The sequence below is a fragment of the Schaalia odontolytica genome (assembly GCF_002847525.1).
Taxonomy (GTDB): domain Bacteria; phylum Actinomycetota; class Actinomycetes; order Actinomycetales; family Actinomycetaceae; genus Pauljensenia; species Pauljensenia odontolytica_B.
The window spans coordinates 1-57671 of sequence record NZ_PKKM01000001.1 but is presented as its reverse complement, the minus strand read 5'-3'; the positions used below and the strand labels follow the sequence as shown (position 1 = coordinate 57671).

At 63.9% G+C, this 57671-nt stretch carries 46 protein-coding genes and 5 tRNA genes (1 of these 51 running past the window's edge); 14 read left to right on the top strand and 37 right to left on the bottom strand.

The window, feature by feature from the left end; translation table 11 throughout:
* From CYJ22_RS00260 to glgA, 7 genes are all read right to left on the bottom strand, one after another.
* Positions 1–106: the 5' portion of a histidine phosphatase family protein gene (locus CYJ22_RS00260; protein ID WP_101600213.1), read on the bottom strand. The gene continues 566 nt to the left of window position 1, outside the view; only the first 106 of its 672 coding nucleotides appear in the window; the start codon lies at positions 104–106; its stop codon lies beyond the left edge, outside the window.
* The gene (locus tag CYJ22_RS00255; RefSeq protein WP_101600211.1) at positions 103–3039 is read right to left on the bottom strand and encodes a bifunctional [glutamine synthetase] adenylyltransferase/[glutamine synthetase]-adenylyl-L-tyrosine phosphorylase; all 2937 of its coding nucleotides are present in this window, start codon (positions 3037–3039) and stop codon (positions 103–105) included. Before CYJ22_RS00255 ends, CYJ22_RS00260 begins: the two co-directional genes overlap by 4 nt.
* Positions 3036–4376: a glutamine synthetase family protein gene (locus tag CYJ22_RS00250; RefSeq protein WP_007590430.1), complete on the bottom strand. Its 1341-nt coding sequence runs from the start codon at positions 4374–4376 to the stop codon at positions 3036–3038. Before CYJ22_RS00250 ends, CYJ22_RS00255 begins: the two co-directional genes overlap by 4 nt.
* Before the next feature lie 69 nt (positions 4377–4445).
* Complete coding sequence (locus CYJ22_RS00245) at positions 4446–5405, bottom strand: SPFH domain-containing protein (protein WP_007590426.1); 960 nt, start codon at positions 5403–5405, stop codon at positions 4446–4448.
* A 42-nt stretch (positions 5406–5447) separates the two neighbouring features.
* Positions 5448–5921, bottom strand: coding sequence for an NfeD family protein (locus CYJ22_RS00240; protein ID WP_101600208.1), 474 nt, complete (start codon positions 5919–5921; stop codon positions 5448–5450).
* 9 nt (positions 5922–5930) lie between these two features.
* Positions 5931–6719, bottom strand: coding sequence for an ABC transporter ATP-binding protein (locus tag CYJ22_RS00235; RefSeq protein WP_101600205.1), 789 nt, complete (start codon positions 6717–6719; stop codon positions 5931–5933).
* Between the two features lie 36 nt (positions 6720–6755).
* Positions 6756–7979 (bottom strand): glycogen synthase, encoded by a 1224-nt coding sequence (glgA, locus tag CYJ22_RS00230; protein ID WP_060567371.1) that lies wholly within the window; start codon positions 7977–7979, stop codon positions 6756–6758.
* Positions 7980–8150: 171 nt separating this feature from the next.
* On the opposite strand from glgA, the gene CYJ22_RS00225 reads away from it, so the two are divergent.
* Positions 8151–9386 carry a glucose-1-phosphate adenylyltransferase gene (locus CYJ22_RS00225; RefSeq protein WP_101600203.1) on the top strand — a complete coding sequence of 412 codons (1236 nt, stop codon included), beginning with the start codon at positions 8151–8153 and terminating at the stop codon, positions 9384–9386.
* A gap of 2 nt (positions 9387–9388) precedes the next feature.
* Positions 9389–10072 (top strand): phosphoserine phosphatase SerB, encoded by a 684-nt coding sequence (serB, locus tag CYJ22_RS00220; protein WP_101600201.1) that lies wholly within the window; start codon positions 9389–9391, stop codon positions 10070–10072.
* Between the two features lie 9 nt (positions 10073–10081).
* Here the strand turns inward: serB and CYJ22_RS00215 are convergent, their stop codons facing one another.
* From CYJ22_RS00215 to CYJ22_RS00160, 12 genes are all read right to left on the bottom strand, one after another.
* A complete protein-coding gene (locus tag CYJ22_RS00215; RefSeq protein ID WP_101600200.1) occupies positions 10082–10609 on the bottom strand; it encodes an NUDIX hydrolase in 528 nt (175 codons plus the stop codon).
* Positions 10606–11454, bottom strand: coding sequence for a PrsW family intramembrane metalloprotease (locus CYJ22_RS00210; protein ID WP_101600197.1), 849 nt, complete (start codon positions 11452–11454; stop codon positions 10606–10608). Before CYJ22_RS00210 ends, CYJ22_RS00215 begins: the two co-directional genes overlap by 4 nt.
* Before the next feature lie 91 nt (positions 11455–11545).
* The gene (locus CYJ22_RS10365; RefSeq protein ID WP_279354604.1) at positions 11546–13561 is read right to left on the bottom strand and encodes a PrsW family glutamic-type intramembrane protease; all 2016 of its coding nucleotides are present in this window, start codon (positions 13559–13561) and stop codon (positions 11546–11548) included.
* 15 nt (positions 13562–13576) lie between these two features.
* Positions 13577–14872 carry a PrsW family intramembrane metalloprotease gene (locus CYJ22_RS00200; RefSeq protein ID WP_101600194.1) on the bottom strand — a complete coding sequence of 432 codons (1296 nt, stop codon included), beginning with the start codon at positions 14870–14872 and terminating at the stop codon, positions 13577–13579.
* A gap of 1 nt (position 14873) precedes the next feature.
* Entirely contained in the window at positions 14874–15497 is a 624-nt protein-coding gene (locus CYJ22_RS00195; protein ID WP_007590541.1) for a hypothetical protein, read from the bottom strand.
* A complete protein-coding gene (locus CYJ22_RS00190) occupies positions 15494–16675 on the bottom strand; it encodes a glycosyltransferase family 4 protein (RefSeq protein WP_101600192.1) in 1182 nt (393 codons plus the stop codon). The genes CYJ22_RS00195 and CYJ22_RS00190 overlap by 4 nt, the downstream gene beginning before the upstream one ends.
* Positions 16672–17598, bottom strand: coding sequence for a phosphatidylinositol mannoside acyltransferase (locus CYJ22_RS00185; protein ID WP_101600190.1), 927 nt, complete (start codon positions 17596–17598; stop codon positions 16672–16674). The genes CYJ22_RS00190 and CYJ22_RS00185 overlap by 4 nt, the downstream gene beginning before the upstream one ends.
* On the bottom strand, positions 17595–18221 hold the full coding sequence (gene pgsA / locus CYJ22_RS00180) for a phosphatidylinositol phosphate synthase (protein WP_007590536.1): 627 nt from the start codon (positions 18219–18221) through the stop codon (positions 17595–17597). Before pgsA ends, CYJ22_RS00185 begins: the two co-directional genes overlap by 4 nt.
* Positions 18221–18814, bottom strand: coding sequence for an HIT family protein (locus tag CYJ22_RS00175; RefSeq protein WP_007590542.1), 594 nt, complete (start codon positions 18812–18814; stop codon positions 18221–18223). The genes pgsA and CYJ22_RS00175 overlap by 1 nt, the downstream gene beginning before the upstream one ends.
* 5 nt (positions 18815–18819) lie before the next feature.
* The gene (thrS, locus tag CYJ22_RS00170) at positions 18820–20853 is read right to left on the bottom strand and encodes a threonine--tRNA ligase (RefSeq protein ID WP_101600187.1); all 2034 of its coding nucleotides are present in this window, start codon (positions 20851–20853) and stop codon (positions 18820–18822) included.
* A 72-nt stretch (positions 20854–20925) separates the two neighbouring features.
* Positions 20926–21951 (bottom strand): lipid II:glycine glycyltransferase FemX, encoded by a 1026-nt coding sequence (locus tag CYJ22_RS00165; protein ID WP_101600185.1) that lies wholly within the window; start codon positions 21949–21951, stop codon positions 20926–20928.
* Positions 21952–22054: 103 nt separating this feature from the next.
* Complete coding sequence (locus tag CYJ22_RS00160) at positions 22055–23332, bottom strand: carboxylate--amine ligase (RefSeq protein ID WP_101600184.1); 1278 nt, start codon at positions 23330–23332, stop codon at positions 22055–22057.
* Positions 23333–23403: 71 nt separating this feature from the next.
* Here CYJ22_RS00160 and CYJ22_RS00155 point away from each other — a divergent pair, with 71 nt between their 5' ends.
* The 3 genes from CYJ22_RS00155 (at position 23404) to CYJ22_RS00145 (ending at position 26840) form a co-directional block, all read left to right on the top strand.
* Positions 23404–24141 carry a hypothetical protein gene (locus tag CYJ22_RS00155; RefSeq protein ID WP_007590504.1) on the top strand — a complete coding sequence of 246 codons (738 nt, stop codon included), beginning with the start codon at positions 23404–23406 and terminating at the stop codon, positions 24139–24141.
* Between the two features lie 110 nt (positions 24142–24251).
* Positions 24252–25052 (top strand): hypothetical protein, encoded by an 801-nt coding sequence (locus tag CYJ22_RS00150; protein WP_007590476.1) that lies wholly within the window; start codon positions 24252–24254, stop codon positions 25050–25052.
* An 18-nt stretch (positions 25053–25070) separates the two neighbouring features.
* Positions 25071–26840, top strand: coding sequence for an alpha-glucosidase (locus CYJ22_RS00145; protein ID WP_101600182.1), 1770 nt, complete (start codon positions 25071–25073; stop codon positions 26838–26840).
* A 142-nt stretch (positions 26841–26982) separates the two neighbouring features.
* Here CYJ22_RS00145 and CYJ22_RS00140 read toward each other — a convergent pair whose 3' ends face one another.
* From CYJ22_RS00140 to CYJ22_RS00105, 7 genes are all read right to left on the bottom strand, one after another.
* The gene (locus tag CYJ22_RS00140; protein ID WP_101600180.1) at positions 26983–28881 is read right to left on the bottom strand and encodes a DUF5979 domain-containing protein; all 1899 of its coding nucleotides are present in this window, start codon (positions 28879–28881) and stop codon (positions 26983–26985) included.
* Positions 28882–29502: 621 nt separating this feature from the next.
* Complete coding sequence (locus tag CYJ22_RS00135; RefSeq protein ID WP_007590405.1) at positions 29503–31137, bottom strand: DUF5979 domain-containing protein; 1635 nt, start codon at positions 31135–31137, stop codon at positions 29503–29505.
* Between the two features lie 441 nt (positions 31138–31578).
* Positions 31579–31653, bottom strand: a tRNA-Val gene (locus CYJ22_RS00125).
* Position 31654: 1 nt separating this feature from the next.
* Positions 31655–31725, bottom strand: a tRNA-Cys gene (locus tag CYJ22_RS00120).
* Positions 31726–31759: 34 nt separating this feature from the next.
* A tRNA-Gly gene (locus CYJ22_RS00115) sits at positions 31760–31832 on the bottom strand.
* A gap of 56 nt (positions 31833–31888) precedes the next feature.
* Positions 31889–31960: transfer RNA gene (locus CYJ22_RS00110), tRNA-Val, on the bottom strand.
* 1 nt (position 31961) lies between these two features.
* Positions 31962–32034: transfer RNA gene (locus tag CYJ22_RS00105), tRNA-Gly, on the bottom strand.
* 153 nt (positions 32035–32187) lie between these two features.
* On the opposite strand from CYJ22_RS00105, the gene glgX reads away from it, so the two are divergent.
* The 3 genes from glgX to CYJ22_RS00090 all read left to right on the top strand — a co-directional run bounded on the left by glgX (position 32188) and on the right by CYJ22_RS00090 (position 36211).
* Positions 32188–34299 carry a glycogen debranching protein GlgX gene (glgX, locus tag CYJ22_RS00100; RefSeq protein WP_101600178.1) on the top strand — a complete coding sequence of 704 codons (2112 nt, stop codon included), beginning with the start codon at positions 32188–32190 and terminating at the stop codon, positions 34297–34299.
* Positions 34300–34441: 142 nt separating this feature from the next.
* The gene (locus CYJ22_RS00095) at positions 34442–34966 is read left to right on the top strand and encodes a DUF3000 family protein (protein ID WP_207760488.1); all 525 of its coding nucleotides are present in this window, start codon (positions 34442–34444) and stop codon (positions 34964–34966) included.
* A complete protein-coding gene (locus CYJ22_RS00090; RefSeq protein ID WP_101600174.1) occupies positions 34967–36211 on the top strand; it encodes an HRDC domain-containing protein in 1245 nt (414 codons plus the stop codon).
* A gap of 10 nt (positions 36212–36221) precedes the next feature.
* Here the strand turns inward: CYJ22_RS00090 and dxs are convergent, their stop codons facing one another.
* Positions 36222–38123 carry a 1-deoxy-D-xylulose-5-phosphate synthase gene (gene dxs / locus CYJ22_RS00085; protein ID WP_101600172.1) on the bottom strand — a complete coding sequence of 634 codons (1902 nt, stop codon included), beginning with the start codon at positions 38121–38123 and terminating at the stop codon, positions 36222–36224.
* Between the two features lie 134 nt (positions 38124–38257).
* Here dxs and CYJ22_RS00080 point away from each other — a divergent pair, with 134 nt between their 5' ends.
* Entirely contained in the window at positions 38258–40258 is a 2001-nt protein-coding gene (locus CYJ22_RS00080) for an alpha/beta hydrolase family protein (RefSeq protein ID WP_101600171.1), read from the top strand.
* Positions 40259–40308: 50 nt separating this feature from the next.
* Positions 40309–42096 carry a chloride channel protein gene (locus tag CYJ22_RS00075; protein WP_101600169.1) on the top strand — a complete coding sequence of 596 codons (1788 nt, stop codon included), beginning with the start codon at positions 40309–40311 and terminating at the stop codon, positions 42094–42096.
* Positions 42097–42323: 227 nt separating this feature from the next.
* Here the strand turns inward: CYJ22_RS00075 and CYJ22_RS10070 are convergent, their stop codons facing one another.
* From CYJ22_RS10070 to CYJ22_RS00060, 3 genes are read right to left on the bottom strand one after another with little or no spacing between them, the layout of a single operon-like run.
* Positions 42324–43640 carry a hypothetical protein gene (locus CYJ22_RS10070; RefSeq protein WP_207760480.1) on the bottom strand — a complete coding sequence of 439 codons (1317 nt, stop codon included), beginning with the start codon at positions 43638–43640 and terminating at the stop codon, positions 42324–42326.
* 56 nt (positions 43641–43696) lie between these two features.
* Positions 43697–45049, bottom strand: a complete 1353-nt coding sequence (locus tag CYJ22_RS00065; RefSeq protein WP_101600165.1) for a class I SAM-dependent RNA methyltransferase — start codon at positions 45047–45049, stop codon at positions 43697–43699.
* A complete protein-coding gene (locus CYJ22_RS00060; RefSeq protein WP_101600162.1) occupies positions 45046–47124 on the bottom strand; it encodes an APC family permease in 2079 nt (692 codons plus the stop codon). The genes CYJ22_RS00065 and CYJ22_RS00060 overlap by 4 nt, the downstream gene beginning before the upstream one ends.
* A 105-nt stretch (positions 47125–47229) precedes the next feature.
* On the opposite strand from CYJ22_RS00060, the gene CYJ22_RS00055 reads away from it, so the two are divergent.
* Positions 47230–47880, top strand: coding sequence for a potassium channel family protein (locus CYJ22_RS00055; RefSeq protein ID WP_207760487.1), 651 nt, complete (start codon positions 47230–47232; stop codon positions 47878–47880).
* 2 nt (positions 47881–47882) lie between these two features.
* On the top strand, positions 47883–48581 hold the full coding sequence (locus CYJ22_RS00050; RefSeq protein ID WP_007590488.1) for a potassium channel family protein: 699 nt from the start codon (positions 47883–47885) through the stop codon (positions 48579–48581).
* Here CYJ22_RS00050 and CYJ22_RS00045 read toward each other — a convergent pair.
* The 4 genes from CYJ22_RS00045 to CYJ22_RS00030 are packed head-to-tail and all read right to left on the bottom strand — an operon-like array spanning position 48530 to position 50524.
* Positions 48530–49198: a DUF3159 domain-containing protein gene (locus CYJ22_RS00045; protein ID WP_101600160.1), complete on the bottom strand. Its 669-nt coding sequence runs from the start codon at positions 49196–49198 to the stop codon at positions 48530–48532. The genes CYJ22_RS00050 and CYJ22_RS00045 overlap by 52 nt on opposite strands.
* Positions 49198–49578 carry an OB-fold nucleic acid binding domain-containing protein gene (locus CYJ22_RS00040; RefSeq protein WP_007590497.1) on the bottom strand — a complete coding sequence of 127 codons (381 nt, stop codon included), beginning with the start codon at positions 49576–49578 and terminating at the stop codon, positions 49198–49200. Before CYJ22_RS00040 ends, CYJ22_RS00045 begins: the two co-directional genes overlap by 1 nt.
* A 1-nt stretch (position 49579) precedes the next feature.
* Complete coding sequence (locus tag CYJ22_RS00035; RefSeq protein ID WP_007590503.1) at positions 49580–50212, bottom strand: DUF3710 domain-containing protein; 633 nt, start codon at positions 50210–50212, stop codon at positions 49580–49582.
* Positions 50213–50221: 9 nt separating this feature from the next.
* Positions 50222–50524: a DUF4193 domain-containing protein gene (locus tag CYJ22_RS00030; RefSeq protein WP_003792577.1), complete on the bottom strand. Its 303-nt coding sequence runs from the start codon at positions 50522–50524 to the stop codon at positions 50222–50224.
* Positions 50525–50690: 166 nt separating this feature from the next.
* On the opposite strand from CYJ22_RS00030, the gene sepH reads away from it, so the two are divergent.
* Positions 50691–51938, top strand: coding sequence for a septation protein SepH (gene sepH, locus CYJ22_RS00025; protein ID WP_101600158.1), 1248 nt, complete (start codon positions 50691–50693; stop codon positions 51936–51938).
* Between the two features lie 67 nt (positions 51939–52005).
* Here the strand turns inward: sepH and CYJ22_RS00020 are convergent, their stop codons facing one another.
* Together CYJ22_RS00020 and CYJ22_RS00015 are read right to left on the bottom strand one after the other, a co-directional pair.
* A complete protein-coding gene (locus CYJ22_RS00020) occupies positions 52006–53154 on the bottom strand; it encodes an alkaline phosphatase family protein (RefSeq protein WP_101600156.1) in 1149 nt (382 codons plus the stop codon).
* Positions 53147–53683, bottom strand: a complete 537-nt coding sequence (locus CYJ22_RS00015; RefSeq protein ID WP_101600154.1) for a DUF5998 family protein — start codon at positions 53681–53683, stop codon at positions 53147–53149. Before CYJ22_RS00015 ends, CYJ22_RS00020 begins: the two co-directional genes overlap by 8 nt.
* A gap of 67 nt (positions 53684–53750) precedes the next feature.
* Here CYJ22_RS00015 and CYJ22_RS00010 point away from each other — a divergent pair, with 67 nt between their 5' ends.
* Positions 53751–56219, top strand: a complete 2469-nt coding sequence (locus CYJ22_RS00010) for a DNA gyrase/topoisomerase IV subunit A (RefSeq protein ID WP_101600152.1) — start codon at positions 53751–53753, stop codon at positions 56217–56219.
* A gap of 70 nt (positions 56220–56289) precedes the next feature.
* On the opposite strand, the gene CYJ22_RS00005 is transcribed toward CYJ22_RS00010, so the two are convergent.
* Positions 56290–57504 carry a S8 family peptidase gene (locus tag CYJ22_RS00005; RefSeq protein WP_101600150.1) on the bottom strand — a complete coding sequence of 405 codons (1215 nt, stop codon included), beginning with the start codon at positions 57502–57504 and terminating at the stop codon, positions 56290–56292.
* Positions 57505–57671: the final 167 nt, after the last annotated feature.

Genomic DNA, 57671 nt, shown 5'->3' with positions numbered 1-57671 from the left:
CCTGGAGGAGTCCTTCGGGAGTCAGCCCGAGGCCGGGGCGCACCGTATCGAGCGCACCGAGGCGATTCGCGGGGGTTTGTCCGTGCCGTACCAGCACAATCTTCACTGCTGCTCCCAGAAAAGTCGTTCCATGACGGCGCGCGCTTTGCGTCCAGCGCGCAGCCAGTCGTCTTCGAGGGCGTTCAGCCCGCCGCTACCGTACCCGAGGATCGCTGCGAGGGCACGCAGCTCCGCGCTATCGCGGGGCAAGACGTCGAGCTTCACACCGCTCATGCGCCCGCTCGCCAGGGTGTTTGCCGCGCGGATACGGGTGGCCATATCCCAGGCGTCAAGAAGAGTCTGCGCGTCTTGAGCGCCGATCAGCTCGCGCTCCTGAGCGCTGAGGATCGCCTGCGTCGTCGAGGGCGTACGCAGTGCGGGGTTGTTCATTCCAGCACGCATCTGGATGAGCTGGATCGTCCACTCCACGTCGGTGAGGCCGCCGGGTCCGAGCTTCACATGGCGAGCGGGCTCGATGCCGCGCGGCAGACGCTCGTTCTCCATGCGGGCTTTGAGCAAGCGAATGTCACGCACATCCGACTCGCTCACTCCCCCATAGGCAAGCTCATCGAACAGTGCCCGTGCAGAATCGGCGAGGCTTCCCTCACCGATCGGGCGCGCACGCACCGCGGCCTGCCGCTCCCAGGTGGATGCCCACCGCTGCGTATACTCACGATGCGACTCGATCGTGCGGCTCATCGGGCCGTTCTTGCCCTCGGGACGCAAATCGAGGTCGACGACAATGCCCAGCTGATTGGTCGCCGAGCCGAGGAGGTTCTTCACGCGGTTCACAATCGCCGTCGCGCTGGCAGCCGCTTCCGCCTCGGTGGCACCCCCGACGGCCTCGTGCAGGGCAATCACATCGGCGTCCGAGGCGTACGAGCACTCGCGTCCGCCATAGCGGCCCATCGCGACGAACACGACGGCCGCCCGTTGCTGGCCCCAACGCTCAGCTTCCTCACGCTGCGCGATGGCGAGGGCTCCCAGAATTGCCGCATCCGTGGCGTCGGCGATCGCGTTACCGCGCGGATCGACGCCACCCAGCAGGTCGCTCATCGCGCAGCGCGTCAACTCACGGGTGCGTACGGCCCGCACGCGAGCGGCAGCTTCCGTCGCGTCTTCATGCCGATCGATAAGGGCGGCGACTTCTCGGGCCAGTCGGTGCGGCTCGCGCGGCGCCAGCTCAGCGTCATCGTCGAGCCAGGCCACGGCCTCGGGACGCTTGGCGAGAGCCTCGGCGATCCAGCGGGAGTTCGGAAGCATGGTCGTGAGCCTGTGGGCGGCCACGCCCGAGTCACGCAGGAGCGCGAGGTACCAGTGCGAATCCCCAATGTCCTCGGACAGGATGCGGAAGTTCAGGAGGCCCATGTCGGGGTCGGCCCCTCTGGCGAGCCACGAGATGAACACCGGAAGCAGGTGGCGCTGGATCGCGGCGCGCCTGCTCGTCCCCTGGGTGAGCGCGCCGATGTGCGTCAGCGCTCCCGCCGGATCACGGTAGCCAATCGCTGCCAGTCGGTCGCGCGCGCCATCCGCGTGCAGGGACACCTCGTCCTCGCTCAGCGACGCGGTCGCAGCAATGATCGGACGGTAGAAGACGTCCTCATGCAAAGCACGCACACGAGTGCGAACCTCGTCGATAGCGGAACTGATCGACTCCGCGTCTGCGAAGCGAGTGGCACCCATCGAACGTCCGAGGACACGCAGCTCCCGTTCCTTGTCAGGAATCAGGTGCGTGCGGCGCATCCGGGGCAGCTGAGTGCGGTGTTCGACGGCGCGCAGGAATCGGTAGCACGAGGCGAGCTGATGCGCGTCGCTGCGCGCGATGTAGCCACCCTCGCGCAGCGCCTCAATCGCCTCCAGCGTCGATCTCACGCGCAGGAAGGCATCGGTGCGACCGTGAACCAGCTGGAGCAGCTGAACCGTAAACTCAACGTCGCGCAGGCCGCCGCGCCCGAGCTTGAGCTCACGCGACGCATGTGAACGCGAGATGTTGTCTTCGACGCGGCGACGCATCGCGCGCGCAGCCTCGACAAATCCTTCGCGGGTGGCAGCGCTCCACACGTAGGGCTGCGCAGCTTCCTCGAAGGCACGCCCGACAGCCTCGTCTCCCGCACAGGCACGTGCCTTGAGCAGCGCTTGAAACTCCCACGTTTGCGCCCACTTGTCCCAGTACTGGCGGTAGGACTCGACGGTGCGCACGAGCGCTCCGTTGCGGCCCTCAGGGCGCAGGTTCGCGTCTACCGTCCACAGCGGCGCTTCGGTTCCGGGGCCCGAGCAAGCGGAGGCGGTGGCCGCCGCCAGGCGCGTCGCGACCTCAAGGGCTTCTCGCTCATCCCCATCAGCCCCGGCCTCGGCGACGTAGACGACGTCCACGTCGGAGATGTAGTTGAGTTCGCGTGCTCCCGTCTTACCCATCGCAATGATGGCGAAGGGGATGCGCCCGCGCGGGTCAATGTCGCGCCTCGCCAGGGCAAGGCCAGCCTCGAGAGTTGCATCAACCAGGTCGGCGATGCGCCGACCGACCTCAGGCATGAAGCCTTCAGGATCATCACTCGTCAGGTCATCGGCAGCCAGGGAGAGCAAAACACGACGGTAGCCGGCGCGCAGGTCATCCACGTGCGCGTGCTCCGAGGCTACGTACACTCCGTTATCCACCCGCGTAGCCCCGACGGATTCCAGCAGCACCTGTGCGGCCTCACCGGGATCCTCCCACGTTGCTCGAGCGCGGCTGGGATCGGCGATGATGTAGTCGCCCAGCCACTGGCTGCCACCCAGCACTGCGCACAGGCGAGCGCGCGCACGCGAATCATCGATGAGTCCCCGCACGAGGCCGGGATCCGCTTCGTGAAGGCGGATCGCCGCCAACAGCGCCTGATCGGGGTCGGCGCTCGCCCCCAGGTCCGCCGCCCATACCTCGGCTCCACCCGGAAGCTCCTCGAAGAAATCGAGGGCGCGGCGAGGGTCCAGGAATCCGGCAAACCGGAGTTCGTCGAGCGTCACCGGGGAACGACCTTGAGGAATTGCTCGAGTTCCTGACGGGTAATCTGTTGACGATACTCCGTCCATTCCTTGCGCTTGTTGCGGATCACGTAGTCGAACACCTGCTCGCCGAGCGTGGAGGCCACCAAATCGGAGCGCTTCATCGCACGCACCGCATCCGCCAACGAGGCAGGCAGGGCACGAATGCCCATGACTTGACGCTCGCGATCCGACAGATCCCAGACGTTGTCCTCGGCCTCAGGCATCAGTTCCATCTTCTGCTCGATGCCATCCAAACCAGCGGAAATCAACACAGCGAACGCAAGATACGGGTTCGCACTCGGGTCGGGCGCGCGGTATTCGATCCGTGCGGCCGCGGCCTTCTTCGGCTTGTAGAGGGGGACACGCACGAGAGCCGAGCGATTCAGGTGACCCCAGCACACGTAGGAGGGAGCCTCTCCCCCGCCCCACAGGCGCTTGTAGGAGTTGACATGCTGGTTGGTAATGGCCGCAATCTCCTCGGCATGGGCGAGCAGGCCCGCAATAAACTGACGCCCCGTCGTGGACAGGCGATACTGACCCGCCGGGGAGAAGAACGCGTTCGCTTCGCCCTCAAACAGCGACAGGTGCGTGTGCATTCCCGAGCCCGGGTGCTCGATGAAGGGCTTGGGCATGAACGTCGCGACGAGCTCCTCGCGTAGCGCGACCTCCTCAATGAGGGTGCGCGCAGTCATGATGTTATCCGCTGCACGCACGGGGTCAACGGCTCGCAGGTCAATCTCGTTCTGTCCCGGTCCGCCCTCGTGGTGCGAGAACTCGACCGGAATCGCCATGTCCTCGAGCATGCGCACGGCGCGGCGGCGGAAGTCGTTCGAATCGCCGCGCGCGACGTGGTCGAAGTAGCCAGCCTGATCGACGGGGATCATGCGATCGGGTGTCACGGGCTGACGCAGCAGGTAAAACTCAATCTCCGGGTGAATCATGACCCGGAAGCCCGCATCAGCGGCGCGCTCCACGGCTCGCTCGAGAACCCCTCGGGGATCCGAGGGAGCCGGACGCCCATCGGGCATGAGGACATCGCAGAACATACGCGCAACCGGGTCCTCGTTGGAACGCCACGGGAGCAACTGGAACGTCGACGCATCCGGCTTGAGCAGCATGTCCGACTCGTAGACGCGCGTCAGGCCTTCGACGGCCGACCCATCGAAGCCAATCCCCTCACTGAACGCCTCCTCGAGCTCACCAGGGTCGATCGAAATCGACTTCAAGACGCCCGCAACATCCGTAAACCACAAACGGATGAAGCGAATATTCTTCTGCGCGACCTCGCGCAGCACGTATTCCTGATGCGAATCCACCGGTGTCCTCCCGTTGAGAAAAGAACGGGCCGACCGCAGGGACTGCGGTCGGCCCGGCATGGCTTCAGTCTACTTGCCCAGGTTGAAACCCTTCGAGATGGATTCCAGTGCGCCGGTGAGATCCGAGGGAAGCATCCACAACTTGGACGCCTGACCGTCTGCGATCTTCGGCAGCATTTCGAGGTACTTGTAGGACAGGAGCTCCGGTGTGGCCTTTCCTGCGTTGATGGCCGCGAAGACCGTCTGGATGGCCTCGGACTCACCCTGTGCGCGCAGGATCTGGGCCTGGCGGGCACCCTCGGCCTGGAGGATCAGGGCTTCCTTCTGGCCCTTGGCCTGCAGAACCTGAGCCTCCTGCTGAGCGGAGGCAGCCAGAACGGCGGCCTGCTTGGCGCCCTCTGCCTTCTTGATCTGGGCCTCACGCTCGGCCTCGGCCGTCAGAATCGTGGCGCGCTTGGTGCGCTCCGCCGTGATCTGCTGCTCCATAGCGGCCAGGACTCGCGGCGGCGGCTCAATGGACTTGAGCTCCACGCGGGTCACGCGGATGCCCCACGGGCCCGTGGCCTCGTCGAGAACGCCACGCAGCTGCTTGTTGATCGACTCGCGCGAGGTCTGGGTCTGCTCCAGATCAAGAGAGCCGATCAGGTTACGCAGCGTCGTCGCGGTCAGCTGCTCGATCGCCTGCAGGAAGTTAGCGACCTCGTAGGTTGCGCTGCGCGGATCCGTGATCTGGAAGTAGATGACGGAGTCGATCGACACCATCGCCTGATCAGCGGTGATGACGGGCTGCGGCGGGAAGTTCGCCACCTGCTCGCGCAGGTCAATGCGGGCAGCGACACGGTCCACGAAGGGGACCAGCAGGTGGAAACCACCCTGCATGACCGCCTGGAACCGGCCCAGGCGCTCGACGACGTACGCCTGCGACTGCGGGACAATCCGCACCGCGCGCACCAGCGAAATAACAACGAAAACAATGAGCGCGAGGACCACGATCACCGCGATGTTGCCGATGACTTCACTGGAACTCATAACGCATCTCCTTTCTTACGTTACTGACAGGAAGCGGGGCTTTCAGGAGGCCGAACCCGCAGACGGCTGGGTAGGTGCTGGCACCGCCGGGTTCAGAGCGCTCACGACGGCGGTTGCTCCGTCGATACGATCGACGCGTACCTCGACACCAACGGGAAGCTCAGGCCCCTCTGTTCGTGCGCTCCATTCACCGCCCGTGAACTGGATGCGTCCGTGACGCTCCCCCACGGCCTCGGTCACGTAGGCGGTCTTTCCGATGAGACCGTCCGTGTTGCTCGGAACGTAGTCGGTCGTCTTGTCGATCCGGCCCTTGAGGAACGGACGCACAACCGCCAGCAGAGCGATCGAGACAACGACGAAGACGATGACCTGAATCGTTAGATTCGCGCCGAACACGCCCGCGATGCCAGCTGCCAGCGCGCCGATCGCGAACATGAGGAAGACGAAGCTGACACTCATGACCTCGACGATGCCGCACACCAGGGCGGCGAGAATCCACAGCCACCAGGTAGTCATATTTCCCCCTTAGTCGGTGACGCCGCGCGCCCACCAGCGACCATCGGTGCGACCGGAGAGCAGCGGCATTCCATAGACCTGCGACAGATTGACGCCCGTCAGCGTGTCCTCGATGGGACCCTGATGGGCAATCTGCCCCTGCGACATGATCGCGCAGTGCGTCACGCCGTCAGGAATCTCCTCGATCTGGTGGGTCACCAAGATGATCTGCGGAGATTTCGAACCCTTCATGATCTCCGAAAGCGCGGCAATGAGCAACTCGCGCGCACCCAGGTCGAGCCCAGAGGTTGGCTCGTCGAGGACGAGGACCTCGGGATCGGTCATGAGCGCACGGGCGAGCAGCACACGCTGCGCTTCTCCCTCAGACAGGGTCGCGAACTCGCGCTCGGCGAGGTGGTCAACTCCGAAGATCTCCATGAGCGCACGGGCGCGCTCATCATCCATCTGCTCGTATTCCTCGTCGTGTGCGACAGCCAGGCCCCAGGCGGCGCTGCGCACCGTGTCGAGAACCGACTGCGTCGGCACGATCTTGGCACCCACCGCAGCCGAGGCGAGCCCGACGCGCGTGGCCACCTCTGCCGGATCGGCCTGTGCCAGATCCGTCTCCGAAACAGTCACGTCACCACTGTCAGGGGCGATGCGACCGGAGGCCACACGCGCCAGCGTGGTCTTACCCGCACCGTTCGGGCCGACGATGACCCAGTGCTGGCGTGGACGCGTCGACCACGAGACATCGGAGAGGATCTGTGTGTCCCCTCGTTGGACGGACACGTGAGAGAGATTCAGGACGTAAGTCATGTATCCAGCCTAGTCGTCTGACGGGTGACGTGCGCCCTAAACGAGCGAACGGTACAGCTCGGCGGTCTTCACGCCGATCGCTTCCCAGGAGAAGTGATCGCGGGCGCGAACGAGGCCGGCCTCGCCCATGCGACGTCCCAGCTCAGGATCGTCGAGGACACGCACCAGGCGATCAGCCATCGCTTCTTCGAAGGCGCGAGGATCGAGCGGCGTTCCCGTGCCGTCCTGCATCTGCTCGATCGGAACGAGGTAGCCAGTCTCTCCGTCGACGATCACGTCGGGGATGCCGCCGGTCGCAGTGCCGACGACGGGCAGGCCCAGGGCCATGGCCTCGAGATTCACGATGCCAAGGGGCTCGTACACCGACGGCGTAATGAAGACCTGCGCAGAGGACAGGATCGCCGCCACCTCGGGCTGCGGGAGCATCTCGGAGATGAGGACGACGCCGGAGCGACGCGCACGCAGCTCGGCGACGAGGCCCTCGACCTCGGCCGCAATCTCGGGGGTGTCAGGAGCGCCGGCGCACAGCACGAGCTGGACGTCATCGGGCAGGAGCTGGGCGGCACGCAGGAAGTATGGCAGGCCCTTCTGACGGGTGATGCGGCCAACGAACACGACCGTGCGACGAGACGGGTCAATACCATGCTCGGCGAGAACGCGGGCGCGCAGTTCCTCGCCCGCCTCACCCTCGGGGGCGTGCCACTTGTTCAGGTCGATGCCGTTGTGGATGACGTGCACGCGCTCGGGATCAACACCGGGGTAGCAGCGCAAAATATCGTCACGCATGCCGTTCGAGACGGCCACAATCGCGCTTGCTGCCTCATAGGCGGTCTTCTCCACGTAGGAGGACAGGCGGTAGCCACCGCCGAGCTGCTCAGCCTTCCACGGACGTAGCGGCTCAAGCGAGTGCGCCGAAATCACGTGCGGGATATCGCCGAGAAGCGACGCAACGTGCCCAGCAAAGTTTGCGTACCAGGTGTGGGAGTGGACCAGGTCAGAACCCTCGCACGCAGCGGCAATCTCGAGGTCGACACCGAGCGTACGCAGCGCAGCGTTCGCTCCGGCCAGCTGAGGCAGATCGGCATGTCCGGTCACGCCCGGGTCGGCTCCATCGGTACCCGGTTCGCGCGGACCGTCAAACGCCTGGACGCGCAGGTCATCGACGAGGCCGCGCAGGACCTTGGCCAGTTCGAGCACGTGGACACCGGCACCTCCGTAGACGTGAGGCGGGTATTCGCGGGTAAGGAGATCAACGCGCATGGTGGGGTCCTTCCGACAAGAGCGACGTGTGAGACACATCGTATCCGATCTCACGTCACCGCTGGTCGAAAACGAGACGGTGTAGCAATCGATAGACATTTGTAATACAGTGTGACCACTCCCACGGATCCGCGCCGATGCGGGTCCACTCGACCAACGAAGAGGTGCCACATGGCAAAGAACCACGTTCTGGCAATCGTTCTCGCGGGCGGTGAGGGTAAGCGACTGATGCCCCTGACGGATGACCGTGCAAAGCCGGCAGTTCCGTTCGGTGGTCACTTCCGTCTGATCGATTTCGCGCTGTCGAACATCGTGAACTCCGGATACCTCAAGATTGTTGTCTTGACGCAGTACAAGTCCCATTCGCTCGACCGCCACGTCACAAAGACCTGGTACACGTCTCCCCTACTCGGCAACTTCATCGCCCCTGTGCCGGCTCAGCAGCGTCGCGGCCCGCACTGGTACCTGGGTAGCGCGGATGCCATCTACCAGTCGCTCAACATCGTCGACGACGAGCAGCCGGAGTACATCGTCATCATCGGTGCGGACAACATCTACCGTATGGACTTCTCGCAGATGGTCCAGCACCACATCGATTCTGGCCTGCCCGCCACGGTCGCCGGCATCCGTCAGCCGATCGAGCTGGCTTCGGCACTCGGCGTCATCGACGGCGAGAACGGGGTTGTCAAGAACTTCCTCGAGAAGCCGAAGAACGCCGTGGGCTTGCCCGACGATCCCACCAAGGTCCTCGCTTCGATGGGCAACTACGTGTTCACCACGAAGGATCTGGTCAACGCTCTGCGTGAGGATGCGGCCGACCCCGATTCGAAGCACGACATGGGTGGCAACATCATTCCGTGGTTCGTCGAGCGCGGCGAGTGCGGCGTCTATGACTTCCAGGACAACGACGTGCCGGGGTCGACCGACCGCGACCGCGACTACTGGCGTGACGTCGGTACGCTGGACGCCTACTACGAGGCGAACATGGACCTGATCTCGGTGCACCCGGTGTTCAACCTGTACAACCGCGACTGGCCGACCATGACGATGATCGACGGCTCGCTGCCGCCGGCCAAGTTCGTGTACGGCGATGCGGATCGTCTGGGTCACGCGATCGACTCCTTCGTCTCCCCCGGCGTCATCGTCTCCGGCGGCGAGATCGTGCGCTCGGTCATTTCCCCGAACACCTACGTCCACTCGTGGGCGAAGATCGAGGATTCGGTCGTTATGCATGGCTGTCGCATCGGCCGCTCGGCCCGGGTCGTGAAGACGATTCTGGATAAGAACGTCGTCGTTGAGGAAGGCGCCGTCGTCGGTGTTGACCTCGAGCATGATCGCGAGCGTGGCTTCACCGTCACCGAGTCCGGCATTACGGTCGTTCCCAAGGGTGCGGTCGTCCGCAAGTGAGCATGACTCACCGTCTCGACGAGCCGGGTGCTCCGCTGCTGTGTGCCAGCGGTGCACCCGGCCTCGTCGTCACCGACGTCGATTCCACGCTGATCAGCCAGGAAGTCATTGAGGAGCTCGCAGACGCGGCGGGCACCCGTGAGAGGGTCGCCGAGATTACGTCTCGTGCCATGAATGGGGAGCTCGATTTCGCAGAGTCTTTGCGCGAGCGCGTCGCAACCCTCGCGGGTGTCCCCGAGTCGGTCTTCGGTGATGTCCTGTCCGCCATCACCCCCACGAAGGGCGCGCGCGAGCTGATCGACGCGGTTCATCGTGCGGGCGGAAAGTTTGGCATCGTCTCGGGCGGATTCGAGGAAGTGGTCGCTCCCCTGGCAGCGTCCCTCAACATCGACTTCTACGCGGCGAACCGCCTCGAGGTCGTGGATGGCGTCCTGACCGGCCGAGTGCTCGGGCGTATCGTGACCTCCCGCGTGAAGGTCGACTGCCTACGTTCGTGGGCCTCGTCCCTCGGTGTCCCCCTCGAGCGTACGGTCGCGATCGGTGACGGGGCGAACGATGTCCCCATGATGCACGAGGCCGGGGTCGGTATCGCGTTCTGCGCGAAGCCCGCCGTGCGCGAGCAGGTCTCCGTCCAGCTCAATACGCCGGATCTGTCCCTAGCGATCGCTCCCCTCGGCCTCGCCTAGCCGAAGGTGTCAGGGCTCGCGCGTGTCTGTCAGGCGGATCATGTGCCCGTCCCACCCGTCGCGCCAGGCGCGCGCGTACTCGAGGATCTGCGCGGGGTAGATCTCCCCGTTGATCTGGGCAGCTGCCTCGTCGATATCCCACCACGTCTGGGCATCGATGACGGAGCGCTCCAGGTCGGTCCACCCGTCCCTGCTGAGCGCGGTCGAAGGTGCCTGGGCGATGAAGAACCACTCGTCTTGCCGCGCGGTGACGGCCAGAAAATCAAACTCCGCAGTTCGGTACAGGACGGGTCCAACCAACACCAGCGGATCCAGCGAAATGCCCGTTTCCTCGAAGACCTCACGCACCGCGGCACTACGAGGGTCCTCCCCCTCCTCGATGCCACCCCCGATCGTGAACCACCAGAATCGCTCCGGTTGGTCCTCGTCGTGGCCCTTCGCCAACAGGACGCGTCCCTCATCATCAAACAAGAGGACGCGGGCGGCCTCCCGGTGGGGGTAGCCGTCCGCGTCCAATGGCCAGTCGAGTGCGCTCATGCCTCCAGAGTAGCCCGACGGCGGCGCAGGCCCCACACCAGGAGTGCTGCGCTCACGACGAAAACCGGGACTTCGATGGCGCCGTAGGTCAGGTTCCACGAGTCTTCGGGAGCCACGAACCCCAAGCCGTTGGCCTGAGCATGCAGAGCGAGCGCTCCAACGAAGCCCAGGGCACCAATGAGGACTGCACGCATCGCGCTGTTGGCACGCAGAACGGCCCAGGCCAGCGCATATCCGAACACGCCGGTGAAGATGGCATGAGCGTATGCGCCAAGGAGGGCACGCACGAGGAACGATTCCCACAGTCCACTCATTCCGTCTTCGAGCGCGCTCACGTAGTAGCCCACGTCCTCACCCCAAGCGAAGCCGATGCCAACGAGGGCGCCAAGAACGCCGCCCTGCGCGGGACGCTCGAGCACCTTGCGTGCGGCGAGAATCAGGGCAAGAACACCCAGGCCTTTACCCGTTTCTTCCACGACGGGGCCCGTTAGCACGGAGGTCACAAAGTCAACGGCACTGTCCCCTAAGCCAGACTCTTCAACGGCAGAATCTACAAAGCCGTTTCCGAAACCCGCAAAAATGAGAGCACCGCCGGTTCCCCAGCCGAACGCGGCAAGCCACGCAAGAACCGAAGGCTTCATGCGCGCCCACACACCGAGGAATACCAGGCCCACGACTGCGCTCAGGGTCGAGGCGCCGACCGCGAGCCAAGCATCGGATGAGGATGTACCCGCCAGGGCGTTCGAAAATTCATAGATAGCCGCCGGGATACTCAGTGCGATCAGCACGGCGGAGCAGACGATCAACGCCCAGGAACGTGGGCGCGTCGATACTTCATCAGTCACGTAGGTTTCCTTTCTGTCCCCACTATCGTGAGACATGAACCTATGTGTGTCCTATGAAAAGACGATGCGCGGCCTGTGAGAATCGAAACACTCACATGGGGCGGATGCCCATGAGCGACTGGAAGGTCTGACGCTGTGCCGTCGCCTCCTGAATCTTGCTCTGAGTCTCGTCGATCCGGGCCTTCTCGGGCCCGCGCACGTTCATGACGATCTGGTCGAGTCCGACGGAAGCCAAGTTGTTCATGAAGGACTTCATCGCGCGCTTGGCAGCGGGACCGCCGCCCGCGACCCAGGCCAGAGCGTTGCGACGCGAGCCCGGGTCACAGACCATCTGAACCTCGCTCGGCAGAATCCACCCCTGGTTGACGTAGGGCATGAGACCGGCAGCGATGTCGCGCCGCTCCCGACGCATCGTTCGAGCGACAAAGAACAGCCAGCCGCAGAACAGAGGAACCTGGAAGATGAAGTAGAGCACGAGGAAACCGCCGCGGGAACCCGAGATCGTGGCGGATCCGTTCCACAGACCGTGCATCGTTACGGCGATCAGGTAGCCAAGCGTCACAACACCGATGCCGGCACCGATCGAACGCGTGCGTGTCACCGCCCATCCGATCGCCCAACCGGTGCATGACGTGTACATGACGTGCCCGAAGACGCCCAAAAGAACGCGCATGATGAACGTCTCGGCAAGAACCCCATTGTAGAAGGTAATCACGAAGTAGCTGAAGTCTTCGACGACGAGGAATCCCGCCGCCGAGTAACCGGCGTAGACGAGGCCGTCAAGCGGGGAGGAGATTCTGTGACGCCGCATCATGACAATCACGAGCACACCGAGAGCCTTGAGGAATTCTTCGCCAAGGGGAGCGGCAACCACGCCCTCAAAGACACTCCCCGCAGCACCGCTACCGGTTGCACTGGCGACAGCGACTCCGGCAAGTCCGTTTGTAATCCCCGCGAAGAAGACTGCCACGCCGCCACCCCAGAGGAGCGCCGCGATCTTCGTCCACCAGGGCTCGGGCTCAAAGCGATCCACGAACTGAAGGAACGCCAGGATGATGACAAGCGGGACCAAGCACATGATCGCTAGGAAGAAGCCGAGGAAGGGTCCACTGGCGAAAAGGAAGCTGCTGGTACCCACGAGCATCATTGCCGCGCCGACACCGATCACGACGGCTTCAAAAACCGGTGCCTTCTTGGGAGCGGTGGGCATGGCCCACGACTGCACCTGTTGCGGCGCTGCCTGCGGGTACTGTGCGGCGCTCGGCCCGGGCATAGTCGGCGCCGAATTGACGAACGACTGGAAGGACGAGGTGAATCGCGCTTCGGGCTCGAATCGCGTCATCGGGTCGGGGGCAGGCATCTGCGTCGACTCAGTGGCAGGCTGCCCTGTTGAAATAGCAGGGGCGTAGGCCGAGGCTGCCTGCGGCTGCGGGATAACCGAACTAGTGGGTTGAGGAACGCCAGCATCGTCAGACGCAGGGGCCTCGGAGGCACCGGGCTGAGGATCAGACGACGGCTGGGGGATGGCATCGCTATCCGAGGCCGTGTCAGCGTTATCTTCCGGCTCAGGTTCGGGGGCGTAGCTCGAGGCTGCGGGAGCGCCATACTGCCCGGCGGGAGCCTGCTGCTGAGGCGCGGGAGCATAACCGGAGACCGCCGGAGCACCATACTGCGATCCCGGAGCCTGCACACCCTGCTGGGGCACTGGGGCACCGTACTGCGAGCCCTGCTGAGGTGCAGGAGCACCGTACTGCCCACCGGAAGCCTGCTGCTGAGGAGCCGGAGCGTAACCCGACCCGGCGGGCGCACCGTACTGCCCGCCCGAAGCCTGCTGCTGAGGAGCCGGAGCGTAACCCGACCCGGCGGGCGCACCGTACTGCCCGCCCGAAGCCTGCTGCTGAGGAGCCGGAGCGTAACCGGACCCCGCGGGCGCACCGTACTGCCCGCCGGGAGCCTGACCACCCTGCTGGGGCACCGGAGCACCGTACTGCGCACCCTGCTGAGGTGCAGGAGGACCGTACTGCCCACCGGGAGCCTGCTGCCCCTGCGGCTGGTTCGGCGGAATAAAGCCCTGCTGGGGCACGGGGTGAGGGTAGTTGTTACTCATAGCTCGTCTTCTTTCTTAGTGTGCCTGCGCGAGGCGGGACACGGCATCCGTCACGTCCTGCTGCTGTTCGGCGATCGACGTCAGGCGCAGGAATTCTCGCCTGTTGTCGACTGCTTCAGCGAGCATCTGACGGTCGGCTTCGATACGTGCGGGGTCGGGGCCGTTCTTGGCCATGAGGCGCTGATCCATGCCCAGAGAGGCAAGATTAATGAGGAAGGAGCGCATGGCACGCTTTGCCTCGCGGCCGCCCGATCGCGCCCACTTGAGGGCGGCTCGGCGCGCGCGCCTGTCGGTGGCCATCGTGACCTCGCCGGGAATGAACCATCCGGTACGCACGTAGGGCACGAGTCCGACGCGGATCTTCTCGGCTTCCTTGCGGGACATGATGATGAGCGCGACCGCCCACACGATGAAGGCTGGAACGCCGATGACTGCGTAGAGGAGGAAGAAATATCGGAACAGGAAGGCCGAGGTGCCGTTCCACGCGAAGTGGATGACCATGGCGAAGAACCAGAACACCAGCACGATGCCGGTCTTGGACCAGCCGCGCTTGAATTTCAGCAGTGCCAGGGCGAGGCCGATGCCGGTCATCGACGTCGCCATCGCGTGCACGAAGGGGCTGAACAGACCTCGAAGGACAAAGGTCAAGAGGACGCCGCCCGCTTCTGGATTATCGACCCTGATGAAGTAGAGGATGTCCTCGGCAAACATGAATCCGCAGGCGGAAAAACCCGCGTAGACGACGCCGTCGATGAGCGAATTAATGTTGGTGCGGCGCACAACGACAACGATGAGGACGCCGAGGCCCTTGAGTGTCTCCTCGACGAGAGGGGCAATAAAAGTTGCGCCAAGGGCATTGGATTGCTGGAGATCGCCGATCGAGAGGATGATGTTCTCCTTGAGGGCGGTGTTAAGGATACCCGAGGACAGAGTTGCGACTCCCGCGCCCCACAGGAACAGAGCCACCTTCGTCTTCCAGGGCTCTGGCTCCCATCGGTCGATGAACAGGATGAAGCTGACAACGATGAGGAGCGGAACGGCAGCGAGAAGAGTCGTCTTGACAAGAGAGGCGACACCCGATGACGCGGGGCTGAGCCAGAAGATGACCATACTGAGAAGGCCGATGGTGCCGACCGTCGTCATGATGACCTCGAACCACGGGAACGAGTGGCGTGCCTTCGGCGTTTGCCACACGGGTGCGGCGTCATCGGGCGCGGGCCCGGAGATACCACTGACGACGTCGATGTTGACGCTACTGATCTTCTTCAGGCGGTAGTCTTCGCCCGGCCCTCCCCAGTGGGTCGTGTGCATGTCAGTATCCCCGTCCGCCGATATGTGTGTCGTCATCAAAGTCAATGGGCTCGGGAACCGGTGCGTGTCCGGCGAGCCGAAGCAATTTTACCATCCGTGCGGAACGCAGGGCGCGGACTCCCGCCACATCGACGTTGTGGACGTTTCTGGTGAGCTCGATACGGTAGCAGGTCGCGTCGAGGGCCTCGAGGCAGGCGGCAGCTTGCGGGTCCGCCTCGATCTGCGCACGCACGTAGGGAGTGAGCGTTTCTCGGATCGCACGCGTCACAGCGGATGCCCGCTCGAGGCGGGCGTTGACCTCGACGCGATCCGCTTGACGCTGAGCGCTGGTGCGTCGATCAAGTCCGTCGGTCGTCAGCTGATCGCCACCGTCGCGAATGTACGCGCGCGCAGCATCGACGAGGCCGGGGTCTCCCCCGCTCTCAAGGCGGGCGGCGTGAGCGAGAAGTTCGGCTTCGGAGGCGCGACGCAGCAGCAGTCGCGAGAGCGCATCACGGGAAGCAAGGATGCGCTGGTGCAGGCGATCGAGTCGACGGGCTCGCGTGATGGCAACGCCCGCGATCAGCGCCACCACGATCAGGCACATGCAGGCAAGAGCGATGCTCCAGGGAGAGATGTGAATCATCGCGACTCCTCTTCCTCGTCGTCGCGGCCACGGATGAGGTCACGTGCCCTCCTCGTCCCCGAATCCGCGGGGCTGCCCATGTCGATGGCGAGCTTGTAGACCTCGAAGACCTTGTCTGCGACGACCTCCCAGTCGTACTGCGCCGATGAGCGCGCTCCGGCAGCGGACAGTTCCTCGAGACGGTCGCGGTCGGTCAGCAGGTCGATGAGGGTACGTGCGAGCGAGTCGCTGTTGCCCGTCTCGAAGAGCGCGCCGGCTCGCCCATCCTCGAGCACCGCACGGAAGGCGGGGATATCCGAGGCAACGACAGCCGTATGGGCCGCCATCGCCTCGACGAGGACGATGCCGAAAGACTCGCCGCCCGTCTGGGGAGCGACGTAAATGTGGGCGCCGGCGAGCAAGGATTCCTTCTCCTCGTCACTGATTCCCCCGAGGAACGACACGGAATCGCCAAAACGCTCGACGGCCTGGCGAATCTCCGGAGCGTCTCCTCGGCCGGCAATCAAGAAACGGGCGCCCGGGAAACGCTCGAGCACCCCAGCGATGGCACCCGCGAAAATGCTCAGTCCCTTGCGAGGCTCGTCGAGGCGGCCGAGGAACACGATGACCGGACGTTCATCCGTCACTACCCACTGCTCAAGGGGCTGCGCGCTGCGGAAGGAGGCCGTCTCCACGCCGTTCGGGATGATGACGGCGTCGCCGCCGTGGTGTTCGATGAGCGTACGTCGAGCTTCCTCGGAGACGGCGATGCGCACTCCGATGCGTTCCATGTACAGGCGCATGGGCGCCGAGGCAATCGCGCGCGAGACCGACCGCCCCAAGGCTGCATGGAATGTTCCCACGAGAGGGGCAGTCGACAGCATCGCGGCAGCCATCGAGACCGAGGGGACCACGGGTTCGTGCACGTGGACGACGTCGAAGTCATTGTCCGCCAGCCAGCGTCGCGTTCGAGCAAGCGCCCTGGGCTTCACCGAAATGTTCGCCACCGATCCGTTGAAGGGGATCGATACGGACGAACCCGCGGACGTGATCCAGTCGGGCAGGTCGTCCGAGGTCGACGGCGTCAGCACCTGCACGTCGTGGCCACGCGAGCGCAGCTTCAATGCGAGGTCGCGAATATGAAAGCCCACTCCCCCGGGCACGTCCCAGGAGTATGGGTTCACGATCCCGATCTTCATCGATTTTTCCTCTCGTGCTCGGCCCTCGCGCGCGCCAGGCGCTCGGGGTCAAGATCCTCCACATACACGCGCTGCATCATGTGCCAGTCCTGCGCCTTGGCCGCCATCATGGCGGCAAATTCGTCCACCCATGCCTGCGTAAGGGCCTCGACGCGGTTGAGACCGGGTCGTTCCTGTTCATCGGCACTGATCGGCCCAACACAACGCACGCGGACATCGGCCCCGGTGGGTGTCTCGTTCTCGTAGGTGATGCATGCAGCGAAAAGCGGGCGCTCCAGCTTGGTCGCAAGCGCAGCGGGCCCCGCGGCGACGAGTGCCCGCCGGGTGCCGAGATCAACCTCGATGCCCGAACCCGAAATATCCCGGTCTGCTAGAAGCGGCACGATGACGCTGCGGCCGCGCACGCGCTCAATGAGGGTGGAAAAGACCGACTCGCCCTTCGCGACGCCGATAATCTCCATGCCGAGGCCTTCGCGCAACGACACGAAACGCTCGAACAGCGCGGGAGGCTCAACCTTCTCCGCGACAGTCACGATGCCCCGGCCGTGCGCACACACCCACGCGCCAGCGCGATCCCAGCTGCCGGAGTGTCCGAGGGCGAGGACGACCGGGCCATCTTTGCTGGCCGCGGCCAAGGCCTCAAAACCCTCGAAGGAGACTCCCTCAAGCAACGGCGCGCCACGACGCGATCCGAGCATCAGCTGTTCGGCGTAGTTGCGGATGTGCGACCGGACCGCGTCGCGCACCTCTTCGGCAGACGGCTCCGTTCCGGTCAGACGTTCCATGTTGGCGCGGAGCCGGTCGATCATGGCTCCCCCGCGCCTGGCCGCGATCGTTGCGCCCGTATCCGCCATGCGCATGACGACGCGCAGCGGGAGGCGAGGAGCAATGGCGAAGGCACAGGACAGGAGCGAGAACGTCACTGGGCTCCCTCGTCAATGTGGCGGGCGGTGAACCAAATTCGCTGACAAACGGTCACAAACGACGCGAAAGCGACCCAGGTCAAACCAGCCGCGAAGATCCATTCAGGCAGCCCGAGGCTCATGAGAATCGCCGTGCCCATGCCGATGATGAGGCGGTCGGTGCGTTCGGCGATACCCAGCTTGGCGACGACCCCGACGGATTCCGCTCGGGCGCGGGCGTAAGGAACGGCCGCGGCGCCGACTATCGAGCAGATGCCCGCGATGATCGCCCATGTGCGAACAGGGGTATCGGCCATCTGGAAAACGGCGTAGGCAGTGAGGGAGCCAAACACGGCACCGTCGCCCAGGCGGTCGAGCGTCGAATCGAGGAAGGCCCCAAAGCGCGTACCGCCCGTTGTCATCCGCGCGAGTGTGCCGTCCACGGAATCGCCGAACATAACGACGGCCAGGGCGATACCGCCCTGCCAGATCCACCCCTGAGGAATACAGATGACCGCGATCGCGACCGTCGCGACGGTGCCCGCGACCGTCACCATGTTGGGGGTGACGCCCACGCGCGCGAGAACGCGAGCGAGAGGCGTAAAGATAGCCTTCGTGATGGAACGCCCGTGGTTTCCGAGCATCAGTCCTCCTTTGGCCAGGCGGCGGCCAGCCGGGCGCGAGCGTCCTCCAGGAGCTCAGGCACGGCCTTCGTCTGCGCAATAATCGGCAGGAAGTTCGCGTCCCCCAGCCAGCGCGGAACAACGTGCTGGTGCAGGTGAGCGGCAATACCGGCGCCGGCCACCTCACCCTGGTTCATACCCAGGTTGAAACCCGCCGGAGACGCGACCTCACGGGTGACGCGCATGGCGGCCGCCGTCAGGTTGCCCAGCTCCACGCGTTCCTCGTCGGTGAGCTCCGTGTAGTCGGAGACGTGACGATACGGGCACACGAGCAGGTGCCCGGAATTGTAGGGGAACAGGTTCATGAGCACGAAGCAGGTGTTGCCGCGGTAGACGATCAGTCCCGTCTGGTCGTCCTTACCGGGCGCCGTGCAGAACGGGCACCCCACGTCCGAGGCGTCGGCGGGCTTGCCTTCGCCGCGGATGTAGGCCATGCGGTAGGGGGTCCAGAAACGACCGAAGCCGTCCGGGACGCCCGCCAGCGAGCGGGCGTCCTCGGTCGGCAACGGACCGTTCGGGGTACCGATCGAGTCCGAACCGGCGTCGCGGCTCATGACTCTCACACCTCGTCGAGGCCGTCGATCTGATCGGCGTTGTTGCGCTGCTCGATGTGCGAGACGATCAGCTCGACCGCGCGATCAACAGCGACGCCGTTGTGCTGCGAGCCGTCACGCAGACGGAAGGACACGGCCCCGGCCTCGACGTCTTCACCACCGGCGATGAGTGTGAAGGGGATCTTGTCCTTGGAGGCGTTGCGAATCTTCTTGCCGAAGCGGTCGTCCGACAGGTCGGTCTCGACGCGCACGCCGTGCTCGCGCAGCTTCGCGGCAACGTCCTTGACGTAGCCGTCAAAAGCCTCGGCGACGGGAATGAGTCGGACCTGGACGGGCGAGAGCCACGCCGGGAATGCGCCCGCGTAGTGCTCGGTGAGAACGCCAATGAAGCGCTCGACGGAGCCCAGCTTGGCGGAGTGGATCATGACGGGGCGCTGGCGGGAGCCGTCGGCTGCTGTGTACTCCAGGTCGAAGCGGTCGGGCTGGTTGAAGTCGTACTGGATCGTCGACATCTGCCAGGTGCGGCCGATCGCGTCCTTGACCTGCACGGAGACCTTGGGGCCGTAGAAGGCGGCGCCGCCCGGATCCGGAACGAGGTCGAGGCCGGTCGCCGCGCAGGCGTCCTCAAGCGCCTTGGTGGCTGCCGCCCAGTCCTCGTCCGATCCGATGAACTTGTCCTTCTTCTTTCCGTCCTCGTCGCGCGTGGACAGCTCCAGGTAGAAGTCCTTGAGGCCGAAAGCCGAGAGAATCGACAGGAAGAACTCGATCTGCGTGCGGATCTCCTCCGAGGCCTGCTCAGGCGTGCAGTAGGTGTGCGAGTCGTCCTGCGTGAAGCCGCGCATGCGGGTCAGGCCGTGGACGACGCCGCTCTTCTCGTAGCGGTAGTCGTGGCCCAGCTCGTAGAAGCGCAGGGGCAGCTCGCGGTAGGAGCGGCCGCGCGAGCGGAAGATCAGGTTGTGCATCGGGCAGTTCATGGCCTTGAGGTAGTACTCCTGGCCTGCCTTGGTGACGTTGCCGTCCTCGTCGCGCTCTTCGTCGACGAGCATGGGCGGGAACATCGTGTCCGCATAGTAGGGCAGGTGACCCGACGTGTGGAAGAGTCCGCCCTTGGAGATCTCGGGGGTGTGCACGAAGTCGAAGCCGGCCTTCTTGTGGCGGTCGGTCACGTAGGACTCGATCTCGTGGCGCAGGATGCCACCCTTGGGATGGAAGACAACGAGGCCGGGGCCGATCTCCTCGGGGAAGGAGTACAGGTCCAGCTCGGCGCCGAGGCGACGGTGGTCGCGGCGCTCGGCCTCCTTGATGCGCTCCTGGTAGGCGACGAGGTCTTCCCTGGAGGCCCAGGCGGTGCCGTAGATGCGCTGGAGCTGATCGTTGGACTGGTCGCCCTTCCAGTAGGCGGCCGAGGCCTTGGTCAGCGCGAAGCCGTTACCAATAAGCTTGGTGGAGGGCAGGTGGGGGCCGCGGCACAGGTCCTTCCACGCGACGGAGCCGTCGCGGCGGACGTTGTCGTACATGGTGAGCGTGCCGCCGCCGACCTCGACGGACGCGCCCTCGGCGCCCTTGCCCTTCGTCGTGACGAGCTCGAGCTTGTAGGGCTGTTCGGCCAGCTCGCGGGTGGCCTCCTCCTCGGAGATCTCGCGACGCACGAAGCGCTGGCCTTCCTTGACGATGCGCTTCATGCGCTTCTCGAGGTCGCGCAGCAGCTCGGGGGTCACCGCGTCGATATTGCCAAAGTCGTAGTAGAAACCGTCGGTGATGAAGGGGCCAATGCCCAGGTTCACGTCGGGGAACACATCCTGGACGGCCTGCGCGAGCACGTGCGTGGCGCTGTGGCGCAGGATGTTCAGGCCGTCGTCACTGTCCAGCGTGATCGCCTCGACAGTCGTTCCTGCTTCAAAAGGCGTCTCGAGGTCACGCGGCGTGCCGTCAACCTTGATGGCGACGACGTCGCGTGACTTCTCGAACCACGTCGTGCCCGTGGTCCCCGCCGGTACGGTCTGTTCGTGTCCGTCAATGACGAGCGAGATATCGGGCACTGTGTCTCCTAGTTTCGTTAGATACGCGAGATTGTGTTGCGAATTGAATTCTAGCCCCGTGGCGCGAACGCTTCAGGAGCGGGCGCGCCAGTCCTTCACGGCCTTCGCGGCGGTCAGGGCACGGTAGGTGGCCTTCTTGATGGGCATGTCCCAGCCACCGGGCACGTCTGTGAAGTGCGTGGCGAAGGCGCTCTTGTACTTTCCGACGCTATAGAGGTCGGGGCAGCGCGGCGAATGCGCGCCCATGAGGTCGAATTCGCGCACGCCGTCGCGGGCGAGGTATTCGGCGGCCAAGAAGTCCAGGACCGGGGGCTGGCGCAGGCGACGGCCGGCCTCGGTGGAGGCGCCGTATTCGGCCTGCGCGCGGATTCCCTCGACGAGACAGAAGTCCCAGCACAGGATGTTGCCGTCGGCGTCGCGCATCGAGAAGATGCGAGCGTGCTGCGGGCCCAGCGTCTTGAGCAGGCTGAGGTAGTACTCCTTGGGGTGGGGACGGAAGCCGTCACGCTTGGCGGTCTCCTCCATGACGGCGTAGTACTCGTCGATGACGGCCTCGGCGTTGGCAGTGTCCTCATGGAAGGTGACGCCCTCGGCCTTTCCCTTCTTCAGGCCGGAGCGGATCGAGCGTTTGCCGGCCTTGGGCATGGCGGCGAGGATGGCTTCTTCGGTCTTGCCGGAGGTGTCGATGACGACCGTACGGTCGTAGGAGATCGTCTGCAGCGGCATGCACAGGTCGGGGTGCTGGTAGATAGCGTGCAGGCGCACGAAGGCGACGGTCTTGTCCTTCGCCTTGATCTCGCGCAGAAGGTCCGCTCGCAGAGCGGCTTCGCGCTCCGGGGAGGCTTCCTTCACCCAGGCGGGTCCCCACTTCGCCCACAGGTAGTGCACGCCGCGCACCGAATACTTGTAGAGGGTAATGAAGGCGATCTTGGAATCGTCCTCGCACCAGGCGTATCGTCCCCACACGCCGTGGCCCTGGGATTCCTCGAACGCCTCCCACACGCACGTCTGTTCGATGGGCAGGGAGCGGTCCTGGAAGCCAGAGACCGCGGCGATCTTGTCTTCCTGAGAAATGGGCACGAGTGCGGTTGTCATCATGGTGTCCTCGTTAGTCGGAATTATCGGTCGCGTAGGGGGTCAGTCTATCAGGGCTGCCTCCCCCACCGACGAGGCCAGGGCCGGGCGGGGAGGAGGCGTGACATCAGTAGGACGTCTCGGTAGGCTCCGGGTAGTAGCGTGCAAACTTACGTCGGTGGTTCTGCTTCTGGAGCCAGACGGTGAGGTTGCGTCGCAGATCCTTCTCCGTCGGGTTGAGGAGCAGGTCGAAGCGGCGCCCCTCCCGGATAATCGTCTTGACGCGCGCACGCAGGTCGGGGTCGGTGATGTAGTGCAGGAGCAGCGAGTCCGGAACGAGGGTGTAGAGGATTTCATCGCGGGCTTGGGTCTGCTCGCATTCCTGGCCATCGATGAGGTCGGCGACCATGGGAATCATCGGATTGGCACCCGCTGCGGCCATGTACCAGTTGTTACGACCGATGCGCGGGTTGACCTCAAAGAAAAGTGCGCGCCCATCGCGGGGATCGATCTTCACGTCGAAGTTCGCGAAACCGTGGTAGCCGTTCTCCGTCAGGAGGGTGCACGCGTCTGCCCACAGTTGGGGGAAATCCTCGGTGATCATGGCCACCGGGTTGCCGATCATCGTGGGGGCATGATCCTCGAGGAGCACGCGAGCGGAACCGATGAGGGTGACCTTGCCTCGCGAATCAACATAGGCGGTGATCGAGCGCATCGCCGTATTGTCCCCGGGGATCAGTTCCTGGACGAGGAAGGTATCGCGGAAACCCGCATCCTTGAGCATCTCCCACAGCTGGGTCAGTTCCTCGGGCGTATCGATGAACCAGATCTTGCGCTTGCCCTCGAACTCGAGCACGTCGTAGGGCTCGCCTTTTGCGGACTTGGCCACAACCGGGAAGCTGAACGGAATCTCGGGGGCCACCCAGGCCTCGTCCTCGACACCGGAGAAATCGACGGCAACCGTACCGGGGGAATCGATTCCTGCGCGTTCACAGGCGTGGGAGAACTCCTCCTTATCAGTCAGGCGATCCATGACCTCTTCACTCGGAAAAGGCAGCGCGTAGTGCCGTGAGAGCGTGTCCATATTGCGGGCGACAAACGCGGAGAAGATATCGTGATTCGCCATCAGGATGAGCTTCTTGTCCGTGTTCTCAACGGCAATTGTCATCAGGATGTCAAGCAGCTGAGCGTCGCTCGCATGGGCGCTCACGTGACGAACGTCGAAAAAGTGTGACCGTGTGATCGACTCAGTCGGCTGAGAACCGACACAGATACAGCGGCATCCGAAAGCCTCATTGAAACAGCGCCCAATTCCATACACACCGAAGTCCCCACCAATGATGACGGGCAGGATGTCGTCGCGGGGCGACAGGGGGAGAGGCCGAGTCAGGTAGTCGATCGTCATGCCACAAGCCTAGCGCCTGGTAGGATACGGAACGTTCCCTGAGACCTCTCTCACCTCTACGAAAGTTCGTTATGAGTTCGCCATTTTCACAGCACAACCAGCAGCCCTTCCAGCCGCAGCCGGGCATGGGCGGATACCCCCAGCAGGGAGGCTACCCTCAGGGCGGGAACCAGCAGGGCGGATACCAGCAGCAGGGCGGATACCAGCAGCAGGCAACTCAGCCTTCCTACGGCGCGTCCCCTTACGGTCAGCCCGCTTACGCAGGCGGTCCGATGGGTCCCCAGCCCTCCGGTTCCAACAGTGGCAAGCTCATCGCGATCATCGCAGGCTCGTTCATTGCCGCTCTCGTCATTGGCGGCATCATCATGCTGATCTTCCAGATCGGCATGTCTACGTCGCGGGAAGACCGATCAGCAAGCCCCTCGCCCACGTCGTCGAGCTCCCCCAGCTACGGATCGAAGCCCACGAGCAAGCCCTCCTCGTCGCCCACGTACGGCTCGAAGCCGTCGCCTACGTCAGGATCTGGCACAGGCACAGGCTCGAATGGCTCGAATGGCGGATCTGACCCCGCCGTCGAGAATATGATCAAGTCCACCTGCGACAGCCAGATCTATACGGCAATCAAGGGCGCGTCTATCACGAATCAGGAACTCTTCCTCATCAACACGAGTTCTGACAAGCTCACCTACGCGTACAAGGGTCACGTGACCGGCCGACTCGCCAAAACCAACGAGGCCGTCGACAGTGACTTCACCTGCAAGGCAGACTATGACCTGTCGTCGGGTTTGATTGAAACGCACTTCGAGTAGAAATAGCGACTGCCCTGCAGTCTGCCGCGCGATCTCCTAGGCACTCGGCCACTGCAGGGGCGACCGCACAATCTCCAGACGTCTAGCACCATCGACATCAGGGAGTCCTCATGTCCAACCCCTACGGCCCCCACCAGCCATCGCAGTGGGGTGGTCCGCAGGCGCCGAACGGCCAGTATCCGGTCGGCGCGCAGGGCGGCGCGGTCTACGGGACTCCATCCGCGCAACAGCAGCCCAGTGGGGCTACGGGCGCAGGATATGGACACGCGCAACCCACGGTTAACCAACAGGCACAGCCCGGCTATTACCAAGCTCCGTCGCCCATGCCGCAGGTGCAGCCCGTGGGCGCCCCTTCCTACGGCTCCGTTGGCGCAATGCCGCCACGCCAGAAGTCGCACGCAGGTTTGATCATCGGCATCGTCGTCGCCATCCTCGTCATCCTCCTCATGATCGTTTTCGCTGTGATCGCCACGAGTAACAGGCCTCGTTCAACGGGTCAGGCTCCGGCGACCGGAGCACCCACGACTGGGGCGCCGACAGATTCTTCGTCTGGCTCCTCCTCGGGGTCATCGTCTGGCTCGTCTTCAGGCACTTCTTCCGGTTCCGGGCACGGCGCCTCCAAGCCTCGGGACAAGAACGGTAACGACCCGCTCACTGACGACGAGGAGACCAATGTTTTCGACCAGTGCAAACATTCCCTCAGTAAATCTGCGGCATCGGGCAACATCACGGACTGGACGATTTCCCGTGACGGTAAGACCGACAAGGGTAATCTGCAGTACGTTCTGAAGGGTACCTTCGAGGGAACGATTAACTCCGGCAAGAGCGGAACCTTTGCGTTCACCTGCAATGCCGTTCAGGACCTGAGCACCGGTCAATTCGTCGCCACCGCGACGTTCGACACCAAGTAGAACGCTGCGCAGGCACTCATGATTCACCACCCGGATCTGCTCCCTACGACACGCACCAGCGTCTCCCCCTGGTGGAAAAATGCCGTCCTCTACCAGGTCTACCCCCGCTCATTCCAGGACACGAACGGTGACGGTTACGGCGATCTGCACGGGATTCATCGGCGCCTGGACTATCTGGCGGACCTCGGCGTCGATATCGTATGGATCTCCCCGATCTACCGTTCCCCTCAGGCAGACAACGGCTACGACATCTCCGACTATCAAGACATCGATCCTCTCTTCGGGGATCTGGACGCCTTTGATCAGCTCGTCGCTCGCGCCCACGAGCTCGGCATGCGCGTCGTCATGGACCTCGTCGTCAACCACACCTCGGTCGAACACCCATGGTTTGTCGAATCCGCTTCTTCCACACACTCACCACGCCGCGATTGGTACTACTGGCGTAACGCACGCCCCGGGATGGAACCCGGTGCACCCGGCGCGGAGCCGAACAACTGGGAGTCTTTTTTCGCTGGTTCCGCGTGGCAATTCGATCCAACGTCAGGCCAGTATTACCTGCATCTGTTTGCCCGCGAGCAGCCGGATCTGAACTGGGAGAACCCACGGGTGCGCGACGCGGTCTACGAGATGATGAACTGGTGGTTGGATCGCGGCGTCGATGGATTCCGGGTTGACGCCATTGACGTGATCTCCAAGGCACCGGGCCTCCCAGACGGCGGCCCTGCACGCGCCCCATTCGGCGTGGGCCACGAGTGCTACGCGGACGGACCGCGCCTGCACGAGTTTTTGCAGGAGATGAACGCACGGACGTTCGCCCATCATCATGGATCCTTCACGGTCGGCGAGGCATCGAATGCATCCCCCGAGTCCGCGCTGCTGTTCTGCGCCCCGGAGCGCGGCGAGTTCAATATGCTCATCCAGTTCGAGCACATGAATCTCGGGCTCGAAAACGGGAAGTTCTCGCCCCGTCCCCTCGCCGACGGCGAGCTGGCCGAGGTTTTCACTCGCTGGCAGAACACGCTCGGCGATCGAGGGTGGAACGCTCTCTACCTGGAGAATCACGACCAACCGCGGTCGGTGTCGCGTTTCGGTGACCCCGGCAGCTATTGGCGTGAGTCTGCGACGGCCCTCGCCACGGCGTATTTCCTACAACGTGGCACACCTTTCATCTATCAGGGGCAGGAAATAGGGATGCTCGGCGGCTCTTTGTTGAAGCGCTGCGATTTCCGCGACGTCGAATCCCTCAATTTTCTGGCGGGTCTCGAAGGCGACGAGGTACCGGTCGGCCTGGCCGCCATGTCGCGCGACAACGGGCGCACACCAATGCAGTGGGATGACTCCCCCACCGCCGGTTTCACCTCGAGCGAGCCATGGATCGATATTCCGCCATCCGCCGCTGCCATCAACGTTGCGGCACAGATCCAGGATCCAGGATCGATCCTGTCGTATTACAAGGCACTCATCGATGCTCGTCACCGCGTTCCCGCGCTGACGGAGGGCTCATTCGAGCGCATCGACGTCGGTTCACCGGCGCTCTTCGTCTATCGTCGGTGGACGGCGGGCAGCGAAGTTCTCGTGATGGTCAACCTCTCGGGCTCGGTTCAGACCCCACATTTTCCGGCCCCGGACGAGGCATGGGCACCCTCGCGCTGGAATCTGTACCTGGGTAATACGGATGTACCGCTCACCACCGACTCTCTTCGGTCCCAGGATGGGGCGGATTGCGACGTACGTCCGCACGATTCAATGAAGCCCTGGGAGGCACGCGTCTATCTGCGCGTGCTCTAGCCTGTCCTCGCTGTGCAGCACCGAACAAAGCGCCAAGCGGTGGATCCTCTACCTGCCAGCATGGAGCGCCCGCCAAAACCAGACAAGGAAAACGCGGATGAGAAGGAGTTATCTTCTCATCCGCGTTTTCTGTTGCTCTGTTTCAGCCGTTGCGGCGCTTGGCAGCCACGAGCGAGACACCCGCAATCGTCACGAGGCCGGCCAGGAAGCCCAGACTCGTCGCGTCTGCACCGGTCTTAGCGAGTCGCGGTGCGGGGGGTGTCGACGGCGTGGGCGTCGGCGTCGGGGTCGGGGTCTCCGAAGGCGTGGGGGTGGGCGTCGGAGATTCCGAGGGAGTCGGCGTCGGAGTCGGCGTCGGGGTCACCGAAGGCGTCGGCGTCGGAGTCGGCGTCGGAGTCGGCGTCGGGGTCACCGAAGGCGTCGGCGTGGGCGTCGGAGTCGGCGTCGGGGTCACCGAAGGCGTCGGCGTGGGCGTCGGCGTCGGCGTCGGGGTCGGCGTCGGGGTCGGCGTCGGAGTCGGCGTGGGCGTCGGGGTCGGCGTCGGCGTCGGAGTCGGCGTGGGCGTCGGGGTCGGCGTGGGCTTAGGCGTAGGGACCAGCTTGTTGTTCAGGTTCAGCGCAAAGAGGTGATCCTCGCTGAGCTTGAAGGTCGCCTCGCGGTTGTTGGCCTTGAGGGTGACGCCCTGCGCGGTATCGAACACGCGGCTCTCGGCCTCGTTCCAGGTCACGCCATCGGCTGCAGGGAGGTCACCCTCGGAGACGGTCACCTCGGTGCCCAGCGGAAGGGCTCCCGGGTAGCTGTAGCTCTTACCCGCCTTGACGGTCGCCTGGTAGGTCTTATTGACCGACGGATCGGCGTCGTTCTTCAGCGTGATGTTGAGGGTGTACTCGAGGTCCTTCGCGTTGTCGGGGAGCTCGCCGTCAACCTTCTTCGTCACGGAGAAGGTCTGGTGCGCGAAAGCATCCGCAACCGCACCGAAACGCATCACCTTCGTGACGGGGGAAACCTTCTTGCCGGGAACGTTGAACTTCACGGTGTTGGAGAACTTTCCGACGATGTCGGAGGCACGCTTGGCGCCCTCGACACGAGTCGGAATCTCGACGATCGCCGACTGGTTCGCAGGGATCTCAGGGAAGGTCACGGTCAGCTTCTGGGGCGTGCACTCGACCGTCGAACCAGCACCGAAGGCACCCTTCGAGGTGTCCTTGCTCAGGCGCTTACCCTCGGGCGTGGTCGGATCGACGACGACAAAGGTGTGCGTCTTGACGTAGTCGGTCACCGTGGCGCAGTCGTAGCTCCAGTTTTCACCGGCGGGAACCTCGTCGACAATCGACGCTCCGGTCACGGCCGTATCACCGGCGGGAAGAATCACGCGCCACATGATGGCCTTGTTCTCATCGCCATCCTCGCTGTCACTCAGGCCAATCCAGCCTTCCTTGACGGTACGGGCTTCACCGGTGGGGCGCACGACCATGTTGACCTTGCGCGAGACCACCTTGTTACCAACCTGCACCACGAAGTTCTCGTTGGCGGGGCCGGTGTACTGAATCATGGCGCTCGTCGTCACGGAGCCCGCCCACTCGGCGGCCCCGTCGGCATTCTCGTTGAAGACGACGGTGACGATACCGTCGGTGCCCCACGTGCCGCAGCCGACCACGACGCCGGTCGCGGAACGGACGTCAAAGGAACGCTCGGCGGTGGGGCGCAGGATCGGCTGACCCGTGTTCGCCTCGGCGACGGTCGCGTCATAGGTGAAGAAGTCGCCGGCCTTCACGGCACCGTTCGTCTTCCACGGCAGCTTGACGCCGACATCCCACAGGTTCGCGATTGTCTTCGCTTCCGCACCCTGAGGATTGACCAGCTGCAGGTTGTCCCAGTCGAGATCAACCTTGTTGTTGACGTTCGTCGTGGGGGCAGGACACGCAAGCGCCGTGGCCGACGCCGTGCGGGTCGTCAACAGCTGCAAAGCGCCAAAGAAGCTCATTAGCAGAGCAAAAGCTACAAGAAGTGCGCCGAGCCGACTGCTCTTCAACGCAACCATAAAATACTCCTGTCGATGGACATGAGACAGTACCGCCTCAAGCACATAATTATAGAGTAACGAAGCTAAATGGCTAGCAGACAACACATTAGTGAAAAACTATTTAAATAAAATTTCCCTGTCAAACCTGCTCAATCTGCATATACATTGCTCACAAAAGGAATCTGTAATTGAACCAAATTAATTTTCCACACAGCTGGTCAAGCGCGTTTGACCAGGAAAAACGCGGATTTTACAAAATGATGCTCTTCGTCACATTTCTGCTTAAAATTGCCCATGTGCATCTCACGCGACCATGAGCCACTCACTTTCATTTCACGCGCGACCCACCTCTGGGCATCGTCACCAAACGGCTCCGACAAGCCACTATAAGCGCCACAAGCAACCGCACACGATGAGCGATGACGACATAGTCCACCACTACCCTGCGCGGCATTCTCAGCAGGATTTTCACCGACTCATCTTTTGACAGGACTTTTGTCCGCACGCCCCACACCCTCCCCCCACGAATGATCCGCTACTAAGAAAGCGCACACAAAGAAGTGGGTGGGATGAGCAGTGCTCATCCCACCCACTGTGCGCCCTCAGGCACTCATGCACCTCAGGGGTTCATCGTCATCATCAGTGGCTGCGACGCTTGGCCGCCACGAGAGATAGGCCCGCGATCGCGACGATTCCAGCCAGGACACCCAGGCCAGCCGCATCGGTACCGGTCTTTGCCAGCTGCGGAGCGGGCGAAGGGGTAGCCGAGGGGGTCGGGGTGGGCGTAGAGGGAGTGTCGGACGGGGTCGGGGTCGGGGTCGGTGCCACCGTGTTGGTCAGCGTCAGCGAGTAGACCTGATCATCGCTCAGCGTGAAGGTAGCCTCGCGGTTGTCCGCCGAGAGGGTCACGCCGTCGGCGGCCTCAAACACGCGACTCTCGCCGTCGACCCAGGTGATTCCGACACCGGCGGGCAGATCGCCCTCAGCAACGGTCACGACAGTACCCAGCGGCAGCGACGTGGGATAGGTGTAGGTCTCTCCAGCCTTGACGGATGCCTCGAAGGTCTTGTTCACCGAGGGATCGGCGTCATTCTTCAGGGTGATCGTCAGCGGATACTCGAGATTCTGAGCGGACTCGGGCAGATCTCCCTCGACCTTCTTGGTCACCGAGAAGGTCTGGTGGGCGTACGCGTCGGCAGCCGCACCGTAGTGGAGGGTCTTCGTGATGGGCTCGACAACCTTGCCACCGGGAACGTTGAAGTTGACGGTGTTGGAGAAGACGCCCACGACGTCGCCAGCGCGCTTCGCACCCTCGATGTGGGCGGGCAGCAGGATGATCGCGGACTGGTTCGCGGGAATCTCAGCGAGCGTGACGGTCACCTTGGTCGAGGAGCACTCGACCTGCGCGGCAGCACCGAAGGCGCCCTTCGAGGTGTCGTTGTCTTGGCGGAGACCTTCGGAGGTGGTCGGATCGGTCACCAGGTAGGTGTGGTTCTTCGTGTACTCATTAACGACGTCACAGTTGAAGCTCCAGTTGGAGCCCGCGGGAACCTCGTCGACGATCGACGCGCCGGTCACGGCCTTGTCGCCAGCGGGGAAGACAACGCGCCACATGATGGCCTTGTTCTCGTCGCCATCCTTATCCTCAGCGAGGTTCAGCCAACCGTCCTTCTGGTAGCGAGGGACGCCGGGGGTGCGGCGCAGCATGTCGAGCTCGCGCTCAACCTTCTTGCCGAGCTTGACCGTGTACTTCTCACCGCCGGGACCGGTGTAGTGGGTCAGGCCGTTGGTGGAGACATGGCCATACCACTGCGCGGCGGTCTCGACCTTCTCATTGAAGACGACGGTGACCATGCCGTCAGCACCCCAGGTGCCGCAGCCGACGACGACACCGTTGTTCGAGATGACCTCGAACTTACGGGCAACGTTCGGGCGCAGAACGCTCTCCCCCGTCGCAGCGTTGACGATCGACGCGTCGTAGGTGAAGTAGTCTCCGGCCTTCACACGACCGTCGGTCTTCCACGGCAGCTTGATGCCGAGGTCCCACCAGTCGCCAACAGCCTTGGTTTCGCGGCCGGCATGATCGACGAGCTGAGCGTTGTCCCAATCCAACGTGACCTTGTTGCTCACATTCGTGGTGGGCGCCGGGCAGCTCAAGGGAGCGGCATGCGCAGGAGCCTGAGCGCCGACAAACTGCGCCAGACCGAAGAAACTCAGAACCAATGCGAAAGTCGCAAGAAGAACACCTAAGTGACGGCGCTTCAGGGCAACCATAGAAAACTCCTGTCAACGGGATGTGCGACGGCGTCGCCGCATACCGAACCAGTTTATGCCAATCACCTGCAATTTGGTCAAGAATTGGAGCGATTAGTTTCTCGGGCACCACAACTAACACGAGCGACAAAAGCAAATGTCCACGATTTATCGAACTAATTTATAAACTGACAAAATTTGCTACCCGGGCGTGTCGTCTGATGAGCGAACAACCGCCCCACAACACCGACAAACTCACCGGTCGGTCAGCGAATCGAAGGGTCACGCCACACTGCACGCCCACTCGAGATCCACTGTGACAACGCGTAGGCCCACAATATGCAAGCACGACACGGCACCACATGACACACCCGACGCCAACAGAATACGAACAGAAAAGCTCCCGTCGCCAATCGACGGGAGCGCGAAAAACAAGAAGTCGGATCATCAGATCCGACTTACTGGTGGGCGATACTGGGATCGAACCAGTGACCTCTTCCGTGTGAAGGAAGCGCGCTACCCCTGCGCCAATCGCCCGAGGTGGGTACGGGATTCGAACCCGTGTATACGGCTTTGCAGGCCGCTGCCTCGCCTCTCGGCCAACCCACCACACCCAATGGGATCGAGTGGATTCCCGATTGAGAGCGGATGACGGGACTCGAACCCGCGACCCTCACCTTGGCAAGGTGATGCTCTACCAACTGAGCCACATCCGCGTGAACCGCATGTGCGGCCGGGCTATAGCCCGCCAATCCTGTTACCAGGACGACCGTGGGCGATACTGGGATCGAACCAGTGACCTCTTCCGTGTCAGGGAAGCGCGCTCCCGCTGCGCCAATCGCCCGAGCGGATGACGGGACTCGAACCCGCGACCCTCACCTTGGCAAGGTGATGCTCTACCAACTGAGCCACATCCGCGTTTCTCAGAACGTCAACCGTTCTTCGCAACGGGTAAAACCTTAACAGAAGATCTGGCCAGAACGCAAAACCAAACCCCCGTTATCCAAGTCACACGCTCATTTTCGGGCGGATTATCGCCTATCAGTCCATATTCGTGCGAGGCTTGTCGGTATGGAAACGCGACCTGGCAAGGCCTACCCCCTGGGTGCCACCTTTGACGGAACCGGAACGAACTTCGCGATCTACTCCTCGGTCGCAACGTCTGTGACGCTGTGCCTCTTGGACGACGACCTCAACGAAATGCGCATCCCCATGACGGAGGTCGATGCCTACGTGTGGCACGTCTATGTCCCGCAGGTGCGGGCCGGCCAGCGTTACGGCTACCGCATCGACGGCCCCTGGGATCCCCGCAATGGTCTTCGCTGCGACCCCTCAAAGCTCCTCCTCGACCCCTACGCGAAGGCGATCGAAGGACAGCTCAAAGATTCCCTCGACCTTCTCTCCTATCAGGCCGATGATCCTCTCACGCTCAAGGGCGGCGATTCCGCTGACGCGACAATGCACTCCGTCGTCGTCAACCCCTTCTTTGACTGGGAGGGGGATCGCAGCCCGGGCCACGACTACTCCGAGTCGATCATCTACGAGGCCCACATCAAGGGCATGACGATGCGTCACCCGGACATCCCGGAGGAGCTGCGCGGCACTTACGCCGGCATGGCGCACCCGGCGATTATCGAACATCTGACGAAGCTGGGCATCACCACGGTCGAGCTCATGCCGATCCAGCAGTTCACGAACGATACAACGCTCCAGGCCAAGGGATTGTCGAATTACTGGGGCTACAACACGATCGGCTACTTCGCCCCGCACAACGGTTACGCGGCTACAAAGGACCCCGGCGCACAGGTCTCTGAGTTCAAGGCGATGGTGAAGGCGCTGCACGCGGCTAACATCGAGGTCATCCTCGACGTCGTCTACAACCACACGGCAGAGGGCAACCACATGGGGCCGACCCTCTCCTTCCGCGGCATCGACAATCCCTCCTACTACCGCCTTGTCGACGGGGATCGCCAGCACTACTTCGACACGACGGGCACGGGCAACTCCCTCCTCATGAGCTCCCCTCAGGTCCTCCAGCTCATCATGGACTCGCTGCGCTACTGGGTGACAGAGATGCACGTGGACGGCTTCCGCTTCGATCTTGCCTCCACCCTGGCTCGCCAGTTCGCCGAGGTCGACCGACTCTCCGCATTCTTCGATCTCATCCACCAGGATCCCGTGGTCTCACAGGTCAAGCTGATCGCGGAGCCGTGGGACGTGGGCGCGGACGGCTATCAGGTCGGCGGCTTCCCTCCCCTGTGGTCCGAGTGGAATGGCAGGTATCGCGACACGGTGCGTGACTTCTGGCGCGGCGAGTTCTCCTCGCTCCCCGACTTCGCATCCCGTCTGGCCGGCTCCTCCGACCTCTACGGCACTACCGGCCGCAAGCCTATGGCGTCCATCAACTTCGTCATCGCCCACGATGGCTTCACGCTGCGTGACCTCGTGTCCTACAACGAGAAGCACAACGAGGCGAACCTTGAGGGCGGCGCGGATGGCGCAAACGACAACCGTTCGTGGAACTGCGGCGTCGAGGGCGACACGGATGACGAGGAGATCATCGAGCTGCGCTACCGTCAGCAGCGCAACTTCCTGACGACTCTCATGTTCTCCCAGGGGGTACCGATGATCGCCCACGGTGACGAGCTGGGCCGCACCCAGCGGGGCAACAACAACGTGTACTGCCAGGACAACGAGCTCTCGTGGATCAACTGGGACCTAGACGAGCACGATCACAAGCTCCTGCAGTTCACCCGTCACCTCATCCACCTGCGACGCGATCATCCGGTGATGCGCCGCCGGCGCTTCCTAGAAGGGCCCGCGCAGCGCGGCGGTGAGTCCAAGCTCGGCGAGATCGAATGGTTCACCCCGGCGGGCACACACATGACGGAAGAGGAATGGAACCAGCCGTGGGCGCGCTCGACGATGGTCTTCTACAACGGCGATGCCATCCGTGAGCCCGACGCGAACGGTCGCCGCATCCTCGACGACGATTTCCTGCTGCTGCTCAACGCTGCTCCGGAGGCAGTCGACTTCACGCTTCCAGACACGAAATACGGTCAAATCTGGCACACCGTCGTCGACACGGCCGGCGATGATGATCGCGACGAGTACCACTCGGGCGACGTCGTCCAGGTCGGGCCGCGCACGTCGTTCATTCTGCGCAATCCGCGTGGACTGTAGGCCACCGACACTGACCACCACCTTCCGGGTACGTCTACCGGCTACTTATCGACATGAAGGTTGGCGGCGCGTCTGGACCAAAAGGCGCATGGACACCCGTACGATTTGATTTGTGAATGAAAACGCGGTGCCCGAGGAGTTTATGCGGGCCCTGCTGTCCCTGCGACAGGCGGACCACCTGCCGCACATACTCCTCGAGGAGGTTCCCTCGCCTCGTCGTTTGGCGCCCTTCACGGCGGCGCTCGCGATGCGAACCACCGACGAGGACGAGGCTGGACAGCCCCTATCGACTGGTCGCATGGTGATCCTACACGACCCCGTGGAGCAGATCGGTTGGAACGGCACCTTCCGCGTCGTCGCTCAGATGCGCGCACAAGTGGACTCAGAGATGATCGGCGATCCGATGCTCTCGGAGGGAATCTGGGGCTGGATGCTCGACTGCCTGGACACGGCTGGCGCTGGTCTCCACGACTTGACCGGCACGGTGACCCGGGAGATGAGCGAGACCTTCGGCGGCCTGGAGTTGCGCGGATCGTCACTGTTTGTCGAGGTCCGCGCGTCGTGGACACCGAACAGTGAGTATCTTGGTGAGCATCTGTCCGGCTGGGCGGATGTCATGCGTCGGACGGCAGGAATCGTGCCTGCCCGTCATCTCGAAGGAGTCTGAGTGCTGGTCAACAATGGCGGCGGTTTGCCGCAGGGCGATACGGATAATCCGGAGCTCATTGCGCAGCCGCGTGGGGGGACCCCCGCCGTCATTGACACCCCGAAGGACCTTGAGGCCGCAGCTCGTGCACTGAGTACTGGTTCGGCTCCGATCGCCCTGGACGTGGAACGGGCTCAGGGCTTCCGCTACGGCTCCGATCCTTACCTCGTGCAGATTCGCCGCGAGGACGTGGGCACGTTCCTCATCGACACGCACGCACTGCCTGACCTGTCCGTGCTTCAGCCGGGTGTGGAGGACGTGTGGCTGTTGCACGATTGTTTGCAAGATCTGCCGAATCTGCGCCAGGTTGGACTGCGCCCCTCCGCTCTCTTCGACACCGAAATCGCGGCGCGCCTCATCGGCCTGGAGCGTTTCGGCCTGGCGGCCGTCGCCGCGCAGGTGCTCGGCCTGGGCCTCGTCAAGGATCATCAGGCCTCGGATTGGTCGGTGCGTCCTCTGCCGAAGGAGTGGCTGCGCTACGCAGCCCTCGACGTTGAACTGTTGACGGAGCTCTACTACCGCCTCTCGAAGCGGCTCGATGAGATGGGTCGTTGGGAGTGGGCGCAGCAGGAGTTCGCCTACGCCCTGTCGGTCACCCCTCCCGGCCCGAAGCCCGATCGCTGGCGTTCTGTGCCCGGCGCGGGCAAGATCCGTTCGCGGCGCGGCCTCGCGGTCCTGAAGGCCCTGTGGGAGACACGCGAATCAATCGCTCAGCGCATCGACCTGAGCCCGGGCCGCCTCGTGCGCAACGCCGCCCTCGTGCGCGCGGCCTCGAATCCCCCGCGCAACAAGCGCGCGCTCATGAGCATCAGCGAGTTCCGCTCCCCCGTCGCCCGCCAGTACGAGGAGGAGTGGATGCGAGCCCTCGCCAGCGTGGCCGCCATGACGGAGGAAGAGCTGCCTCCCAAGCGCAAGCCCGTGCAGCCGGGATCGATCCCGGAACCGCGCCACTGGAATCGCATCGACGAGGCCTCGGCCGCGCGCCTGGGAACGGTGCGTCACGCGGTCGCTTCGGTCGCGTCGAGTCTCGGTCTGGCACCCGAGGTTGTGCTCGCTCCCCAGGTGCAGCGCTACCTCGCGTGGGCTCCTCTGGATCCGTCACGCCCGTCGGGTGATGAGGTCGAGGAGCGTATGGTCAATCGCGGTGCGCGCGACTGGCAGATCGATCTGACGCTCGACCCGATCTGCGACGCGCTCGGCGTCTGATTCGAATGATCTAGCGTTCGCCGATTCGCTCGACGAGCTCGCGGGCCGCGCGTTCGATGCCGTCCGCGTCGAAGCCGAACTGCGCGATCATGGCCGCGCGGTCGCCGTGCTCGGGGAATCCCTGCGGCACGCCCAGGCAGCGCACGGGAACACCCGTCTCCGCGACCGCGTCGCGCAGCGACCAGCCGAAACCGCCCTGGACGATACCGTCCTCGACACTCACGACGCAGTCGTAGTCCCACGCCAGCGTCGCCAGATCCGGGCAGATGGGGATCATCCACTGCGGGTCCGCGACCGTGACGCTCACGCCGTCGGCCGACAGGCGACGCGCGGCCTCGATCGCATCGGGCGCGCAGGCGCCGGTGCCCACGATGAGCACCCGAGCGCGTGAATCAGCCACTGCCTCGTCGAAGAGGATGTCCACTCCCCCAACGCTGCGTAGTGCTGGCATGGGCTCGGGCAGCGATCCCTTGCGATAGCGGATGACGGTGGGAGCATCATCGACGTCGAGCGCCTCACGAAGGCGTGCGCGCAGCGTCTCCTCGTCGCGGGGAGCTGCCAGACGCAGGCCCGGGATCATCGAGCACATCGCGATGTCCCAGACACCGTTATGCGAGGCGCCGTCCGCGCCCGTCACACCCGCGCGGTCCAGTACGAAAGTGACGCCCGCGCGGTGGAGGGCGACGTCCATGAGAAGCTGGTCGAAGCCTCGGTTCAGGAAGGTCGCGTAGAGCGCCACGACGGGGTGCGCGCCCTGGTAGGCCATGCCGGCGGCGGAGGCGACGGCCTCGGCTTCGGCGATGCCGACGTCGATCACGCGACCCGGGTAGGCCTCGTGCATGGGGCCAAGGCCCACGGGACGCATCATCGCGGCCGTAATGCCGACGATGTCATTGCGTGAGGCGGCCTGAGCGCAGATCTCGTCGGCAAAGACTCCCGTCCAACCGAAGCGCTCGGGGGCGACCGGAAGCCCGGTCTCGGGGTGAATCGGGCCGACCGCGTGGAAGCGGTCAGCGATGTCTTCCTCGGCCGGCGTGTAGCCGCGGCCCTTTTCGGTGATCATGTGGACGAGGACCGGCTCGTCGAGGGAGCGACCACGGCGCAGAGCGGTCTCGACCGCCGCGATGTCGTGGCCGTTCACGGGGCCGATGTACTTCAGGCCCAGGTCTTCGAACATAACCTGGGGCATCAGCGCGTCCTTGATGCCCGATTTCAGGCCGTGCAGCGCGTCGTAGGCCGCGCGTCCCGGCGTACCGTGGCTCAGCAGGTGCTGTTTGCCCCACGCCAGGGCCTTCTCGTATCTGGCGGAGGTGCGCAACGCGTCCAGGTGAGCCGCGAGACCGCCGATCGTCGGCGCGTAGGAACGACCGTTGTCGTTGACGATAATCATGATGCGGCGATTTTTCGCCGTCGCGATGTTATTGAGGGCCTCCCACGCGAGGCCGCCCGTCAGCGCACCGTCGCCGATCACGCCCACGGTCCACGTGCGATCCCCCTGGCGATGCTTCTCGCGCGAGATGCCATCCACCCACGCGATCGACGCCGACGCATGCGAGGACTCGACGACGTCGTGCTCAGACTCACCGCGCGACGGGTAGCCGGACAGGCCTCCCGGGCAACGCAGCGAGGAGAAATCTTGACGTCCGGTGAGGAGCTTATGCACGTACGCCTGGTGGCCGGTGTCAAAAACGATCGTGTCCTGCGGGGAGCGGAACACCCGGTGCAGGCCGATCGTCAGCTCGACAACGCCCAGGTTCGGGCCGAGATGCCCGCCCGTGCGCGACACGTTGTCAATCAGGAACGCGCGAATTTCCGCCGCCAATTCGTCCAGCTGCTCGCGTTCCAGGCGACGCAGCTCCCGCGGTGCGCTGCAGCGCGACAGCAGGTCGCGTGACTCTCGTGTTCCAGACATGAGAACCAGTGTAGTTGCCGAAGCGTCTCATCTACAGATCAAAGTGCATGTCAGGTACGTTCGGCCCGCGCAGGCGACAAGCGCGCGCACTAAGATAGGTGGTGTTGGCTCGCCGTACCGCTTAAGGAGGCACTATGTCCGTCACCGTCGCACCCCACGGCCTGTGGAAGTCCCCCATTTCGGGCGATTCTTTCACTGCCCGTTCGGTCACGCTCTCCCAGGTTCGCGTCGACGGACCCGACACCTACTGGGTCGAGGGGCATCCGCGCCAGGGCGGACGTGGGACGCTGCTGCGCCGTCGCGGTACGGGGGAAACGGGCGAGGTTCTGCCTCTCATCGACGGTTCCCGCCTGCCCGATGTTGGCACGCGCGTGCACGAGTACGGCGGCAAGGCATACGCCGTCCACCACGGCGTCATCGTGTTCTCCGATCAGACCGACGGCCGCGTCTACGCCTTTGATACGGCCGATCCGCGCCGCGTCGTGCGTCCCCTGACGACCCTGTCGAAGGTCCGCTACGGCGACTTCTGGATCGCCGACGTGCGCGACCTCGTGTACGCGCTGGCCGAGGACCACTCCGCCCCGGGCGAGCCCGTCAACAAGATTGTCGCTATTCCTCTCGATGGCTCCGCCGCCCGCGACGACAGCGCAATCATCACGGTGTTTGAGGGCACGGACTTCGCTCAGGCGCCGACCGTCTCCCCCGACGGCACGAAGATCGCCTGGATCACGTGGAACCACCCGAACATGCCGTGGACGTACTCGCAGCTGCGCGTCGCGTCCCTGACGTTCGAGGGCGCCATCGATCAGGAGGTCGTCCTGGTGGATCGCCCGGGCGTGTGCGTCTACGAGCCGCGCTGGACGCTCGACGGCGATCTCATCCACGTGGATGACTCCTCTGGCTGGGCGAACCTGTACCGCACTCAGGGCTTCGTGTGGCAGGAGGGCGAGGACACGAACGCCTGGACCTCGCGTCTGCGCACTCGCGCGCTGCACCCGGGCCCTCACGCATTCTCGCACCCGCACTGGCAGCTGGGCCTGCACTCCTACGACAACTACGACAACGACTACCTCGTGTGCTCGTGGGCCGAGGACCAGGTCTGGCACATCGGCACTGTACGCATCGACAACGGTATGGCCGAGGAGTGGGCGACCGGTTGGTGGCCGATCGGTAACGTCGCCGCTGCGGATGGCCGCGTCGTCTTCCTCGCGGATTCCGCGACGCACGCTCCCGCGATCATCGAGGTGTCGCGTGGCAAGACCAAGGTGCTGCGTCCCTCGTCGGAGGCCGAGGTGCCCACCGCCCTCGTCTCCACGGCTGAGATGCTCACCTGGAAAACCTCGGACGGCGAGGAGGCTCACGGCTTCTACTACGCGCCCGTGAACCCCGAGTTCACCGCCCCCGAGGGCGAGCTGCCCCCGCTCATCGTCAACGTGCACGGCGGACCGACTGACGCAGCGCGCCCCGGCCTGCAGGTTCCCTTCCAGTACTGGACCAGCCGCGGCTTTGCGGTTCTGGACGTGAACTTCCGTGGGTCGACGTCCTTCGGCCGTCCCTACCGTGAGCGTATCAACGGCAACTGGGGCGTCATGGACGTTCAGGACTGCGTCGACGGCGCTCAGTACCTCATCGATCTGGGCCGCGTCGATCCGAAGCGAATCGCGATCCGTGGTCGTTCTTCCGGTGGCTTCACCGTGCTCAACGCGCTTGCCTCCTCCGACGTGTTCACCGCCGGTGCGTCGTTCTCGGGCATCGCCGACCTGGTGAAGTTGAAGGAAACCAGCCACAAGTTTGAGTCGCACTACGACGCGATTCTGCTCGGCACCGATGACACCTCCGACCCGGTGTGGGCGCAGCGTTCGCCCATCAACCGTGTCGGTGATATTAAGGCGCCGCTCATGCTTCTGCAGGGCACCGACGACCCGGTCGTTCCCGCCTCGCAGGCCCAGGAGATGTATGAGGCGCTGCGCGCCAACGGTAACGCGGTCGCCCTCAAGCTCTACCAGGGAGAGGGACACCTCTTCCGCTCGGCCATCAACATCAAGGATGCGTGGCAGTCGGAGTTGGCCTTCTACAGGACCGTCTGGGGCATCGCCACTGACGCCCCCATTCACGTGGAGATCGCAAACCTGTGACACCTCTTAGTCAGTCCCCGCAGCCAGAGGAACCGGCTGCGGGGACTCGCTTGCGCATCGGCCATACGGTCGCCGCGCATCGTTCCCTGCTCGGCGTCGCCTCCGCACTCGTTGGCGCAGTCGTCGGCGCAGCAGCCGTCGTCTTTAACCTCGCGATTCGCGCGTGGACGTGGGTCTCCACCGGCTTCGACGAGTACACGACCCACGTCGGCCAGTCGCACGGCGTGTGGGGCTGGGCGCCGTGGCTCTTCCTACTTCTCTCCCCCGCCATCGCCGGCCTGCTGTACGGGCCGCTCATTCAGCGCTTCGCGCCCTCGGCGAAGGGGCACGGCATCCCTGAGGTGATGCTCGCGGTACGCCGTAAGGGAGGGCGCATCCCTGGGCGTGTCGCCATCGTCAAGATCCTGGCCTCGGCCCTCACCATCGGCTCGGGCGGGTCGGCGGGACGCGAGGGTCCGATCGTGCAGGTGGGCGCATCGCTGGGATCCACCATCGCGTCGTGGCTGCGCATGCCCGTCTCCCGCGTGGTCCTGTTGGCCTCGTGCGGATCGGCGGCCGGCATTGCGGCCACATTCCACGCTCCCCTCGCTGGCGCGGTGTTCGCCCTCGAGGTGATCCTCGTCGAGTTCACGGCCGAGACCTTCGGCTTCGTCGTGCTCTCAGCCGTGACCTCCTCGGTGGTCGCGCGCATACTGCAGGGCGATGAGATGGTCATTCGCGTCGCCGACAACCTGACCTTCGCGTCAATGTCGGACATCTGGTGGGTGGCGCTCCTCGGCCTCGTCGCGGGGCTGTGCGGCCTCGGTTTCTCGAAGCTCCTGTATGCCTCGGAGGACGCAATCGACTGGCTGTGGGCACGCACGCACCTGCCGGAGTGGGCGCGTCCGGGCGTGCTCGGCCTCGCCCTCGGCGCGGCACTCGTTGCTTTCCCGTACATGTTCGGCTCGGGCTATCCGCTCGAGGAGGAGGCAATCGCGGGGAACTACTCGATCGCGTTCCTGCTGGCCCTCATGCTGGGCCGCGCTGTGTTCACGTCGTTCACGATTGGTATGGGCGGTTCGGGCGGCGTCTTCGCGCCCACGCTATTCATCGGCGCGATGGCGGGCGCCGCCTTCGGAGATCTCGTCTCTCCCCTGTCCGATTCTCCCGTCGGCGTGTTTGCCGTGGTGGGCATGGGAGCCGCCTTCGCGGGTGCCGCGCGCGCCCCGATGACGGCGGTCCTCATCATCGTGGAGATGACCGGCCAGTTCTCGTTGATCCTGCCGATGATGCTCGCGGTCGTGATCGCGACGGGTGCGTCGCGTTTCCTGACTCGCGCGACAATCTACACGGAGAAGCTGCGCCGACGCGGTGATGTGCTCGACGACCCGGTCGAGGGCACGCTGCTCGGCACTCGCGCGGCGTCCGAGTGGATGACGGAGGCGCCAGAGACACTCTCGTACCGGGCGAGCGCCGCGTCAGCGATTGCCGCCCTGCGCCGCACGAAAGAAACGGTTCTGCCCATCGTTGATGAAGAGCGGCACTTCATCGGCCTCGTGTCGTCGCTGCGCCTGGCTGAGCTCACGCAGGAGGACGGATCGCTGGACGCTCCCCTGTCGGATTTGCCTCTCATCGACGAGGCCGTGGCAGCCTCTGCTCCCCCGTCCGAGGTTCTCGGTGCGCTGCGGCGCACAGGCCTGCAGTCGCTGCCCGTCGTGGATGAGGATCGCCAAGTCATCGGCTGGGTGTCCGAGCGCGACCTGGTGGATCGCATGTACCGCGATCAGCGCCGCGCGATCGAGGCCCGCACGCAGACGTCGTGGGGCTCGCGCATGCAGGAGCGCAGGAAGACACGCTAGCGCGAAGAACCCGATACCTGCGGACCATACAGCACGACACAGCTCGGTCGGACTGCACACAAAACCGCATGCAATTCCCGGCACAGTAGCGTCAGTTCGTATCGGATCGATGCGGTCCGCAAGGGAATTGCATGCGGAATTGCATGGGTTCAAGCAGCCATACCGAGCTGGCCTGCCGCGAAAATGCTCTGATGAGGCTGAAGTAATCGATTGCGGACAAAATGGGCTTATTTGTCGCGGCTCAGAACCTTTAGGATGAACGTCTCAGTGCGCGATGAGTAAAGGTATCGCCTCAGCGAAGTCATCGCCCTATCGATAGAAAAGAGCAACTCGAGTCCTGCGTAAATTCCCGATGCTAAAGACCATTCAACCTTCTTTTTGCGCCTGTCGATCACATCTTGGTCAACCACTCCAACACAAGGCCCCTCCCCCTCAATCCATGAACGAACTCCGCCTTTTGTGAAGAGAGAACGCTCGGCAGTTTCGACAGAATTTAGTTTCCGAAAGCCATGATAATATAAATCCCATATATCTTCGTCATAGACAGAGAACGCCCTTACGAAACGTTCCAGCTTATCACCGGACAATCTTTCAATAATATCGCACAATTCCTGCAAGTCAACATTTTCCAAGAAGCCATACCCATTAAACTCCTCCTTGAAAACATCATCATTAAACTCATCCACCCTCGGAAACTCAACATCATCAAAAGACTGCGAATCGGAAAACAACCGCCGCATTTGCAATTCAACAAGCGACGAACGAACACCAACAAGATACTCAAAATTCAGACAAATATCATAAGCATTTCGCTCAAACCAGAAGAGTAGCTCTTCATACGAGAATACCACTTCTTTACGATAGACAATACTCTCTTTTTCAACCAATCTTCTTACATCACGCTTATGACTATAAAAGTACAAATAGAATACAATTGAAAATATAGGAAGCAAAGCCAATATTGCAGGCACTTTTACCAAAACAACATTAAGTAACTGCCCCAAGGAAATAGATCCTTTAATCGGATCAATTATTTCACGACAGTATTGCAAGACAGGAAATTCACATGCCCCCAGCGCAAAATACGCTGACATAACGGACAGACAGACTGGAACAGAAAACAGCATCCGCGCAACCCTCGCCAATCCAGCGCGCACAGACCACGATGACAGCCCCCGCCAAACACGATCATAACTAGCATCATCAAAATAGTCCCACCCTTGACAAAGCAGAAAGGTTAGCTGCCCAAGACAATGATCTAGACGAATTGCCACCAAAGCGCCATACGCACTACCTTTTAAAATTGCTCGACGACCCCAACGCCGGATGCGAGAAGAGCAGTTTACATATACTTGCTTAATAAGCACTTCCCACACGGACAAAACAACAAGCAACCCAATACACCGCACAACAATTAGCAGGAACAAGCTCACTCCCGGCGAATGTGCACTAGAATCACGAAATATTTCTAATCCTGGCGCCCATAAATGGAGAGTTATCGAAAACACAATGGGCATGATGAACTTACGCGCAATAATTTTCATCCGCATATGCTTTATCTCCATCTAGAGTTTCCATCACCGTTGATGGGTCCACCATATCAAGATCGTGTCAACACAGATACGCACTCCACATGGTGAGTGTGCGGGAAGAGATCCCAGGCCTGCAGTGACTCGAGCTCGTATCCGGCCTCGGTGAGGGTACGCAGGTCGCGTGCGCCCGCCGCCGGGTCGCATGACACCAGGACGACACGAGGGGCACCCGTGGCGGCGATTGCCACGCACACCTCGGCTCCCGCGCCGGCACGCGGCGGGTCAGCCACGACAACGTCCGGCACCGTTCCCAGCTGGCCCGACAGGTCGACGACTCCCTCACGATCAACGTTTCCGGCGAACGCGTCCACCCAGTCGAAGGCAGCAAGGTTCTCGCCGGCGTCACGCACGGCGCCCTCGTCACCCTCGAGCGTCACAACGCGCCCCGACTCGCCGACGGCGCGCACGAGCGGCACGGAAAATAGACCCGCGCCCGAGTACAGCTCCATGACCGCACGCCCAGCCCCGGCCTCGCCCGCGCCGAACGCAGCAGTCAGCACGGCGTTCGCAAGCACCTCAGCGCCGCGCACATGCGTCTGCCAGAAGCCGGAGGGACGCACGTAGTACGACTCAACGCCGGAGCCGACGGGCACATTCCAGCGCAACACGTCGGCGTCGATGCGCACGCCGTCGGCGGCGTACGTGTCCTCGCCGATGAGAACGACCGGATCGCCGCCTGAGGGGGCCACCGCGCGCACGCGGTCACCCGGCTTCCACAGGCGACGCCACGGCGTGTCCTGATCGAAGAGTCCGAGTTCGCGGATCGCGGGGACAGCCAGCGGCATGTCCTCGAGCGCGATCACGCGGCGACCGCGGAACTCGTGCATCCCGGCGCGGCCATCCGCGTCGATAACGACGTCAATGCGCGAGCGACGACCGGTGAGCGAATCGCCCGGATCCTCGTCACCGGGCGCAGGAGCGACACGCACTCCACCGAGGGCGTCCACGGCCTCGGACAGGGCCTCGCCGCCCACGCGACGCAGCTGCCCGGCAATCACGCGGGACTTCCAATCGCGCTGAGCAGCCGGGGTCAGGTGCGCGAGCTCCCCGCCTCCGACGCCTCCCGGACCGGCCTGGGGCCAGACGGACTCGACGCGGTCGGCCGAGGCCTCAACGACCTCAATGGCATCCGCCCACGCGAGCTTCTTCTGGACGGCGGTCACCCGCGCGCGGACGATCTCGCCGGGTGCCGCGTGGCGTACGAAGACGACGCGACCACTCTCATCGCGGGCGACACACGCGCCACCGTGGGCAGGCTCGCCAACGGTCAGCTGGAGGACCTCGCCGATCCCCTCGCGGGGCTGAGCGGATGCCGTGCGACGGAGCGGAGAGGGACGACGGCGGGACGGACGGGGACTCATTCGTTCTCCTCGGCGGGGCTTTCGCTGCGAGTGCCGCCGGGCTGCTCGGTTCGGGTCTTCGAGTCTCCGGAGGCCGGTGCTGCGACCCGCGAGAACGGATCATTGACGCGCTGTCGGCCTTCCACGACGTCGTCCTCACCAAGCTGCCACGGGACGATCGTGATGACCACGCCGGGAACACCGAGGAGCGCGGCGCGCAGACGCAGGGCCGACTGATTGTGCACAAAGTTCTCCCACCAGTGGGTGACGAGGAACTGCGGCATGTAGACCACAAGCATCTCGGTGGGCATCGCGCGACGACGCCCGCGCACGTACTGCAGGATGACCGAGGCGATGTCACGGTAGGGCGCGGACAGGAGCGTCAGCGGCACGGGAACGCCGGAGGCCTTCCACTGGCGCAGAATCTTGTTTTCTTCCTCATCGTCGGCGACGACGGAAACGAGCTCGATCGACGTCGGCGAGGAGGCACGAGCCGCCGCGATCGCTCGCATGGCGGGGCGTGACAGCGAGGACACGAGGACGAGGGCGCGCACGCGGGTCGGCAGGGCGCGGCGCGCGTTCCAGTCGTCCACGCTCAGCTGCGAGCGGATCGTCTCGTAGTGGCGGTGAATCGAAATCTGGATACCGAAGGCAACAGCGATCATCAGCAGGGTGATCCACGCGCCGTGCGTGAACTTCGTGGCCAGGACGATGATGAGCACGATGCCGGTCATCATGAAGCCAACGATGTTGACGGCACGCGAGCGCAGGACGGTCATACGCTCCTGGCCCGACTGGCGCGAGCGGAGCTGCTTGTTCCAGTGCTTGATCATGCCCAGCTGCGAGAGCGTGAAGGAGATGAAGACGCCGACGACGTAGAGCTGGATGAGGCGCGTCGTCTGCGCTTGGAAGCCGACGATCAGCGCGATCGCGGCGACCGTCAGAACGACGATGCCGTTCGAGTACGACAGACGGTCGCCGCGTCGCACCATCTGGTGCGGCAGGAAAGAGTCACGCGACAGAACCGAGGCCAGGGTCGGGAAGCCGTTGAACGCCGTGTTCCCAGCGAGTACGAGGATGAATCCGGTGACGACCGTAATGAGAATGAAGAGGATCGATCCCTGACCGAACACTGCGGAGGCGATCTGCGAGATCGCCGGATCGATCGGTGTGTTCTCCGGGACGGGCGCGCCCTGGTAGGTCAGCTGGGTGGCGGCGTCGTCGACGATTTTCACGCCGGTCGCGCGCGCCAGCACAAGGATCGAGATCATCATTGAGGCGGCAATCAGACCGAGCATCGCCAGCGTGGTCGCCGCGTTGCGGGACTTGGGGCGGCGGAACATGGGCACGCCGTTGGAGATGGCCTCAACGCCGGTGAGAGCCGCGCAGCCCGAGGAGAACGCGCGCATGAGCAGGAAGGCTCCCGCGAGTCCGGCGAGGCCGTCGGCGTGAGCGGGAGCAGCGACGAGGTCGTAAGCGGCCGTCGGGGCGGCACCCAGGTGTCCCGTCGCCATCTTCGCAAAACCAACGACGACCATGAGGCCGATGGCCCCCATGTACAGATACGTGGGCACGGCGAATGCTCCGCCGGCCTCGCGCGTGCCGCGCAGGTTCAGAGTGGCCAGGATGACGACGAGCGCTACCGCGATCGGCACCTCATGACCGAGGAGAGCCGGGACGGCGGTCGTGATGTAGTTCGCGCCCGATGAGATCGAGACGGCAACCGTGAGAATGTAGTCGACCAGCAGGGCCGAGGCAACGAGCAGACCCCAGGAACGCCCCAGGTTCGTGGTCACGACCTCGTAATCGCCACCGCCCGACGGGTAGGCGTGCACCGTCTGACGGTACGACGCGACCACGACCGCAAGCACGATCGCGACGACGACGCCCACCCACACGGACTGAAGCGCGGCCATCGAACCGGCGAGTGCGAGGGTAAGGAGGACTTCGTCGGGCGCGTAGGCGACCGAGGAGAGAGCGTCCGACGCGAAGATCGGCAGGGCGATGCGTTTGGGGAGAAGCTGGTGGCCCATCGCGTCCGATCGCATCGGGCGCCCGATGAGCACGCGCTTTGCGTAGGCCAACAAGTTCGTCACGGTTGTTAAGCGTAGTCCACCTGACGGTCCAGTGGCAGCGCCGAAGCACACGCATGGCTATTACGCGAGGACCGGAGTAGTTTGGTAGTCGTGCACTTTGTGATCATGGGTTGCGGGCGCGTCGGCGCTCGCCTGGCATCGACGTTGGACGCTGCGGGCCATTCCGTGGCGGTTATTGACCAGGATTCCAAGGCTTTCTCTCGCCTGTCGCCGGACTTTTCCGGTCGTCGCGTGACGGGCGTGGGCATGGACCGCGACTGCCTGCGTCAAGCGAACATCAAGGATGCGTACGCGTTTGCGGCCGTCTCATCGGGTGATAACTCGAACATTATCGCCGCGCGCGTCGCACGTGAGGTCTTCCACGTCGAGCACGTGGTCGCGCGCATCTACGACCCGACGCGCGCCTATCTGTACGAGCGCCTCGGCATTCCGACGGTCGCCTCGGTGCAGCGCACCACCGAGTCGGTGATGCGCCGCCTGCTCCCTCCGGATGCATCGCTCATCTGGTCCCACCCAACCGGCGAGGTCGGCCTCGTGAACGCGACACCTTCCCCCGGATGGTACGGCCTGAGTTTCCAGGTCGTCGAGGAGCTCACGGGCTGCCGCATCGTCTTCACATCGCGCTTGGGATCCATCCGCACCGCGTCGCCGGACCTCGTGGTCCAGGAGCATGATCAGCTGTACTTCGCGATCAACGGGACCGAGACCGCGCAGTTGCGCGACCAGTTGGCTAACTCGCCCAAGACGGAGGTGTGAGCATGAAGATTGTGATTGCTGGAGCCGGATCGGTGGGCCGCAGCGTCGCCCTGGAACTGCTCGCTCACGGACACGACATCACCCTGATCGACAACATGCCCGAGAAGCTGCGCATCTCGTCCGTGGCAGACGCGGACTGGGTGCTCGCCGACGCGTGCTCGCCTGACGCGCTGCACGACGCAGGCGTGGACGAGGCCGACGTGATGGTCGCCGCGACCGGCGACGACAAGGCGAACCTGGTCATCTCCCTGCTGGCCAAGACCGAATTCGCGGTCCCCCGCGTGGTTGCTCGCCTGAACAACCCGAAGAACGAGTGGCTGTTCGATCAGGCGTGGGGCGTGGATGTGTCCGTGTCGACGCCGCGCATTATGACATCCCTCGTCGAGGAGGCGGTGTCGGTGGGCGTTCCGGTGCGCCTGTTCTCCTTCAACACGGCCGCCGTGTCGATGCACGCGCTCATCCTGCCCGAGGATTCCCCGGTTGTGGGCAAGCGCGTCCATTCCCTGGCGCTGCCGGCCCGTTCGGTCCTCGCCGCGCTCCTACGCGACGGCCGTCCGATCACGCCAAGCGCCGACGACGTGTTCGAGGCCTCCGATGAGCTTCTGCTTCTCGTGCCCGATGCGGACACCGCCGAGCTGGAGGACCTGCGTCAGTTGGTCGCTTCCCCGGAGTCGGAGGAATCATCGGAGGACGAGGAGTAACGGCGCAGGCCCCACCACGTGGCCCAGGCGCCGAGCCCGAAGAGCGGCAGGCCGAGGATCAGCTTGGCCACGCCGAGCGCCGCGACCTGTCCGCCGAGCCAGAGGGGCGCCTGAACGGCAACGCGCAGCGCGAAGATACCGGCCCACATCCACGTCAGCAAGCTGCAGCTGCGGCGCAGGTCCGCGTACGTGGGGTCTGACTGCCACCCCTTGGGCAGTCCGGTCAGCGGGCCGTAGAACTGGGCGACGAGGCCCCTCCTGAGCAGAACGGACACGGCGAATACGAGGGCCATGGCGATGTTCGTGACAATACCCCACGCGAAGTAATTCTCTCCGCGCCCCGTCGCGGCCGCGAAGATGACGCCGATGGCGACACCGAACAGCCCGGACAGTGCCTGTTGGAGCCCCTGGCGTTGAACGAGGCGGATCACGCAGGCAAGAAGCGCGACGCACGATGCCGCGATCAGCGTGGGGACGAGCGCACGCGTGGCCACGTACACGACAACGAACACGAGGCCGGGTGCGGTAGCTTCGATGACGCCGCGCGTGCCTCCGAGCGCGTCGGACCACGAGAAGTCATCGGAGGTTGCCTGACTCATCCAGCGTGGGGTCGGCATCAGCCTTCCCCCGCGATCACGCGATAGAGGGGGTTAATGATGACGAGGCGTTCGCCCACGCGACCGACGGTGCCTTCGGCCTCGAGACGTTGGCCGACGCTGAGCCCGGGAATGGACGCGCGGCCAGGCCAGCGCAGCTCCAGGGTGTCAGTACCGTCGTACAGGGTCGCAACGAGGACGCGCTGGGCTCCCTCCTCGGGCGGGTACGTCATACCCAGCAGCGTGCCGAACACGAGCACATGAGAGCGGTCGGTCACGTCGCGGATGGGCGTGACCCCGCGGGCGGCGCGCGCCGAGTCCTCGTCAAGGGCAGCGTCCAGGGAACGCGTGTCCTTGTCGAGACCGAGTGCCGCGCCCACCCGAGCGATCCACGAGGCCATGTCAGGCTTCCTGGGCACCCGCAGGCAGGTGTACCGGGAGCAGCTCCAGGCGTGTGCGCGGGTGCTCATCGCGTCGCACGATGATGCGGTCGATGACCTTTTCGATCTCGACGCCGGCTTCCGCGTTCGCGGCGGCGGGGCCGAGGATGTCGATGCGGGCGAACCAGCGGTCGCCTTCGCGGCCGATGATGCGCATACGCGAGGTCGCGGAGCGTCCGTCGGGCATCTGCATTGGCATGTCGACGAGGAGCTCGTTGCCGTAGCGCGTCGGGTAGTCGGCTACCTTGGCGCCCTGGTCTTCGAAGCCTTTGCGAATTTCTTCGCGCAGTTCCTCCCACACGCCACCGGAACGGGGCGCGGCGGCGACGCTCATCTGGATGCCGGAGCTACCGAGAACGACGAGGATCTGCAGGACGGTCGTTCCGTCGTCGGCGACCTGCGTGCGCAGCTGCATGCCCTGAACCGCGGGGAACAGGATGGATCCCATGTCGACGTAGCCGTCGGAGGCGTCGACCTCACCGTAGTTGCGAGGACCGGGCTCACTCCAGATGTCCGCATCTTCGTCGCTGAGGCGAGGCAGGACCTCGACCTCTTCGATGTCTTCTTCAGCGTTCTTCTTGTTGCGTCCGAACATCGTCCTACCTCACATCGCGCACTCGGTGCACACGGGGGCGCCGTTGGCGTCCACGTGGTCGAGCTGCGACGCGTGGTGCACGAGGAAGCACTGCGAGCAGGTGAACTCGTCTTCTTGACGGGGAACGACGTGAACGGTCAGTTCTTCCTTTGACAGGTCAGCGCCAGGAAGCTCGAAATTCTCGGCGGCCTCGTTCTCGTCTTCCTCGATCTCGGCGGAGCCGGCGTCGTTGCGACGGGACTTCAGCTCCTCGATCGAGTCCTCTGCGACCTCGTCTTCGTTCTTGCGCGGCGCATCGTAATCGGTTGCCATGGTTCTCCCCTTTCGCCTCTCGAGCCGGTTTGCGCGAGTGGTCTATGCGCAGGGAGGATAACACTTGTGAGAGTAATGTGCCATCGTATGTGTGACACGCGCCCAGCTACGCGACATTCTTTGCATTATTTGAGACGATTCGACCTAGACGTTTGAGGAGGAAGTGATGATTGAGCTCGAATTGCTCGGGACCAGCGCCGATGGCGAGTCCCTGGTGCTCACCGATGCCCAGGGTGAACGCTATTCGGTGTTGATCTCGGACGAGCTCCGCGGTGCGACGCGCCGCGACCGTCCGCGGGTGGAGCTTGCTCCCGCTCGCCCCACCCTCGCTCCTCGTGACATTCAGGCCCTCCTGCGCGCTGGCGCAACTCCTCAGGACATTGCGTCCGAACACGGAATGGAAGTCAGCGCGGTCGAGCGCTTTGAGGCTCCCGTGCAGGCCGAAAAAGATTATGCGCTCACCCGTGCGCGCGCCGTTCGCGTCGGCGAGGGTGGTCCGACGATGGGTGATCTCGTCGTCGATCGCTTGGCCGCACGCGGCGTCGACCCCGCTTCCCTGGAATGGGCTGCGACCCGCGAGGCCGGGGAGCCCTGGCAAATCATCGTGACGTTCGTGCAGGGAGCCGCCGAGCATGCGGCCCATTGGCATCTGTCGAATTCCGGCTCGCTGGAGGCTATCGACCAAGAGGCTCAGTGGCTGACCGAGCAGGTGTCCGTCTCTCCGACGGCGTCGATCTTCACTCCCCTGCCTCGCACGGCTCCCACTCCCACTCCGGATCCGGACGAGGAGGATCTGCGTAACCGCGAGGCAATCGTCGATCAGCTCAACGCCGTGCGCGGCAAGCGCCAGCAGATTGACCTGGATCTGGACGACGAGGTGGACGAGGAAGCCGAGTACCTGGCCGCAATCGCTGGCGAGGAGGAGGCTCCCACGACGGAGCCCGACACGTCGACGGGCCCGATTTCCGCGCGCATCTATTCCCTCGCGTCGGCGCGCACGAAGTCTGAGGCACCGGCACAGACCTCCGAAGACGCGCTCTTCCCCGCGACCGGGCAGATTCCGTCAGCTCGCCCCGCGGCAACCGGCTCCATCCCCGTGGCTTCGCGGTCGCCGAAGAACGAGGCCCCGGCCTCGTCGGGCGTGCTGCCGTGGCTCTCCGATGCCCCCGTGTCTTCGGACGTGGACAAGGGCGAGGAGCCAAAGGCCGAAGAGCAGGCGACCCCCGCGATCCCCATGAAGGCCGTGTCGGCGCCCGATTCCGCTGAGTCCGCACCTGCCGAGGCAGAGGAGAGCGCGACCGGGTCCGTTCCCGCTCAGGGAGTGACGGGTTCGAGGATGGCGCGCGCTTCCTCGAAGAAGACCCGCCGGTCGGTCCCCAGCTGGGACGAGATTCTTTTCGGGTCGAAGTCCTAAACCGTTCACACGTCAAGCGGCCGCTCACATCAGTAAGCGGCCGCTTCGCGTATGTCCCGTTGTCGTCCTACGACAGGACGATGACGGGAATGCGCATTTCCGTGGAGGTGAGCGATCCGTGCACACCGGGCATAGCAATCGCCGAAGCGCTTTGCGTGCGTGAGTCGACGACTCCGCCCCGGCCTCGTGCGAGAACGAGGAAGTCTCCGATAATCGACGCGCCGTCACCCGCACCGATAAGGGTGCTGATGTCGTCACCGGACACGACCCAGGCGCTCTCCCCCAGGACGTCGCGCCAGCGCGCCTCCACCTCGTCGGCGCGTCCTTCCTCGGCGTGGACGTGCACCGCGCGAGTTTCTCCCGCGATGATGCGCACGCCATCGCGCAGGGCGGGCGTGGATGCGACGTCGAGGATCTGCGTGGCGTCGACGTTGATCATGCCATGATCGGCCGTCATGACGGTGCGCACGCCCGCGGGCAGCGACCTCAACAGCCGGGCGAGGCCCGCATCGAACTCTTCGAGGCCACCGATCCAGCTGTCCGAGCCGACGCCCGAGCCGTGGCCGGCGTGGTCGATCTCGGACCAGTAGAGGTACACCACGGGCGTTCCCGCGCGCAGCTCGCGCAGGGCGGCGCTCACGCGCTCATCGAGCGTCTCCGCAGGCACGTGACGCGCTCCGCGCAGTGCGGCACCCGTTAGTCCGGAGCCCGCAAAACGCGCGGGCGAGATGACGGCCGAGGACACGCCAACCGCTGCGAGGCGCTCAAAGTACGTGGGGGTGGGCTGCCACTCGGTGGGCGCGGGCCCACCCTCCATGGCCAACAGGTTCATGACGCCGCCACCGTAGGCGACGGAAAAGCCCACCATGTTGGTCGCACCCGGGCGAGCCCCCGTCCCGAATGCCGTGATGGCCGCGGCCGTCGTCGAGGGGACGACCGTGTGGATCGAGCGAATATCGTTCCTCACGCGGCGCAGCGTCGGCGTATGCCCGAGGTGATCCTGGATCAGCTCGTACCCAAGCCCGTCCACGAGGATGAGGAGCACCTGCTCAGCCCCGGCCTCGATCCCGAGGGCGTCGGCCGCCTGCGCCGAGGCGCCGGGCAGCGCTGAATCGATCGATGCGAGGGCGCCAGCGATAACGTCCGTGATGACAGGATCCCCCGCGCCGGGCAGGTCGGCGCCAGGCAGGTCCAGCGTCAGTTCGCGCTCACTCACTGCGGGTCCCCATCAGTGTGGCAAGGTGATCGACGAAGACCATGGCCTCGTCGAGGGCGTCCTGCCCATCGGCGGCCGCGGAGATACGGAAGGTCATGTCGTCGGGGAAGGACGTGCCCGCCAGGCCATGATCGGCCATGCAATTGGGGTCGTCGCAGCGGGCGGGCTCAAGCTCGAGGCGGCGCGCGCCCTTCAGGTCCAGCGCAATCGTCATTTCGGACAGGCCGCTCGCGTTCTCCGGATCCGTGTAAACCTCCATCGTGGAGTACCCGGCGATGTCGCCGACGCGATGCACGGCCGTCGCGATCGTCGCAGAGCCGCCGTCCATCTCATCGACGTGCAGCTGGACGATGGCGCGGTCCGTCAGCGAGGCGACCGTCAGGTGCCGGAATACCGATCCGCGGTCGAAACCCGTATCCACCTGGCACAGCGTCACGATCGGCTCCGCGGCGCCCAGAGCGCGGCGCAGCGCGCGCTGCACGGCCTTGGGGTAGAAGCCCCCACGTTCGATACGGGTCCATGTGTCCATGCCCCAATTGTGCCCCGAAGCGGCGCGCCAGTCGATATGAGCGCCAAGCCGCGCAATAATTGCGCGTATGGCTAAGAAGGACCAGGTCGTCGACATCCCTGAGAAGGACGAGAACATCACAGAGATCGACGTATCCGATGAGATGCGTGGGTCCTTCCTGGAGTATGCCGTCTCGGTGATCTACGCTCGCGCGCTCCCCGACGCGCGCGACGGCCTCAAGCCCGTGCAGCGCCGCATCCTGTTCCAGATGGATCAGATGGGGCTGCGCCCCGACAAGGGACACGTGAAGTCCCAGCGCGTGGTCGGCGAGGTCATGGGTAAGCTCCACCCGCACGGCGATTCCGCGATTTACGAGGCCTTGGTGCGCCTCGCGCAGCCCTTCAACCTGCGCGTTCCCCTGGTCGATGGGCACGGTAACTTCGGCTCTCTGGACGACGGCCCGGCCGCCGCGCGTTACACCGAGGCACGCATGGCACCCGCCGCGCTGGACCTGGTGACGGGCCTGGACGAGGACACGGTCGACTTCGTCCCCAACTACGACAACCAGTTCATGCAGCCGGACGTCCTGCCGGCCGCGTTCCCGCAGCTGCTGGTCAACGGCGCCTCGGGTATCGCCGTGGGTATGGCGACGAATATCGCCCCGCACAACCTGTCGGAGACGATCGCGGGCGCCATTCACCTGCTGGATAACCCGTCGGCGTCCGTCGCCGACCTCATGCGCTACATTCCGGGTCCCGACCTGCCTGAGGGTGGCGTCATCGTGGGTCTCGAGGGCATCAAGGAGGCCTACGAGACGGGCCGAGGCGCGTTCAAGACCCGCGCGAAAGTCCAGATCGAGCGCGTGACCGCCCGCAAGATGGGCATTATCGTCACGCAGCTGCCCTACATGGTCGGTCCCGAAAAGGTCATCGAAAAGATCAAGGAAAACGCGAACGCAGGACGCCTCAAGGGTATTTCCTCGGTTCAGAATCTCACGGACCGCATCCACGGCCTGCGCTTGGTCATCGAGGTGAAGAACGGTTTCAACCCCGAGGCCGTGCTCCAGCAGCTCTACCAGCGCACGCCGCTGGAGGATTCCTTCTCGATCAACGCGGTGGCGCTCGTAGGCGGCCAGCCGCGCACGCTGGGCCTCAAGGAGATGCTGCAGGTCTTCCTCGATCACCGCCTTGATGTCACGACGCGCCGCAGCCGCTTCCGCCTGAAGAAGTGCGAGGATCGCCTGCACCTGGTCGAGGGCCTGCTCATCGCGATCCTGGACATCGACGATGTTATCGCCATCATTCGCTCCTCCGACGACGCGGAGATCGCGCGCGAGCGCCTCATGACGGCCTTCGACCTGTCCGAGGCCCAGGCCAACTACATCCTGGAGCTGCGCCTGCGCCGCCTCACGAAGTTCTCACGCATCGAGCTGGAGACCGAGCGCGATGAGCTGCTGGCGAAGATCGCCTCTCTGCGCGAGATACTGGAGGATCCGGAGTTACTGCGCGCGCTCGTGAAGAAGGAGCTGCGCGAGGTCTCGGATCGCCTGGGCACGCCGCGCCGCACGCTGCTGCTTGCGTCGACGGGCACGCCCGTGGGAGCCGCGTCCGACGATGCCGCGCTGGCGGCCCTGCCGTCGGTGTCGCGTTCCGGCAAGGGCCTGGACCTGCAGATCCCGGACGACCCGTGCGTCGTGGTTTTGTCCTCCTCGGGGGCTCTCGCCCGCGTCGAGGGCGGGGATCCCCTTGAGCCCGGACCTCGCGCGGCGTCGGACGGCTGGCGCGTGCAGCTGCCGTCGACGGCCCGCTCGCAGGTAGCCGTGGTGACGGAGGACGGCATCGCCCACCGCATCGACGTCGTGGATCTGCCAGCACTCCCCCGCTTTGAGACGGGCCTGTCCCTTGCCGGGGCGATGCCTGCGTCACTCCTGCTGCACACGGACGTTCCCGCCGTTGGTCTCCTCGATCCCGAGGGCACCGATGTGGTCGCGATGGGCACGGCTCGCGGCACGGTCAAGCGCCTGCGCCCGGACGTGCTGCAGCGCGACGAGTGGGAGGTCATCGCCCTGGAGGATGGTGACCGTCTAGTGGGCTTCGATCGCTGCTCGGACGAGGCGGACCTGGTGTTTATTTCGTCGGACGCGCAGATGCTGCGTACCCCCGCTGCGAAGGTTCGCCCGCAGGGTCGTACGGCCGGCGGCATGGCGGGTATGAAGCTGAACGCCGGTGCCGAGGCCTTGGGCTTCTGGGTGGTCGAGGCTCCCATCGACGCCGTCGTCGTGACTGTGGCCGCCGCTCTGGGCGCACTGCCGGGCACGGGCCAGACGACGGTGAAGGTGACGCCTTTCGAGTGCTACCCGGCGAAGGGCCGAGGCGGTCAGGGCGTGCGCTGCCAGCGCTTCCTGCGCGGTGAGGATCGACTCGATATCGCGTGGGTGGGCACGAAGCCGGCACGCGCCGCGTCCGCGGATGGTTCGCCCATTGAACTGCCCGCCGAGGACGAGCGCCGCGACGGCTCGGGCGTGCCGATCACCTTCGCGATCGCGTCGATCGGCTGACGCCCCCTTCTAGTCATGACGGTGGGGTGGCCGGGATTGCTCCCGGCCACCTCACCGTCGTCTCTACACACTATTTCGCGTGGTAGCGAGGGCTTGTTCCCAGGTGGGTAACCGAGGTGTTCATCGGATCCGTCAGCTTGGATTCATCAAGGCCTCGATACGTGTAGGAGTTGTCGTTAACAATCTCCGTCGGATCAACAATGCCATCCAGGTACTGTTGCACTTCCGACTGCGTGGGACTCGAGCCTCCCCCTTTATCGGCAAGCGGATTCTCATCGGGGAATTGACTCGGATCCGTCTTGACCATGGCAGCGGGATCAATAGCACCGTATCCCGTGTATTGGTTCCATCCGTGATCGGGATTCAGTCCTGTCTTCACGAGAAGTTGCAGGAGCTGGTTGCTGGTCGCATTTGGCCACTTCTGGCGGGCTAGGGCAAGGGTTCCGGCAACAATTGGGGCGGAGACCGATGTTCCCGACACTTGTGTGACCTGCCCACTTACGTAGTCGTGTACCGCAAGTGGGCCTCCAACAGCCGCGGTAGTAACTCCCTGTCCCCAGGACGAATACTCCTGCCTGCTATCATCAATCCCAATTGCAGAAACGCCAACTACTCCCGACCACTGCGAGAGAGAAGTCGCGTTACCATCGGTCGCTTCATTACCTGCAGAAGCAGTAATGATAATTCCCTGAGCCATCGAGCGTGCTATTGCCCATTTCAACTCATTTTCTTGAGACGTACTAGAGGAAGACAAATTGATAATCTGCGCACCATCGTTCATTGCTGAGTTCAGCAACCATGCATAGCCGTACTTGATGCGCGAACTACCATCAATACAGTCGGAGGAAGGTTGATCGCCATCCTGCTTGGAACCTGTCCGATACGCCAGCAAGGTTGCATCTGGGGCGACACCATAATTTGGGGAAACCAGAATTGAAGCCACCGAGGTTCCGTGGCTTTTGGAAGCCAAAGATGAGTTAATTGAGCAAGTTTCCTTTTCTTGGATCGATGCACCGGCAAGTTCTAGCGCAGTAGTCTCAACCGGTCCATCAATCATTGCAATCGTTACGCCTTTACCCGTGTAGCCCTTCGCCCTGGCTTGGTCAAGGTGGTAGTAGGTGAAATATGGTTGGTCAGCGGCAGTAATAGGGTCAGCCGCATGCGCCGGGGCGACAGGTACAATAAGCGACGCTGCCGTGAGGGCGACAGCAGATGCAACAACAACACTGCTCCGATGAAGGCAACGAGTGGTATTCACTGAATTCACCATTGCCTGATATCCCATCCATCGTTCTTTCGACTCACCGGCTCAATGTCCTTATCCGAACCGTACGTCTGCGAGAGAGGATTGATGGCTCTTCATAATTGAGGGTGTAGTTGGGGTCTGAATCCTCCGGTTTCGAGGAGTGCTCGGGTGATGTAGTGGTTGAGGTTTCGGAATCCGAGTGCGGA

What these genes read in the sequence shown, in the direction of transcription:
- CYJ22_RS00245 (WP_007590426.1), bottom strand. Translation starts at nt 5,405, where the DNA reads ATGAGTTCCAGTGAAGTCATCGGCAACATCGCGGTGATCGTGGTCCTC.
- CYJ22_RS00240 (WP_101600208.1), bottom strand. Translation starts at nt 5,921, where the DNA reads ATGACTACCTGGTGGCTGTGGATTCTCGCCGCCCTGGTGTGCGGCATC.
- CYJ22_RS00235 (WP_101600205.1), bottom strand. Translation starts at nt 6,719, where the DNA reads ATGACTTACGTCCTGAATCTCTCTCACGTGTCCGTCCAACGAGGGGAC.
- glgA (WP_060567371.1), bottom strand. Translation starts at nt 7,979, where the DNA reads ATGCGCGTTGATCTCCTTACCCGCGAATACCCGCCTCACGTCTACGGA.
- CYJ22_RS00225 (WP_101600203.1), top strand. Translation starts at nt 8,151, where the DNA reads ATGGCAAAGAACCACGTTCTGGCAATCGTTCTCGCGGGCGGTGAGGGT.
- serB (WP_101600201.1), top strand. Translation starts at nt 9,389, where the DNA reads ATGACTCACCGTCTCGACGAGCCGGGTGCTCCGCTGCTGTGTGCCAGC.
- CYJ22_RS00215 (WP_101600200.1), bottom strand. Translation starts at nt 10,609, where the DNA reads ATGAGCGCACTCGACTGGCCATTGGACGCGGACGGCTACCCCCACCGG.
- CYJ22_RS10365 (WP_279354604.1), bottom strand. Translation starts at nt 13,561, where the DNA reads ATGAGTAACAACTACCCTCACCCCGTGCCCCAGCAGGGCTTTATTCCG.
- CYJ22_RS00200 (WP_101600194.1), bottom strand. Translation starts at nt 14,872, where the DNA reads ATGCACACGACCCACTGGGGAGGGCCGGGCGAAGACTACCGCCTGAAG.
- CYJ22_RS00195 (WP_007590541.1), bottom strand. Translation starts at nt 15,497, where the DNA reads ATGATTCACATCTCTCCCTGGAGCATCGCTCTTGCCTGCATGTGCCTG.
- CYJ22_RS00190 (WP_101600192.1), bottom strand. Translation starts at nt 16,675, where the DNA reads ATGAAGATCGGGATCGTGAACCCATACTCCTGGGACGTGCCCGGGGGA.
- pgsA (WP_007590536.1), bottom strand. Translation starts at nt 18,221, where the DNA reads ATGCTCGGAAACCACGGGCGTTCCATCACGAAGGCTATCTTTACGCCT.
- CYJ22_RS00175 (WP_007590542.1), bottom strand. Translation starts at nt 18,814, where the DNA reads ATGAGCCGCGACGCCGGTTCGGACTCGATCGGTACCCCGAACGGTCCG.
- CYJ22_RS00165 (WP_101600185.1), bottom strand. Translation starts at nt 21,951, where the DNA reads ATGATGACAACCGCACTCGTGCCCATTTCTCAGGAAGACAAGATCGCC.
- CYJ22_RS00160 (WP_101600184.1), bottom strand. Translation starts at nt 23,332, where the DNA reads ATGACGATCGACTACCTGACTCGGCCTCTCCCCCTGTCGCCCCGCGAC.
- CYJ22_RS00155 (WP_007590504.1), top strand. Translation starts at nt 23,404, where the DNA reads ATGAGTTCGCCATTTTCACAGCACAACCAGCAGCCCTTCCAGCCGCAG.
- CYJ22_RS00150 (WP_007590476.1), top strand. Translation starts at nt 24,252, where the DNA reads ATGTCCAACCCCTACGGCCCCCACCAGCCATCGCAGTGGGGTGGTCCG.
- CYJ22_RS00145 (WP_101600182.1), top strand. Translation starts at nt 25,071, where the DNA reads ATGATTCACCACCCGGATCTGCTCCCTACGACACGCACCAGCGTCTCC.
- CYJ22_RS00140 (WP_101600180.1), bottom strand. Translation starts at nt 28,881, where the DNA reads ATGGTTGCGTTGAAGAGCAGTCGGCTCGGCGCACTTCTTGTAGCTTTT.
- CYJ22_RS00135 (WP_007590405.1), bottom strand. Translation starts at nt 31,137, where the DNA reads ATGGTTGCCCTGAAGCGCCGTCACTTAGGTGTTCTTCTTGCGACTTTC.
- glgX (WP_101600178.1), top strand. Translation starts at nt 32,188, where the DNA reads ATGGAAACGCGACCTGGCAAGGCCTACCCCCTGGGTGCCACCTTTGAC.
- CYJ22_RS00095 (WP_207760488.1), top strand. Translation starts at nt 34,442, where the DNA reads ATGCGGGCCCTGCTGTCCCTGCGACAGGCGGACCACCTGCCGCACATA.
- dxs (WP_101600172.1), bottom strand. Translation starts at nt 38,123, where the DNA reads ATGTCTGGAACACGAGAGTCACGCGACCTGCTGTCGCGCTGCAGCGCA.
- CYJ22_RS00080 (WP_101600171.1), top strand. Translation starts at nt 38,258, where the DNA reads ATGTCCGTCACCGTCGCACCCCACGGCCTGTGGAAGTCCCCCATTTCG.
- CYJ22_RS10070 (WP_207760480.1), bottom strand. Translation starts at nt 43,640, where the DNA reads ATGAAAATTATTGCGCGTAAGTTCATCATGCCCATTGTGTTTTCGATA.
- CYJ22_RS00065 (WP_101600165.1), bottom strand. Translation starts at nt 45,049, where the DNA reads ATGAGTCCCCGTCCGTCCCGCCGTCGTCCCTCTCCGCTCCGTCGCACG.
- CYJ22_RS00055 (WP_207760487.1), top strand. Translation starts at nt 47,230, where the DNA reads ATGGGTTGCGGGCGCGTCGGCGCTCGCCTGGCATCGACGTTGGACGCT.
- CYJ22_RS00050 (WP_007590488.1), top strand. Translation starts at nt 47,883, where the DNA reads ATGAAGATTGTGATTGCTGGAGCCGGATCGGTGGGCCGCAGCGTCGCC.
- CYJ22_RS00045 (WP_101600160.1), bottom strand. Translation starts at nt 49,198, where the DNA reads ATGCCGACCCCACGCTGGATGAGTCAGGCAACCTCCGATGACTTCTCG.
- CYJ22_RS00040 (WP_007590497.1), bottom strand. Translation starts at nt 49,578, where the DNA reads ATGGCCTCGTGGATCGCTCGGGTGGGCGCGGCACTCGGTCTCGACAAG.
- CYJ22_RS00035 (WP_007590503.1), bottom strand. Translation starts at nt 50,212, where the DNA reads ATGTTCGGACGCAACAAGAAGAACGCTGAAGAAGACATCGAAGAGGTC.
- CYJ22_RS00030 (WP_003792577.1), bottom strand. Translation starts at nt 50,524, where the DNA reads ATGGCAACCGATTACGATGCGCCGCGCAAGAACGAAGACGAGGTCGCA.
- sepH (WP_101600158.1), top strand. Translation starts at nt 50,691, where the DNA reads ATGATTGAGCTCGAATTGCTCGGGACCAGCGCCGATGGCGAGTCCCTG.
- CYJ22_RS00015 (WP_101600154.1), bottom strand. Translation starts at nt 53,683, where the DNA reads ATGGACACATGGACCCGTATCGAACGTGGGGGCTTCTACCCCAAGGCC.
- CYJ22_RS00010 (WP_101600152.1), top strand. Translation starts at nt 53,751, where the DNA reads ATGGCTAAGAAGGACCAGGTCGTCGACATCCCTGAGAAGGACGAGAAC.
- CYJ22_RS00005 (WP_101600150.1), bottom strand. Translation starts at nt 57,504, where the DNA reads ATGGGATATCAGGCAATGGTGAATTCAGTGAATACCACTCGTTGCCTT.